This window comes from Fibrobacter sp., from assembly GCF_017551775.1.
GTDB lineage: Bacteria > Fibrobacterota > Fibrobacteria > Fibrobacterales > Fibrobacteraceae > Fibrobacter.
Map to the genome: position 1 here is coordinate 1 of NZ_JAFZKX010000006.1, position 56,855 is coordinate 56,855.

The 56,855-nt window shown below is 56.2% G+C and carries 54 protein-coding genes and 1 pseudogene (1 of these 55 running past the window's edge); 26 read left to right on the plus strand and 29 right to left on the minus strand.

The window, feature by feature from the left end; all coding sequences use genetic code 11:
* On the minus strand, positions 1-564 hold a 564-nt coding region (locus IK012_RS00280), incomplete at its 3' end, for a S4 domain-containing protein (protein ID WP_290949148.1).
* Positions 565-637: 73 nt separating this feature from the next.
* Between IK012_RS00280 and IK012_RS00285 the strand changes: the two genes are divergently transcribed.
* From IK012_RS00285 to hisB, 9 genes are all read left to right on the plus strand, one after another.
* Entirely contained in the window at positions 638-1,945 is a 1,308-nt protein-coding gene (locus IK012_RS00285; RefSeq protein WP_173383603.1) for a deoxyguanosinetriphosphate triphosphohydrolase, read from the plus strand.
* The gene (locus IK012_RS00290; RefSeq protein WP_290949153.1) at positions 1,945-2,634 is read left to right on the plus strand and encodes a pyrimidine 5'-nucleotidase; all 690 of its coding nucleotides are present in this window, start codon (positions 1,945-1,947) and stop codon (positions 2,632-2,634) included. The genes IK012_RS00285 and IK012_RS00290 overlap by 1 nt, the downstream gene beginning before the upstream one ends.
* Positions 2,635-2,669: 35 nt before the next feature.
* The gene (locus IK012_RS00295; protein WP_290949155.1) at positions 2,670-3,788 is read left to right on the plus strand and encodes a hypothetical protein; all 1,119 of its coding nucleotides are present in this window, start codon (positions 2,670-2,672) and stop codon (positions 3,786-3,788) included.
* Positions 3,789-3,863: 75 nt separating this feature from the next.
* Entirely contained in the window at positions 3,864-4,799 is a 936-nt protein-coding gene (locus IK012_RS00300; protein WP_290949158.1) for a hypothetical protein, read from the plus strand.
* Positions 4,800-4,894: 95 nt separating this feature from the next.
* Positions 4,895-5,710 (plus strand): PDZ domain-containing protein, encoded by an 816-nt coding sequence (locus IK012_RS00305; RefSeq protein WP_290949163.1) that lies wholly within the window; start codon positions 4,895-4,897, stop codon positions 5,708-5,710.
* Positions 5,711-5,880: 170 nt separating this feature from the next.
* Entirely contained in the window at positions 5,881-8,304 is a 2,424-nt protein-coding gene (locus IK012_RS00310; RefSeq protein ID WP_290949168.1) for a putative LPS assembly protein LptD, read from the plus strand.
* Positions 8,305-8,309: 5 nt separating this feature from the next.
* Positions 8,310-8,882: a nucleoside triphosphate pyrophosphatase gene (locus IK012_RS00315; protein WP_290949171.1), complete on the plus strand. Its 573-nt coding sequence runs from the start codon at positions 8,310-8,312 to the stop codon at positions 8,880-8,882.
* Entirely contained in the window at positions 8,879-9,874 is a 996-nt protein-coding gene (locus tag IK012_RS00320) for a helix-turn-helix domain-containing protein (RefSeq protein WP_290949174.1), read from the plus strand. The genes IK012_RS00315 and IK012_RS00320 overlap by 4 nt, the downstream gene beginning before the upstream one ends.
* A complete protein-coding gene (gene hisB / locus IK012_RS00325) occupies positions 9,874-10,458 on the plus strand; it encodes an imidazoleglycerol-phosphate dehydratase HisB (protein ID WP_173378555.1) in 585 nt (194 codons plus the stop codon). The genes IK012_RS00320 and hisB overlap by 1 nt, the downstream gene beginning before the upstream one ends.
* A 134-nt stretch (positions 10,459-10,592) precedes the next feature.
* Here hisB and IK012_RS00330 read toward each other — a convergent pair whose 3' ends face one another.
* The 12 genes from IK012_RS00330 to IK012_RS00385 are packed head-to-tail and all read right to left on the minus strand — an operon-like array spanning position 10,593 to position 23,592.
* Complete coding sequence (locus IK012_RS00330; RefSeq protein ID WP_290949180.1) at positions 10,593-12,035, minus strand: NADH-quinone oxidoreductase subunit N; 1,443 nt, start codon at positions 12,033-12,035, stop codon at positions 10,593-10,595.
* Position 12,036: 1 nt separating this feature from the next.
* A complete protein-coding gene (locus IK012_RS00335; protein ID WP_290949183.1) occupies positions 12,037-13,575 on the minus strand; it encodes a NuoM family protein in 1,539 nt (512 codons plus the stop codon).
* 7 nt (positions 13,576-13,582) lie between these two features.
* Positions 13,583-15,538, minus strand: coding sequence for an NADH-quinone oxidoreductase subunit L (gene nuoL, locus IK012_RS00340; RefSeq protein ID WP_290949187.1), 1,956 nt, complete (start codon positions 15,536-15,538; stop codon positions 13,583-13,585).
* Positions 15,531-15,827, minus strand: coding sequence for an NADH-quinone oxidoreductase subunit NuoK (gene nuoK / locus IK012_RS00345; protein WP_290949189.1), 297 nt, complete (start codon positions 15,825-15,827; stop codon positions 15,531-15,533). Before nuoK ends, nuoL begins: the two co-directional genes overlap by 8 nt.
* A gap of 8 nt (positions 15,828-15,835) precedes the next feature.
* Complete coding sequence (locus IK012_RS00350) at positions 15,836-16,441, minus strand: NADH-quinone oxidoreductase subunit J (RefSeq protein ID WP_290949193.1); 606 nt, start codon at positions 16,439-16,441, stop codon at positions 15,836-15,838.
* Complete coding sequence (locus tag IK012_RS00355) at positions 16,441-16,914, minus strand: NADH-quinone oxidoreductase subunit I (protein WP_290949198.1); 474 nt, start codon at positions 16,912-16,914, stop codon at positions 16,441-16,443. Before IK012_RS00355 ends, IK012_RS00350 begins: the two co-directional genes overlap by 1 nt.
* Positions 16,915-16,927: 13 nt before the next feature.
* Complete coding sequence (locus tag IK012_RS00360) at positions 16,928-18,049, minus strand: complex I subunit 1 family protein (protein WP_173344137.1); 1,122 nt, start codon at positions 18,047-18,049, stop codon at positions 16,928-16,930.
* 3 nt (positions 18,050-18,052) lie between these two features.
* Entirely contained in the window at positions 18,053-19,189 is a 1,137-nt protein-coding gene (locus IK012_RS00365) for an NADH-quinone oxidoreductase subunit D (RefSeq protein WP_290949203.1), read from the minus strand.
* The gene (gene nuoB, locus IK012_RS00370; protein WP_290949205.1) at positions 19,189-20,448 is read right to left on the minus strand and encodes an NADH-quinone oxidoreductase subunit NuoB; all 1,260 of its coding nucleotides are present in this window, start codon (positions 20,446-20,448) and stop codon (positions 19,189-19,191) included. The genes IK012_RS00365 and nuoB overlap by 1 nt, the downstream gene beginning before the upstream one ends.
* Positions 20,439-20,819: an NADH-quinone oxidoreductase subunit A gene (locus IK012_RS00375; RefSeq protein WP_290949208.1), complete on the minus strand. Its 381-nt coding sequence runs from the start codon at positions 20,817-20,819 to the stop codon at positions 20,439-20,441. Before IK012_RS00375 ends, nuoB begins: the two co-directional genes overlap by 10 nt.
* Positions 20,820-20,866: 47 nt before the next feature.
* Entirely contained in the window at positions 20,867-21,457 is a 591-nt protein-coding gene (locus IK012_RS00380) for a hypothetical protein (RefSeq protein ID WP_173344133.1), read from the minus strand.
* Positions 21,454-23,592 carry a bifunctional (p)ppGpp synthetase/guanosine-3',5'-bis(diphosphate) 3'-pyrophosphohydrolase gene (locus tag IK012_RS00385; RefSeq protein ID WP_290949212.1) on the minus strand — a complete coding sequence of 713 codons (2,139 nt, stop codon included), beginning with the start codon at positions 23,590-23,592 and terminating at the stop codon, positions 21,454-21,456. The genes IK012_RS00380 and IK012_RS00385 overlap by 4 nt, the downstream gene beginning before the upstream one ends.
* Before the next feature lie 371 nt (positions 23,593-23,963).
* On the opposite strand from IK012_RS00385, the gene IK012_RS00390 reads away from it, so the two are divergent.
* Positions 23,964-25,364, plus strand: coding sequence for a hypothetical protein (locus IK012_RS00390; RefSeq protein WP_290949215.1), 1,401 nt, complete (start codon positions 23,964-23,966; stop codon positions 25,362-25,364).
* A gap of 243 nt (positions 25,365-25,607) precedes the next feature.
* Here IK012_RS00390 and thrH read toward each other — a convergent pair whose 3' ends face one another.
* Both thrH and IK012_RS00400 read right to left on the minus strand, forming a co-directional pair.
* Positions 25,608-26,225 carry a bifunctional phosphoserine phosphatase/homoserine phosphotransferase ThrH gene (thrH, locus tag IK012_RS00395; protein WP_290949218.1) on the minus strand — a complete coding sequence of 206 codons (618 nt, stop codon included), beginning with the start codon at positions 26,223-26,225 and terminating at the stop codon, positions 25,608-25,610.
* A gap of 50 nt (positions 26,226-26,275) precedes the next feature.
* The gene (locus tag IK012_RS00400) at positions 26,276-27,160 is read right to left on the minus strand and encodes an Hsp33 family molecular chaperone HslO (RefSeq protein WP_290949221.1); all 885 of its coding nucleotides are present in this window, start codon (positions 27,158-27,160) and stop codon (positions 26,276-26,278) included.
* A 122-nt stretch (positions 27,161-27,282) separates the two neighbouring features.
* Here IK012_RS00400 and IK012_RS00405 point away from each other — a divergent pair, with 122 nt between their 5' ends.
* From IK012_RS00405 to IK012_RS00430, 6 genes are all read left to right on the plus strand, one after another.
* Positions 27,283-28,623, plus strand: coding sequence for a radical SAM protein (locus IK012_RS00405; protein ID WP_367273753.1), 1,341 nt, complete (start codon positions 27,283-27,285; stop codon positions 28,621-28,623).
* Positions 28,624-28,670: 47 nt separating this feature from the next.
* Positions 28,671-29,216 carry a DJ-1 family glyoxalase III gene (locus tag IK012_RS00410; protein ID WP_290949227.1) on the plus strand — a complete coding sequence of 182 codons (546 nt, stop codon included), beginning with the start codon at positions 28,671-28,673 and terminating at the stop codon, positions 29,214-29,216.
* 44 nt (positions 29,217-29,260) lie between these two features.
* Positions 29,261-29,680 carry a hypothetical protein gene (locus IK012_RS00415; protein WP_290949230.1) on the plus strand — a complete coding sequence of 140 codons (420 nt, stop codon included), beginning with the start codon at positions 29,261-29,263 and terminating at the stop codon, positions 29,678-29,680.
* Positions 29,680-30,768 carry an NAD-dependent epimerase/dehydratase family protein gene (locus IK012_RS00420; RefSeq protein WP_290949234.1) on the plus strand — a complete coding sequence of 363 codons (1,089 nt, stop codon included), beginning with the start codon at positions 29,680-29,682 and terminating at the stop codon, positions 30,766-30,768. Before IK012_RS00415 ends, IK012_RS00420 begins: the two co-directional genes overlap by 1 nt.
* Before the next feature lie 6 nt (positions 30,769-30,774).
* Complete coding sequence (locus IK012_RS00425) at positions 30,775-31,578, plus strand: glycosyltransferase family 2 protein (protein WP_290949238.1); 804 nt, start codon at positions 30,775-30,777, stop codon at positions 31,576-31,578.
* 230 nt (positions 31,579-31,808) lie between these two features.
* Positions 31,809-32,609 (plus strand): fibrobacter succinogenes major paralogous domain-containing protein, encoded by an 801-nt coding sequence (locus IK012_RS00430; protein WP_290949241.1) that lies wholly within the window; start codon positions 31,809-31,811, stop codon positions 32,607-32,609.
* 80 nt (positions 32,610-32,689) lie between these two features.
* Here IK012_RS00430 and IK012_RS00435 read toward each other — a convergent pair whose 3' ends face one another.
* The gene (locus tag IK012_RS00435; protein ID WP_290949243.1) at positions 32,690-33,292 is read right to left on the minus strand and encodes a peptidylprolyl isomerase; all 603 of its coding nucleotides are present in this window, start codon (positions 33,290-33,292) and stop codon (positions 32,690-32,692) included.
* Between the two features lie 81 nt (positions 33,293-33,373).
* Between IK012_RS00435 and IK012_RS00440 the strand changes: the two genes are divergently transcribed.
* On the plus strand, positions 33,374-34,378 hold the full coding sequence (locus IK012_RS00440; protein ID WP_290949252.1) for a peptidylprolyl isomerase: 1,005 nt from the start codon (positions 33,374-33,376) through the stop codon (positions 34,376-34,378).
* Positions 34,378-35,485, plus strand: a protein-coding gene (gene prfB / locus IK012_RS00445; protein WP_173384781.1) for a peptide chain release factor 2 whose coding sequence is annotated in 2 segments (ribosomal slippage) — positions 34,378-34,449 and positions 34,451-35,485 — 1,107 coding nt in all. Because the reading frame shifts where the segments join, the coding sequence is not laid out codon by codon here. Before IK012_RS00440 ends, prfB begins: the two co-directional genes overlap by 1 nt.
* 94 nt (positions 35,486-35,579) lie before the next feature.
* Here prfB and IK012_RS00450 read toward each other — a convergent pair.
* The 5 genes from IK012_RS00450 to IK012_RS00470 form a co-directional block, all read right to left on the minus strand.
* Entirely contained in the window at positions 35,580-36,284 is a 705-nt protein-coding gene (locus IK012_RS00450) for a MauE/DoxX family redox-associated membrane protein (RefSeq protein WP_290949257.1), read from the minus strand.
* Positions 36,285-36,292: 8 nt separating this feature from the next.
* Positions 36,293-36,538, minus strand: coding sequence for a hypothetical protein (locus IK012_RS00455; protein ID WP_173343400.1), 246 nt, complete (start codon positions 36,536-36,538; stop codon positions 36,293-36,295).
* A gap of 87 nt (positions 36,539-36,625) precedes the next feature.
* On the minus strand, positions 36,626-38,638 hold the full coding sequence (locus tag IK012_RS00460) for a hypothetical protein (RefSeq protein ID WP_290949260.1): 2,013 nt from the start codon (positions 38,636-38,638) through the stop codon (positions 36,626-36,628).
* Between the two features lies 1 nt (position 38,639).
* Positions 38,640-39,506 (minus strand): PHP domain-containing protein, encoded by an 867-nt coding sequence (locus tag IK012_RS00465; protein WP_173378652.1) that lies wholly within the window; start codon positions 39,504-39,506, stop codon positions 38,640-38,642.
* Complete coding sequence (locus IK012_RS00470; RefSeq protein ID WP_173378651.1) at positions 39,503-40,054, minus strand: hypothetical protein; 552 nt, start codon at positions 40,052-40,054, stop codon at positions 39,503-39,505. Before IK012_RS00470 ends, IK012_RS00465 begins: the two co-directional genes overlap by 4 nt.
* 41 nt (positions 40,055-40,095) lie before the next feature.
* Between IK012_RS00470 and IK012_RS00475 the strand changes: the two genes are divergently transcribed.
* Positions 40,096-40,698: a ribonuclease H family protein gene (locus IK012_RS00475; RefSeq protein ID WP_290949261.1), complete on the plus strand. Its 603-nt coding sequence runs from the start codon at positions 40,096-40,098 to the stop codon at positions 40,696-40,698.
* Position 40,699: 1 nt separating this feature from the next.
* On the plus strand, positions 40,700-44,089 hold the full coding sequence (gene mfd, locus IK012_RS00480) for a transcription-repair coupling factor (RefSeq protein ID WP_173378649.1): 3,390 nt from the start codon (positions 40,700-40,702) through the stop codon (positions 44,087-44,089).
* Between the two features lie 157 nt (positions 44,090-44,246).
* Here mfd and IK012_RS00485 read toward each other — a convergent pair whose 3' ends face one another.
* Complete coding sequence (locus IK012_RS00485; RefSeq protein ID WP_290949264.1) at positions 44,247-45,011, minus strand: TatD family hydrolase; 765 nt, start codon at positions 45,009-45,011, stop codon at positions 44,247-44,249.
* 148 nt (positions 45,012-45,159) lie between these two features.
* On the opposite strand from IK012_RS00485, the gene IK012_RS00490 reads away from it, so the two are divergent.
* On the plus strand, positions 45,160-45,357 hold the full coding sequence (locus IK012_RS00490; protein ID WP_290949265.1) for a hypothetical protein: 198 nt from the start codon (positions 45,160-45,162) through the stop codon (positions 45,355-45,357).
* 10 nt (positions 45,358-45,367) lie between these two features.
* Here the strand turns inward: IK012_RS00490 and IK012_RS00495 are convergent, their stop codons facing one another.
* A complete protein-coding gene (locus IK012_RS00495) occupies positions 45,368-46,321 on the minus strand; it encodes a S26 family signal peptidase (protein ID WP_290949267.1) in 954 nt (317 codons plus the stop codon).
* Between the two features lie 12 nt (positions 46,322-46,333).
* On the minus strand, positions 46,334-48,154 hold the full coding sequence (gene lepA, locus IK012_RS00500) for a translation elongation factor 4 (RefSeq protein WP_173378645.1): 1,821 nt from the start codon (positions 48,152-48,154) through the stop codon (positions 46,334-46,336).
* 188 nt (positions 48,155-48,342) lie between these two features.
* Between lepA and IK012_RS00505 the strand changes: the two genes are divergently transcribed.
* Both IK012_RS00505 and IK012_RS13555 read left to right on the plus strand, forming a co-directional pair.
* Positions 48,343-48,831, plus strand: a complete 489-nt coding sequence (locus tag IK012_RS00505) for a peptidylprolyl isomerase (protein WP_290949269.1) — start codon at positions 48,343-48,345, stop codon at positions 48,829-48,831.
* Between the two features lie 21 nt (positions 48,832-48,852).
* A pseudogene (locus IK012_RS13555) lies at positions 48,853-49,296 on the plus strand (histone H1-like repetitive region-containing protein); the annotation flags it as partial.
* 824 nt (positions 49,297-50,120) lie between these two features.
* Here IK012_RS13555 and argH read toward each other — a convergent pair.
* The 5 genes from argH to IK012_RS00535 form a co-directional block, all read right to left on the minus strand.
* Positions 50,121-51,545 (minus strand): argininosuccinate lyase, encoded by a 1,425-nt coding sequence (argH, locus tag IK012_RS00515; RefSeq protein ID WP_290949273.1) that lies wholly within the window; start codon positions 51,543-51,545, stop codon positions 50,121-50,123.
* A 50-nt stretch (positions 51,546-51,595) separates the two neighbouring features.
* Positions 51,596-51,925: a hypothetical protein gene (locus tag IK012_RS00520; protein WP_290949275.1), complete on the minus strand. Its 330-nt coding sequence runs from the start codon at positions 51,923-51,925 to the stop codon at positions 51,596-51,598.
* A 109-nt stretch (positions 51,926-52,034) separates the two neighbouring features.
* Positions 52,035-52,814: a 1-acyl-sn-glycerol-3-phosphate acyltransferase gene (locus IK012_RS00525; RefSeq protein WP_290949277.1), complete on the minus strand. Its 780-nt coding sequence runs from the start codon at positions 52,812-52,814 to the stop codon at positions 52,035-52,037.
* Positions 52,814-53,428, minus strand: coding sequence for a beta-ketoacyl synthase chain length factor (locus IK012_RS00530; RefSeq protein ID WP_290949280.1), 615 nt, complete (start codon positions 53,426-53,428; stop codon positions 52,814-52,816). Before IK012_RS00530 ends, IK012_RS00525 begins: the two co-directional genes overlap by 1 nt.
* A 22-nt stretch (positions 53,429-53,450) precedes the next feature.
* A complete protein-coding gene (locus IK012_RS00535; RefSeq protein ID WP_173343414.1) occupies positions 53,451-54,542 on the minus strand; it encodes a methyltransferase in 1,092 nt (363 codons plus the stop codon).
* A 115-nt stretch (positions 54,543-54,657) separates the two neighbouring features.
* Between IK012_RS00535 and IK012_RS00540 the strand changes: the two genes are divergently transcribed.
* From IK012_RS00540 to IK012_RS00550, 3 genes are all read left to right on the plus strand, one after another.
* Positions 54,658-54,927 (plus strand): phosphopantetheine-binding protein, encoded by a 270-nt coding sequence (locus tag IK012_RS00540; protein ID WP_290949282.1) that lies wholly within the window; start codon positions 54,658-54,660, stop codon positions 54,925-54,927.
* Positions 54,928-54,936: 9 nt separating this feature from the next.
* Complete coding sequence (locus tag IK012_RS00545) at positions 54,937-55,194, plus strand: acyl carrier protein (protein ID WP_290949284.1); 258 nt, start codon at positions 54,937-54,939, stop codon at positions 55,192-55,194.
* Positions 55,195-55,304: 110 nt separating this feature from the next.
* A protein-coding gene (locus tag IK012_RS00550; protein ID WP_290949286.1) for an AMP-binding protein crosses the window boundary here: on the plus strand, positions 55,305-56,855 show its 5' portion. Its footprint extends 675 nt past the window's final position; 1,551 of the gene's 2,226 nt are visible here — the first part of the coding sequence; it begins with the start codon at positions 55,305-55,307; its stop codon lies off the right edge, out of view.

Here is a 56,855-nt window from a genome sequence, read left to right on the forward strand (position 1 = left end):
GGTTTCCTGGTCGAGGCGGTGCGCGATGGTGGGCTTGAAGTCGAGGCCTTCGCGGCGGCCCCATTCCCAAAGGTATTCCACGAGGCTTTCACCGGGGCGCGTTCCGGAACCGGGCTGGCTTGCAAGTCCCGAGGGCTTGTTCACGACGACGTAGTCTTCTGTCTGGATGACGATGTCGAGTTCCTTGACGCCCCAGCACGACTGCTTTTCTGCCGGAGAGAGCGCCTTGCCCCAGGTGGACTTGTTCTTCGCGAAACCGGATTTTGCTTGTGTTTCCTCGGTTACGGGGCGTTGCGGGGTGTCCCCGCTAGAAGGGGTAGCGGATGCCGTGGCAGAAGCGAGGGGAACGCTTTCCCCTTCCACGCTCTTGAAGTTCTCGTAGATGCAGACGGTGTCGCCTTCCTGGAGCATCTGGTTCGCCTTGCCGATGACTCCGTTCACTCGGACCTTTTTCTTGCGGATGACGGCGAAGAATACGGACAGGGATTCATCGGGGAATGCCTTGCGCAGGAACCTGTCGAGGCGCATGTTGGCGAAGTTGCGGTCTATAACGCGAGTAATCATGGCGGCTTTTTAACTTTGGTTTTAAATGCAATTTAGAAAAAAAAGAACGCACGCATTTATCTATATTTGCATCATGCTCAATTGGGAAACTCTTTTGTCGGCGACGCGGTATGGACATCCCGCCGACCCGGATCCGAACCGCTCCGATTACCACAGGGATTACGACCGCATTGTTTTTTCGACGGCTTTCCGCAGGCTTGGCCGCAAGACGCAGGTTCACCCATTCTCCGTGAACGACCATGTGCACAGCCGCCTCACGCACAGCATCGAGGTTTCGAGCGTGGGCCGCAGCCTCGCGATTACGGTTTATCACCTGATAAAGAAGTACTTGCCCAAGTATATCAATGAATACCAGTTCGGTACCATCGTGCAGTCCGCGTGCCTTGCGCACGATATCGGCAATCCGCCGTTCGGACATGCGGGGGAGGCCGCCATCCGCGAATGGTTCCGCAAGAACAGGAACAGCGACCCGCTCCGTGGCCTGAGCAACCGTGAAATGGCCGACTTCGAGAACTTCGACGGCAACGCGCAGGGGCACCGCATCTTGAGCAAACTGGAATACCACTTCCTCGATGGCGGAATGCGCCTGACCTATGCGACTATCGGTTCGATGATCAAGTATCCGCAGCTCGCGATGTACGGATGCCCGACGAGCCTTTTTTCGACGGAATACGATTTGTACGAGATGACGGCTGAGACGCTCGGTCTCCCGCAGATTGAGAAGGGCCGCTGGACGAGGCACCCGCTGGTCTACCTGATGGAGGCTGCCGACGATATCTGCTACTCCATTCTCGACGTGGAAGACGCCATCGAACTCGGGATCTTGAGTTACGGCGACGTGCGCGACATGTTCAGCTACCTCTGTGGCCCCGATGTGGACGTGGACCACGAATACGAGGAAAACGGGCGCAATTTCCGCGACTTCCTGAGCAGCATCCGCGGGAAGGCTATCCAGAACCTGATTGACGATGTCGCCGTCGTGTTCGTGAAGCATTACGAAGAGATTATGAACGGCACGCTGGACAAGCACCTGATGGACCTCTCGAATTCGAGCCCGATGTGGGGAATCCGCATCGGCAAGCGCCTCGGGAAGGAACGCATTTACCCGGACCGCCGCAAGACGGAACTCGAAGTGGGTAGCTACACGACGCTTGCGACCGTGCTCGACGCCTTCATCAACGGTGTCTACGACTACCGCCAGAACGGCAAGAATTCGTACCGTGCCGACCGAATCGTGCGCCTTATCGGGCAGGCTAAAATCGGGCAGAGCGTTTCCGCGGCCGAGGCCTACCACCAGGTGCTCGATTTCGTGAGCGGCATGACCGACAACTACGCGACGTATCTGGCGCGCCAGATTGGCGGCCTCGCTATGGGCGTTTGATGGTCTGGCTCTTCGATTACGACCTTACGTTGTACGGGGAAGAGGAACGCTTTGTCCTCGATTCGCTCGACAGGCGCATCGCTCTTTTCGTGCAGAAGACCGTGGGCGGGGATTTTGAAAATGCGACGCGAATCCGCAAGGAATACCTGGTGCGGTTCGGCACGACGCTTTCGGGCCTCATGGCGATGAACGGCACCGACCCGGACGATTTTTTCGACTTCATTCACGAACCGGAACACTTGATTTACCCCAAGGAGGCTCCGGAAAAGCTCGCGCTGTTGCTGGGCTTGAAGGGACCGCGCTTCGTGTTTACCAACGGGCGTCATGACTGGAGCGAAGCGGGCATGGCCCACATGGGAATCGATTCCGCGATAGACGGCGTGTTCGACCTGAAGATGCTCGGCTGGGAAGGCAAACCGCACGATAGCGCGTACGTGAAGATGGAACGCTGGCTGGAACGCGTTTTGCCGGAAAAGGGATGGGCGATGCCCGCGAACCCGAGCGAAATCGTGCTGCTCGAGGATTCCCTGCGCAACCTGGAACCCGCGCATGCCCGCGGCTGGACCACCATTCTCGTAAACCCGAACGTCGAAGCCCCCGCCTGGGTGGACTTCCATATCCCGCATCTGATGAATTTGCCCGATATTCTCCCCGAGGTGACTTCCCGAGCGGGTTGTGCGCATCGGTAAATCTTTACTTTATATTTTTTGTATTTTATACCTCGATGAAACGTACTATACATACTGCATTTTTTTTGGCGCTCGGTTTCTTTTTTGTATCGCTTTCGTGGTCGTTCCCCGCTCCGGCTGCACGAAACGGTTTCAACAACATGAATGTTACGACGGAGTATTCCGAACTCCTGAAGGAGAAGAATGCCCGTAACGATTCCTTGCTCCCGGCGCTCGATGGCGACAAGGCATTTGCCGAAGTGCTCCGCCTGAATCCGAATTTCTGGAGTCTTGGTAGCGCGATGGAAAAGGAAGGCTCCCTTGTCACCAAGCTCAATGCGCAGATCGTGTTTATCGATGGTATCCGCGAGGATCCTTTCTGTGAACTGGTGAAGGGCTCCAAGAGCGACGCTTCCACATGGAACGTGCGTATCGGTGTCGACTTCGTTTCGGGCGGCTCGAATACGGTACATATCCACGTGCAGCAGTGCCTCGACTACGTGCGTGACCAGCTGGGCTATGCCATCAAGCAGGGCGACAAGATTATCGTCATCCCGCCGAAGAAGGTGCTCGACAAGCTCCGTGAAAGCGAAATTCCCGATGCCATCGACCTCGACATGCAGCAGACGCTCTTGAAGGCGCACGAGGAAGTGGAACTCGACGGCAAGTGCCCCAAGAATATCGAGGCCTACATCATCCTGATGAATGTCTACAATCAGGTGAAAGACAAGAAGATGGATTATGTCGTCATCAACGACCAGCTGAACAAGCAGCGCAACGGCGGAAGCCGCGTGCAGAGTTGTGCCTTTAGTCGCGAGTGGAATAAACGCTACCAGGAAAGCGCGAGTTTTGAATGCGATATCGATAATGACCGTTGCCTGTACCGCCAAGAAAACGACGGCAATTCGCAGTGGCAGATCAATTACGAGCAGGACCGTTTCGAGTACATCAACAAGAAGTTCCTTTTCTTCAATCTCAATCCCAAGAGCATCCACAAGGGCGGTTCCATGCTGGATTTGCGCCTGATCCGCCTTTCGACCAAGCTCTACCTGGAAGCCTACATCAACTTGAAGGGCGAACCTGTGACGCTCGGGCTCATCATTGTTCCGGGCGACAAGACCATCGAGGATTACGATGACGGGAGTGACGAGGATGAAGGCGTGATGATGGAATAGCGGAAAAATACGTTGCATTTTTTTCCGCATGAGTATATATTTAGGGTAAATGATAAATTAAGAGAGGGGGAAACCATGAAACAAAAATTTTTTGTATTCGCTGTGGCTGCGTTTATGCTTGCCGCATGTTCGGACGATTCTTCAATCCAGTCGAGCACGGATAAGACATCCAAGGTTTCGACTTCGTGCAAGTTTGACGACTCCTGGTTCGAAGAAGCCTCTGCAAACGGTGGCTTTGCCTTGAAGAAAATGGTCTATGAGGAATCGGCGGGCGAGCGGGAGCCGGAACGTAGTTTCTATGTTGTGGACCAGGGCGATTCCGTCCTTTTCTCGGTCACTGGAATTGTCGATGCTTGCAACAAGATTGTTCGTGATATAGGCATGCGCATGGAGGGCGATACGCTCTACGCGACCCTAAACTATGAGCCGGATGTGGCGACAGATTGCCTCTGTTTTTGGGTGGACATGTCGTTTACGGCAGCAAAAAAGTACGGATCAGCGAAGACGCTGGTCATTGGGAACGAGGTTTTCCCGTTGCATGAACTGTCTGAAACGACGAACGAATCCTTGGCGATTCCTCCGGAAGAAAACGTAACGTCGGGGAAGGCTGTTTTCAAAGGCAGTTCGTGCGAGTTTGATGAAACCTTGCTTGAAAGGGCAGGTGCGGGCAAGTCCCTAAAGAAGACTTCCTCTGAGGAAAAGTTTGGCGAAAAGGCTCAGAATCGCACTTTTTATGTCGAAGAGTCCGAAAGTTCTGCGGAAGTGTTCGTTACGGGCCTTGTCAGTGCGTGCAATAAGGTTATCCGTAGTGTCAGCGTGCGCGTCGAGGGCGATACGCTCTATGCAACCGTTGGCTATATGCCGGATACCGAAACCTTGTGCATGTGCACCTGGGTAGATTTGTCGTTTACTGTCGACAAGGAACTATTGGGCGGTTCCGTAAAGACCTTGGTCATAGGCGAAGAGGTATTCCCGTACCGCGAAAAGGCTGAATCTTCTTCGGAAGAGTGAGTTTGGGCTTTTTTTACGAAAAAACTGCGTTTTTTGCGGTATATTCTGCATTTTTTATAGTATATTTATTAAAGAATGAATTTCAAGGAGAATGAATGAAAAAGTTTGTCAAGGCGTCTCTTGTTGCGGCCATGCTTGCCGCTCCTGTTATGGCTGATGAACAGTTCGGTGGTATCGGTGTTACGATTTACCAGGTGCCTGCTGGCGTGTTCGTTGCCGAAGTGATTCCCGGTGGTCCCGCTTCTGAAACCAAGATTAAGAGTGGTGACGTTATTGTCGCTGTGGACGGTGTTTCCCTGAAGGGCAAGACCATCGATTTTTCGAAGGAACAGATTCGCGGCCAGATTGATAAGCCGGTCGAACTCACGTACGTGAGCGAGGGCGATACGCTCTCCGCTGTCGTGCGTCGCACATCCATGCTTGTCAAGGATTTCAACGCCGAGGATGTCGCTGCCTGGTATGGCGACAAGGATGAATTCAATGCCCAGGAGCTTGAAACGTTTGCCAGCGGAAGCGAGACCGACAAGCAGCTGCTTGCCGTGTTGAGCCGCGGTTCTGTCGTCGCGGGCGATGCCGAGAAGGTTTCCGCAAGCAACCTGAACGGCGTGTTCGTGAAGAAGGCCGAAGTTGTCGCCCCGAAGGTGAATTCGAACAAGGGTGTCAAGTCTAACGGCGCCGTGCTGAAGGGCTTCAGCCGCAATTCTATCGCCTTTACGCTCAAGACTGCGGGCACGACTGTCGTGAAGGTCTCCGACCCGAACGGTGAAGTGGTCGCGACTGTGCGTGTGGATAATGCTCCGGCCGGATTCAACTCCGTTGCTTGGAACTCCGAGAACATCCCGAGCGGCCGCTACATGGTCAGCATCGAGCAGTCCTTCGGCATCTCCGGCAAGTTTGCAGTGTTGAAGTAATAAGCAACACCAGTAATAAGCAACAATAAATTCTTAATTGAAAGGCCTCGCAAAAAGCGGGGTTTTTCTTTTGATATTTTAACCAAAAAATGGCGGGCTTCCGAATAGAATATTCCTATATTTGCTCGCACGTGATTTTATTTAGAACCCATAGTCTGCTGTGGGCCGTTTTGCTTTTTGCAACAGCGGTCTTTGCTCCTGCTGCCTTTGCGCAGGACATGACCCGCTTTGAACTCGAGGAGCGCGAACAGGTCGAGGAAGACACGACCGAGGTCGACTGGATGAACGACACGACGGGAACGGACACCATCGAGTATCACGCTGTCGATCTGGTGTACGACGTGGAAAAGGAAACGTTCAACCTGAACAACAACGCGCAGCTCAAGTACCGTACCGCGACGCTCGATGCGGATACCATCTGGTTCGACCAGAGGAACAGCGTGCTTGTCGCGGGTGGCGGGCCTATCCTTCGCGAGACGAAGAACCCCTCGCTTTCGGGAATGCGTCTCAAGTACAACATGAAAAGCCGCATCGGCGAAATCTATTATGCGACCACCTACCAGGACAACCAGCAGTTGAACGGTATGGAGGTGCGCCGCCTGCCCGACCAGAGAATTCAGATTGCCCGCGGTGATTTCAGTACGTGTAACGATTCTACGCACCAGCATTTTTTCTTCTACGGACGCCGCATGGTGGTGAAGCCGAAGGAGACCATCACGGCCAGGCCTGTCGTGCTGAATATCGCCGATGTTCCCGTTGCGGTTCTCCCGATGATCGTTGCTCCCTTGAAGAGCGGGCGCAAGTCGGGTCTCCTCACTCCCAAGTTCGGTGGCGACCAGGTGCAGGGTTACTACTTGCGCAATCTCGGCTTCTACTACGCGCCGAACGACTACTGGGATGCGACCATCAGCGGTGACATTATCGAAGGCGACGAGGCGCGGTTCGAACGTTCGACTTTGACGGGGCAGGTGCGGTACAACAAGCGCTATATGCTCGATGGAAACTTGAAGTATACGGCGTACCTCAATGAATTTGATTTCAGCAACAGCGGCTACGACATTACGTTCTCGCACAACCAGAACTTGACGCCCGACAGGAAGCATACGTTGAGCGGTACGGGTTCGTTCGTGAGCGACCAGAGCGTGCGCAAGGACAATGCGCTCGATGCGGAGACGATCCTCAACCAGCAGGCGAACGCGTCGCTCACTTACTCGGGCAAGTTCGGTACGAACAAGAGCCTTACGGTGAAGGCGAGTCAGGACCATAACTTGGTGACCGGATTTATCCGCCGCCAGTTGCCCGATATCCGCTTCAATATGAGCGGTCCGCTCTTTGATTTCGAGACCAGCGACGACGAAGTCGCGGCTGCCGACGGCTCGTTCTTCTCGTACCTGAAGAAACTCAACTACAGCTTCTCGAACCATTTCAATTACGAGATGGAAGAAGGCCGCGATACCACGCTCGACATGGATACGACCGCGAAGTACGTGGGTTACACCGGTACGTATTCTCTAGACTATTCGGGCTCCCTGTTCAACGTCATCAATATCACGCCGCGTGCGACGTGGAGCGGTTTCTGGACCGGGCAGTCGTGGATTAATCCCGAAGATTCGAGCAAGTACTGGAAGCGCCGCACGAGCCTCGACCCGGAGCACAACACCTACGGTGAGTTCGCGTACAACCACAACTACAGCCTCACCGCCGACACCAAGCTTTACGGTATCTGGGTCCCGGAAATCGGGCGCTTCACGGGCCTGCGCCACATCCTTTCCCCGAGCGTGTCGTACACGTATGCGCCCGAGATTGACACGGTGAAGTATTTCGCGCCGCACCCGCATTTGGGGCAGTCCCCGTACCAGAGGGAACAGCAGACCGTCGGGTTCTCCCTGGGCAATGACCTGGACTTGAAGTACCTGAAGGTGGTGGGCCACAAGCCCGATTCCGCGAAGGGCGATACCTCGAAGGCGGTAGAAGACCAGTACGGCAACCGGAGACTCCTCACCACGCGTCACAGCGTTTCGTACAACTTTGCGGCGGATTCCCTTAATTTCTCGGACATCAGCTCGACCTTCGGTTTGCAGATTTTGCCGGATTACCTTTTCACTATCACGACGCGCCACAGCATGTACCACAAGTATTCCATGGAACCCAACAAGGTGCGGTTCCCGGAACTCACGTACTGGGGCTATGACTTCAGCCGCAGTTTCCACTGGAGCGGAACGTTCAATGCGGGGCTTCCATCGCAGATGGGCAAGTACGAGATGCGCAAGTGGTCACTGGGCTTGAGCTACCGCTATTCGTTCTCCAGCACGCGAGTGGGCAAGGACCTGTTCCAAGACAACATAAGCCATTCGACTTCCATTACGGCGTCGTTCCAACCGACGGTGAACTGGGAAGTTTCGTACAGTACGCAGTACGATTACAACGAAGGAAAGTTTGTTACACACAAATTCACTTTCAACAGGACCCTGCATTGCTGGCAGCTTGATTTTACATGGACACCGACCGGGCCTGCCGCGGGTTGGTCGTTCGCTCTCTACGTGAGAGACCTGCCCGATATCAAGCTCAATGCCGGAAGCACGGAAACGAAGTAATACAGATGATTACGAACAAAGTAATATTGGCGAGTGGTTCGCCGAGACGCCGAGAGATTTTGACACAGATAGGGGTGGATTTCGAGGTGGTGGTCTCCAACGAGGAGGAGTGCCCCAAGAGCTCAAATCCGCTCGATTTCCCCCGCGAGAACGCCGCCATGAAGGCCCTCGCGGTCTCGAAAATGCGACCGGGGGCCTACGTCCTCGGGTTCGATACCCTCGTTTTCCTGGATGGGAAGCCCTTGGGCAAGCCCAAAACGCCCGAAGAAGCCCTCGAAATGTTACAAAAACTGAATGGAAAAACTCACAAAGTTATTACGGGCGTGGCAATCGCGAAAGATGCGCAAGTCGTTGATACTCAACAAGAAGAAACACGGGTACTTTTTAGAGAGAACACCTTACATGAGCTAAAAGATTATGTAAATTCTAAAGACCCGATGGATAAGGCGGGCGCTTACGGAATCCAGACCCGCGGGGCGCGCCTCATCAAATCGATTTCTGGATGTTACTACAACGTGGTGGGTTTGCCAGTGGCCCTTACGTTAGAGATGCTGGCAAGGCAAGAGGTTGAGGTATGAATACGAACCCGATCGAAGATAAACGCCCGGATGAACGCCTTGGCTCCTACTTGACTCGTGCTCGCGAGGCCAAGGGGATGACCGTGGAACAACTTGCCACTGTGACGAAACTCACAGTAAAAACCATAACGCTTATCGAAAGCGGCGACTGGAAGGCCTTCCCGGTGGAAGCCTACCTTCGCGGTTACCTCAATTCCATTTGCGAGAAGCTCGGCCTCGAGCCGAGAAGGATTGTCGATTATTACCTGGTCGAGGCCGGTACGAAGTTCTCCAGCCTCCTTTCTCCGATTCCGGAGAAGCCCATGAAGATTTCCCCGATGACGGATGAAGAACGCAAGCCCCGCAGCAAGGCCGTTCCCATTGTCATTGCCGTCATCGTACTGGCATTCGTGGTCGGGTCTCATTTCCTTAAGGAAATGGGCAGTGACGAACAGGCACCCGCGGTTGCCGAGAAGACTGGAACCGAGGTGAGCACTGATGCCGTCGCAGCGGATTCCGCACAGCAAGAAATACCGGAAGGAGCGGAAGTCGTTCCTCCTGATTCGGTGCAGGCTGATTCCACGGCGAAGGATTCTGTCGCGAAGTCCAAGGACGTGGTGACGCAGGCAATCGTGGATGAGGCCGTAAAGAAATCCGAGTTGCCCGCTTCTGCGACGATCTTCATCTCTTCTACATCCGAGACGGAAAAAGAAGAAGTTTCTACCAAGACTCATTTCGAACTTATCGGTTCGGGTACGATGGTTTCTTGGATTGGTCTCAAGCGCCACGAAGACGATGGTTCCTTCGTGAAGGAAGCGAACATCGCCGTGAAGGACGCTCGCATGATTTACGATTCGGATGATACTTTGTATGTAGTCATCGGTGAACCGCGTGCCATTTCCAAGATGAAATTGAACGGCAAGGAAACAAAGATTCCCGAAATGAAGTATGGCCGCGTCGCCAAGTTCCGCGTGTTCGCGGGCGAGATCGTTCCGGCCAAGGGAGGTCGCTAATGCGCGTTTCTAACATTTCCAGAAAGACGGGCGAGACGGATATCCAGCTTTCGCTGAATCTCGACGAAGCGTCGCGCGGCGTCGTGAATTCCGGAAACGGATTCCTTGACCACATGCTCGATCTTTTTCAGGTGCACGGCGGTTTTCGCCTTGACCTCACCTGCAAGGGCGATACGAATGTAGACATGCACCACAGCATGGAAGACATAGCCATCGTGCTCGGACAGGCGTTGGTTGAATGCCTGGGCGACAAGAAGGGTATCGAACGTTACGGATTCTACTTCGTCCCGATGGACGAGGCGCTTTCCCGTGTTTGCCTGGATTTCAGCAACCGCATCGGATTCGTGTGGAACGTGAAGCTCCCTGCGGCCATGGCGGGCGGTATCGAGGCGAGCATGTTCGAACACTTCTTCAAGAGCGTTGCCGAGAATGCGCGCATGAACCTGCACATCGAACTCTTCTACGGCAGCGATAACCACCACTGCCTCGAAAGCATCTTCAAGGCTTTCGCACGCGCGGTCGCAATGGCGGTTGCGCCGAGCCGCAATGTGAAGGGCGTGCCCAGCAGCAAGGGCGTGCTTTAATTAGAAGAAGCTGTGAAGTATAAAAAAGGCGCGGGCATTTAGCTCGCGCCTTTTGTAATCGCAAAAAGAAGTCTCCGTGAACAACAAGCCCCAGTTATTAAACTGGGGCGGTTGCGAATTATGACCACTTAGTCTTAAAAACTAAAACCGGCGAACACGTTGTTGCTGAGGAACGGAATGAACCCGAGTGCTACAACGGTGATACTGAGCACCACGATGACTCCGCGCTGGCGACGGGTGAGACGCAGCGGCGAAAGGTGTCCATCGGGTTCGTCGACCCATGCGCTCTTGATAAGTTGTATGTAGTAGAAGAGGGCGAGCACGTTGTTCAGCACAGCGAAGGTGACTAGCGCATAATGGCCCGTGGACGCACCGCTGAAGAACAGGTGGAACTTGCCGAAGAAACCGGCGAGCGGCGGGATGCCCGCGAGGCTGAACATCGAAATCGCAAGCGCTACGGCGAGGCTCGGGTTCTGCTTCGAAAGCCCGCGCAGGGAGGCGAACGTTTCTTCGCGGTGGTGCCCGATGATGCCGAAGATGAAGAAGGCGAGGTAGTTCGAAACCGCGTATACGAACAGGTAGTAGACGATGGCCGTCTTCGCTGTTGTCGCGGGCCCGAGAAGCGCCACCATGATGTAGCCCGCCTGCGCGATGGAACTGTACGCCATGAAGCGGCGGAGCCTGCTCTGCTTGAGTGCGCCGAGGTTGCCTACGAAGAGGGTGGTGCCCGCAAGGAGCGCGATGAGGGGGGCAATCTGTTCCTGGATGGGGGCGAGGGGGCCGAACACGAGAACCACGAGGAACGCGATGGCGGTCGCCTTGGAGGTCACGGAAAGGACAGCGGTGACTGGCGTCGGTGCGCCTTCGTAGACATCGGGTGCCCAAGTGTAGAACGGGAAGAGCGTGAGCTTGAACCCGATTCCGCAGAAGAGGAACAGCACGGAAACCCACAGGAGCGGGTTGGTGCCGGCGGCTACCGCCTGCTGGATTTCGTTGAAGTGCAGCGAGCCCGAGAAGCCGTAGAGGTAGCTGAAGCCGAAGAGCTCGAACGCCGTCGCGACGGACCCCATCAGGATGTACTTGGTAGCGGCCTCGCTTCCGAGCTGATCCTTCTTGTTCCAGGCCGTGAGGGCGTACATCGGGATGGTCGCGATTTCGAGCCCGAGGAAGAAGGTGAGCATGTCGCACGCCGACACGACGGTCACGCCGCCGAAGGTGGCGAACGCGATGGCGCCGATGAATTCGGCAATCTGGTGCATCTGCGGTTTTCCGTCTGCGCCGTGCTCGAAGTAGTCCTTCGAAAGCCATATGCCGAGAATCGCGGAGATGATGAGGACTTCGCGCATGAGCACGCCGAAGTCGTCGATTTTCCAGTTGCAGATGAAGAATCGACCTTCGCCGCTAGCCAGCGGAATGAAGTTCAGCAGGATGAAGATGGCGATGAACCCGAAGTTCGCGATGCGCCAGGGCAGCTGCGAGCGGTAGTTGCAGAACAGTCGGCTCCCGATGACGATGAAGGGGAACAGCAACAGGAGAATGTCGGGAATGATGAAGTTCATGTTGAAAAAGCTGTACATATTAACCTCCTATCCCGCCGATGACGGGCTGGGTGGCCGCAGATATCTTTTCGAAAATCGGCGCGATGCTTGTGTCCAGCATGTCGGCGATCCACCCGGGGCAGATACCGATGAACAGGAGGCATGCGACAAGCACGACGATGACGAGCTTCTCGCGGAAGCACCCGTCGGTAAGGCTTTCATACTTTTGCGGGAGCGGACCGTGGAGCATGCGGTTCGCGGTCTGCAGAATATAGACCGCGGTCGTCGTGATGGAAAGGATGGCAAGCACGGTCACGATGCGGGTGAGCGTGGAATCCTGCTGGAAGGCACCGATGAAGATGGTGCTTTCGGCGATGAACCCGCTGAAGCCCGGAAGGCCGAGGCCCGCGAAGCCGGCCAGTACGAAGCCTACGCCGAGGAAGGGCATCTTGCGCATGATACCGCCCATCTCGGTGATGTCACGCGTGTGCGTGCGTTCGTAAATCATGCCGATGGTCGCGAAGAAGAGCCCGGTGAGGAACCCGTGCGAAATCATCTGCAGGCTCGCGCCGCGCAGGCCTACCGGCGTGAGGGCGGCAAGTCCGAGGAATATGAGGCCCAAGTGGCTGATGGAGCTGTAGGCGGTGATGTACTTGAGGTCCTTGTGACGGAGCGCGATGAAGGGGCCGAGAACCACGTTGAATATGAGGAGCGCCACCACGTAGGGGAGCCAGATCTTTGCGGCTTCGGGCATGAGGAACATCGCGACGCGGAGGCATCCGTAGGCGCCCATCTTCATCATGACGCCTGCGGCGAGCATGGAGACTGCGGTAGGTGCCGCGGAGTGGCCGTCCGGGCTCCAGAAATGGAACGGGAACAGCGAACTCGAAACAGCGAAGCCCATGAACATGAGCGGGAAAGCCCACATCTGGAATTCCATCGGCAAGCTGACCTTGGAGAGTTCCATGATGCTCCAGCTGTTCACGCCGCCTTCGAAGTAGAGCCCGAAGAGGGTCGCGAGAATCATCGAGGAACCGAACGCGAGGGTGAGCGTGAGTTTTTTGCCGCCGTAGTCCCTGCGGCCGCTGCCGTAGCATGCGATCATCAGGTACATGCACAGCGCTTCCATTTCGTAGAACACGAAGAAGAGCACGAGGTCGAAGCTCATGTACACGCCGTAGACGCTCGTGGCGAGCAACTGGATGAGCGCGAAGAACACCTTCTGGTTGCCCTTGATGTTCCAGCTCACGAGAACGCCGCCCCAGACGATGAACGCGGTGAGCGTGAGCAGCAGGATGTTGAGGCCATCGGCACCGACGGTGTAGTGCGCGTTGAACATCGTGAGCCACGGGATGTCGGTAAAGAACCGTAGCGCAAGCGGAGCCGCGAGCTCGTTCGCAGGCTCACCCGTAAGCGCATAGACGCGGTAGGTGAGGAAGCAGACGACGAGGAGGACTATTGTCGCGGAGGTGGCGTGGATTGTCTTCAGGATTCCCGGGCGTTCTGCGGGGAGCGGGACGCATACGAGGACCGTGAGGAGCGGGATTATCCAGATGAGGTTGAAAAGTATCGTTTCCATGTTGCGCCTACAGGGGAAGCTGGCCGAAGAAACGCCAGATGAGAACGCCGACAATCAGAGTGCCGAGATAGAAAGGGAGGTAACCCGCCTGCGCCGTGCGTACGAGGTCGCCCAACTTGTGGATGAACCATACGGAGAACGCGAGCAGACCTTCGACAACATAGTCGTTGAAGGCGCGCGAGACGCGGGCGACTCCGCCGATGATGAACTGCCGCACGACGGCATAGTACATCTCGTCGAAGTAGAACTTGTTGTAGACCACCTTGTAAAGGCCGGAACGGTTTTCCGCGTCGAGCGCGCGCTGAATTTTCGCCTTCGGGCTCGCATAGAGGAACCATGCGATGGCGAGCGCGAGGACGGCGATACCGACGGCCGCGAAGGGAATCCAGGAGGCTTCGGTTACCTTCAGGAGAATGGGTGCGTGCAGCTTTCCGGGCGTGAAGAACTTCTCGAAAAGTCCCTTGCCGAGAATGCCCGAAAGGAGTGCCGGAATGGCGAGCACCACGATCGGGAGCGTCATGGCGAGGTCTTCGTGCACATGGCCAGCCTTGACGCCTTCGTGGCGCGGTTCCCCGTGGAAGGCGAGGAAGAACAGGCGGAACATGTAGAACGTGGTAAGGCCGCTCGTGAGGAGGGCGAGCGCGAATACCGTGTAATGGTGGGCCTGGAATGCGGCGAGGATGATTTCATCCTTGGAGAAGAATCCGGAGAACGGCGGAATGCCCGAAATCGCGAGAATCGAGATGAGCGAGCAGACGTAGGTGACGGGCATCTTCTTGCGGAGGCCTCCCATCGCGTCGAGGTCGTTCGTGTGGACCTGATGGATGAGGCTACCTGCGATAAGGAAGAGGCTGCACTTGAAGAAGGCGTGCGTGAAGATGTGGAACGTGGATGCGGTCCAGCCCATGGTGATGACCGCCTGGCCAATCTTGCAGGCGCCGAGCGCGAACATCATGTACCCGAGCTGCGAGAGCGTGGAGTAGGCGAGAATGCGCTTGATGTCTTTCTGCGTGCAGGCGATGACGGCGGCGAACACCATCGTGAACGCGCCCACCCACATGATGATGGTGAGGGAATCGCCGCAGACGGCGAAGAACGGGAAGAGGCGTGCGACCAGATAGACGCCCGCGACCACCATCGTCGCGCTGTGGATGATGGAGCTGACCGGGGTCGGACCTTCCATCGCGTTCGGGAGCCAGATATGCATCGGGAACATGGCCGACTTGCCCCATCCACCGGTGAATATCAGGATGGACCCGAGAATGAGCGCGCTTGACTTGCTCATCACGCAGAGCCCGAGGTCGATGGTTTCGGCACGGAAGGGAATCAGCGAGAGCGAATTGATGGTCGAGAAGTCGAAGCTCCCCACCACGTAGCTCACGAGCACGATGCCGAGCAGGAAGAAGCTGTCGGCGAAGCGCGTGAGGATGAAGGCCTGCTTGGAGGCGCTCACGGCGGAGGGCTTGTGGTACCAGAAACCGATGAGCAGGTAGCTGGACACGCCCACGAGTTCCCAGAAGATGAACATCTGGAACAGGTTCGTCGCGACGACGAGCCCGAGCATGCTGAAGCTGAACAGCGAGAGCAGCGCGAAGAATCGTCCTTCGGCGCGGTCTTCTCGCATGTAGCCGATGCTGTAGATGTTCACCATGAGGCTGATGAACGTGACGACGACGAGCATCATCACCGAGAGCGGGTCGACGAGCATGCCGATTCTTGCGACCAGATCGTCGACGAAGGGGAGGAACGTGTACTCGAAGAGGACGGCCTTCTGCGGGGCGAGCGACGAGCAGAAGTAGTGTACCGCGACGAGGATGGCGGACAGGGCCGAAACGCCGTTGAGCGTAACAGCGATGGCAGCGGCGGCTTTGGCGTTCCTGTTGCCGACAAACAGCCCGTTGATGACGAATGTCAGGAGCGGACACAGGAAAATGAGGTAACCGAGGGTAACGTCGTTAATCATGCAAATCCCTCAACTGGTCTACGTCAAGGCTCTTGTGGCGACGGTACATGGTGACGATGATGGCAAGGGCGATTGCCATTTCGCAGGCCGTCACGGCGATGACGAAAATACTGAAGAGCGCACCCGCGGTGGCATCGTGCGCGGAGAAATAGGCGAAACTGATGAAGTTGATGTTCGCCGCGTTCAGCATGAGCTCGATGGAAATGAGCATGCCGATGAGGTGGCGCCTGCGCATGAGGCCCCAGACTCCGATGCCGAACAGGAGGAATGCGAGTATTAGGCAGTTCATCAAATTCATTATTTTACCGCCTTTTCTTTTTCGACTTCGTCCTTTGTCTTGCGGGCGACGGTGATGGCGCAGATGAGCGTCATCAGGAGGAGCACGCTCACCACCTCGAAGGGGATGATGAAGCCGTCCTGGCCGTAGCCGAGGAGCCTGAGGGCGAACTGTTCAAGTCCGGAATAGCCTTCGGGCGCGCTGACCGCGCCGCTGGAGAGCGATTCTACCGGGAGGATGCACTTGACCATCACGAATACGAACGCGATGGAAAGGGCGAATGCCGCGAACACTCTCGGAATTTTCGTGGTGAAGGCGTCTTCGCCGAGATGGCTTGTCAGGAGGATCGTGAACACCACGAAGATGACGACGCCTCCCACGTAGACCATCACTTGCGCGAGCGCGATGAATTCGGCGTGCAGGAGCAAGTAGAGGATGGCGGTCGCGACAAAGCTGAAAATCAGGAACACGGCGCTTTGCAGGATGTTCTTCACGGCGACAGTGCAGATGGCGGTAAAGAGCATGACCGCGGCGACCACATAAAACGCGATATCCATGCCACCCATCGGGAAGGCCAGCGGAAACTCCGGCAACTGGATATTAGGTAAGGCTAGATTCGGGAACATTATCCTTGTCCCTCCTTCTTGTTCAATATCATTTCGAGCGTGTTCGGGTCGGTTGTCGCCACCTCGAAATCCTGGTTCATGCGGATGGCGCCGAACGGGCACGCTTCCACGCAGAGCCCGCACTGGGTGCAGCTCGCGAAGTGGTATACGTAGCGGCCCAGCACCTTCTTGCCCGCGATGTTCTTGGTCGAGAGCACGTTGATGCTCGCGTTCGGGCAGGCGCGTTCGCACATGCCGCAGGCGGTGCAGCGGTTGTTGCCTTCTTCGTCCTCGATCATCTCGAGCCTTCCGCGGTAGCGGTCGTGCATCCGAAGCGTCTTTTTGTTCTCGGGATACTGCTCCGTGACGATGCGTCTTGGGTCAAAGAAGTACTTGAGCGAAACGGAAAGCCCGCAAATCAGGCTCCACGGCCCGGTAATGCAGCGCTTGAAGTAGCGCTTGAAATATTGCAGTAGGGTAATGTTCTCTTGCATAGGAATCTCCCGCCTAACCACAGACCACTATGTATGCCGCGCCGGCAACGAGCAGCACGAGGTTCACGGGCAACAAAAATTTCCATTCGAAATCCATCAGCTGGTCGACGCGCGGGCGCACGAACGTCCAGCGGACCATCATGTAGCACCAAATCATGAAGAAGACTTTCGCGAAGAACCACACGACACCGGGCACCATGTTGAGGTAGTTGTCCACGAACGAGACACCGATGCAGGGCGGCAGGAATCCGCCGAGGAAGCATGTGGTCGCAAGCGCCGAGTTCGTCACCAACGCGATGTATTCGGCGAGGTAGAACATGGCGAAAGGCGTGCCGTTGTATTCGGTATGGTAGCCGCCGGTGAGTTCCTGCTCCGCTTCGGCGATGTCGAAGGGGGCGCGGTTCATTTCGGCGGTAGAAGAAATGAAGAACAGGATGAAGGCGATGATGCCGAGTACGGGAATCTTGAAAATCCACCAGTCGGCGATTGTGCCTTCCTGGCCGAGCGTGATGCTCATGAGGTTCGTGGAACCCGAAATCATCACGACGAACAGAAGGATCATCGCGAACGAGATTTCGTAGCTGATCATCTGGGCGCCGCTGCGGAGCGCTCCGAGCAGGGAGTACTTGTTGTTGCTGCTCCAGCCGCCGAGCAAGATGCCCAACACGCCGAAACCGTTCACCGCGATGATGAGCGGGATGCCCATCGACACGTCGGCGACCACGAGGTTCCTGCCGAATGGGATGAGCGCGCACACGATGAAGGGGGCGATGAGCACGATGAGCGGTGCCAGGTAGAACATCAGCTTGTCCGCGCCGCTCGGGGCGTAGACTTCCTTGAAGAGCATCTTGAGCACGTCGGCGATGGTCTGGATGGTACCGTGCCAGCCGAGGCGCATGGGGCCGAGTCTGCACTGGATGTGGGCGCAGACCTTGCGTTCCATGTAGATGAGGATGGGGGCGGAACCGATGTTCACCACGCATACGGCGATGACGCAGATGACCGCGTTTATCAAGAATGCGACGATGCTGTTGAGCGTATCGCTCTGGAGGCTCGCCGGCAGGAATTCTGCGAGGCGCGGAACCATGTCGCGTACGAAATCGCCGATGGGGTTAGTGACTGAAGGTACAAACATATATTACCTGTCAATTTCGGGAATGACCGGGTCGAGGGTTGCCATGATGGTCACGAGGTCGGATATCTTGTGGCCCTGCGCCATCTTGTTGAGCGCTGCGATATGCGGGAAGCTGGGGCCGCGCGTGTGGATGCGGTAGGGCTTCTCGCCGGTCGTTGCCGCCACCACGTAGGTGGCGTACAGGCCTTTCGCCGTCTCGATTTCGCTGTAGTAGCGGCCCTCGGGGAGTCGCACCGGTTTTTCCTTGCTGCGCCAAGGTCCTTCCTTCGGGAACTTTTCGACACACTGGCGCAGGATTTTCATGGATTCGTGTATTTCGGCAATGCGGATCTTGTAACGGTCGTAGCAGTCGCCGTTCTGGAATGTCGGAATTTCGAAATCGAACTGGTCGTAGATGCTGTACGGGTTGGCGCGACGCACGTCGAATTCGACGCCGCTTGCGCGCAGCACCGGGCCCGAGCATCCGTAAGCGATGGCGTCTTCCTTGCTGAGCACGCCGATGCCGATGCTGCGTTCAAGCACGATGATGTTCTTGGAGAGGAACCTCTCGTAGTCGCGCATCGTGTCTTCGAGGTGGTCGAGGAACGCCTTCACGCGCGGGATGAAGGTATCGGGCACGTCGGCGCGGCTTCCACCCGGCCTGAAGTAGTTCGTGGTGAGTCGCGAACCCGTGACTTCTTCGAGGATGTCGTGAATCATCTCGCGTTCCTTGAACCCGAACAGCAGGCAGGTTTGCCCGCCGAGGTCGCCGCCGAAGCAGCCGTAGAACACGAGGTGCGATGCGATGCGGCCCAGTTCCTGGAGCATCACGCGGATGTATTCGCCCTTCTCGGGCACACCTACGTTCATGCCTTTTTCAAGTGCAATCACGACGCCTAGGTTGTTTTGGATGGCCGTGAGGTAGTCCTGGCGGTCGGAAAGCGCGATGTACTGCAGGTAGCTCATCGATTCCGCCTGCTTTTCCATGCCGCGGTGGATGTAGCCGAAATGCGGGACGACTTCGACGATGGTCTCGCCGTCCATGCGCAGCGCAAGGCGGAGCGCACCGTGCGTACTCGGGTGCTGGGGACCCATGTTGATGAAAAATTCTTCGGTATTGGTTTCGCGCTGGAGGCGGAATCCTGGAGGCAGACTCGGCATTATACGGGCCTCCTGATCATTTGCGGGTGGGTGAAGTCCTTGCGCAGGGGGTAACCCACGAAGTCCTTGTCGAGGAATATGCGGCGCTGGTCCGGATGGCCTTCGAAGTTGATGCCGAACATGTCGTACACTTCGCGTTCCTTGACTTCGGCGCCCGGGTACAGGTGGCTGATGCTCTTGACGCTTGCGAGGAGCGACGTCGGGCGCTTCTCCTCGGGGATGCTGAAGTTCTTCTTCATCTGTACGCAGAGGAAGAGCTTGTGGCCGTGCTTCAGGCTGCGCAGCATCGTCACCATGTCGAAGTGGTCGTCGTAGTCGATGGCGGTCACGTCAATGAGGTAGTCCATGGCGAACTCGGGAGAATTCTTCACGAACTCGACGATGGGGAGGTAGTCCTCGGGTTCCACCATCACTTCGAGCGGACGGTCGGCGGGAAGTGCCGCCACCACGTCTTCAATCGGGTCTTCGCTGTGCGTGTGCACCGTTACGTTCGGGAACTTCTCGCGCAGTTTGGCGAAAATCTCGGATTGCGTGAGGCCGAACCTGTTGAAGGGAACGCGCGGCACTTCCGGGAAGTCTTCCTTCTTTACGCGGATGGGCTTGAAGCTGGACTTGTAATCCGGGTGTTCTTCCTTGAACTTCGCGCGGGCCTCGGCCATCTCCTCGTCCTTCATCTCTTCGAGGGCGGCCCATGTCTTCGCCGCTTCGCGGTAGCGGTCCATGGTGGAGACGTCCTTCGGGTTGCCTTCGTGCCACGGGTTGCGGCAGGTTTCCTTCAGGATTTTTTCGCGCAGGGTCAAAAGCCCGTGGAAAAGCGCTTCGGGGCGCGGCGGGCAACCGGGGACGAACACGTCGACCGGAATCAGGTTCTGCGCACCGCGGACGACGGCGTAGTTGTCGTAGATGAACGGTCCGCCGCTGATGGTGCATGCGCCCATCGCGATTGCGTACTTGGGCCCGGGAATCTGTTCCCAGAGCATCTGGATGGCGGGGGCCATGCGGCGGGTGATCGTACCCGCGAGGATAAAGAGGTCGGCCTGGCGCGGGGAGGCACGGAACACTTCGGAGCCGAAGCGGGCGATGTCGTAGCGTGCCATGGAGCTGCTCATCATTTCGATGGCGCAGCAGCTAGTACCGTAGGTCAGGGGCCAGATGGAATTCGCTCGTGCCCAGTTCACCACGTAGTCGATGGCGTTCACGACGTACTTGCCGCCGGGAACCGGGTCGAGTATCTTGGGGGCGAAGTTGATTATTCCCATTTGAGGATACCTTTTTTCCAGGCGTATGCGAGGCCGGAAACGAGGATGGCTATGAAAATCGCAAGGTCAACAAGGACGATGACGGGCGAGAGCGCCGTATGCCCTGCCATGATTTCCTTGAAGTTCATCATGACGGGGAAGAGGAACAGCGCTTCGATGTCGAACACGAGGAACAGGAGAGCGAACAGGTAGTAGCCCACCTTGAACTGGATACGGGCGTTGCCGATGGTCTCCATGCCGCATTCGTAGGGCGCCATCTTGTTCTTGGTATTCTTGGTCCTGTAGCCGAGCAAAAGCCCGACGACGGTCGCCGCCGCGGCGATGAACGCGCCCAGGAACAAGAAGATGGATAGGATGATGTATTCAGACATAATTACAGGTCACTAGTTGTTGGTCTATAGTCCTTAGCCATTTTACATTAGTAGAAGTTCTGCAGTTCCTGTACCGTCCCGAAGAGCGTGTTGCCTATCTGGAAGCGGTCGATGATGTGCTTGAAGAGGTCCTTGAATTCCTCGATGGTCGCGTTGTTCATCGCGGTGAGCTTTTCCTGGATGGAACTCACGAAACCGGAATTCATGGGCTTGGCCTTCATGTCTTGCATGGAGCCGCTCCACTGCTGCAGGATGCGGTCGGTTTCCATTCGCGCGATGATATAGCGGGTCGTGGAAAGCAGTTCCTGCAAAAAATGCACGAGGAAGATTTCCTCTTGCAAAATACCCCAGCGCTTGTCCTTGGAGTAGAGCGTGGCGATGTCGGCCTTGCCGTAGAAGACGGCGGCCTGCGCATATTCGAGGCATGTCTTGAGCACGCGGTCGAGACGGTTGATTTCCTGGGCGAGGTTCTTGAACCAGTCGAGGTTCATGGCCGAACCGTCAATATCGCCCTTGGCGTCGAGCGGCATCACTGCACGGAAGGCGTAGTACACCTCCTCATAGTAGCGGTTGCGCATGCGGCAGTTGAACGCGCGGTTCTTGAGGGTGTAGTCGCTGTGGTGCAGTGGAGTTATCATGCCTTGGAAACCTCCCTCACGCCTGAAATCTGTTTGATCTTCGTGATGATGGAATCGACTTGTTCCTTGCGGAACGCCTTGAACTCCATGCGGATGCGGCCCGTGGATTGCGCGCTTGCCACGCTCATGCGGTCGAGTGACACGTCGGAACCCTTGAGCTGCTCGAGCACGTCGAGGGTGATGTTCTTGCGGTTGTCGGTGTCGATGGTGAGGTGCGTCATGAACGGCTTGGAAACGTCGGCGCTCCATGCGACCGCAATCTGCTGCTCGACGGGGAAGTCCTTCAAGTTCGGGCAGTTCCTGTTGTGCACCTCGATGCCTATCTTGGGCCTGAGGATGCCTACGATTTCATCGCCGGGAAGCGGGGCGCAGCAGTCTGCGAAGTGGATGACGAGACTCGTCTCCTGCCCGATTTGCAGGGGCATTTCTTCGGGGATGGCCCTCTTGTCGTTTCCGAAGATGGGGAAGAACCTGAGCGACATTTCCTTGGGGAGAGCGTTTCCGCCCGAAAGGAACCTGTGGATGTCCTGCAGGGGCAGTTCGCCCTGTCCGATGCGCTCGAAGAAGTCGTCCATGGAGAGCGTGCCGAAGTACCTGCGGATTTCGTCTTCGCTGGGGCGCTTGTCCTTCTCGATTTTCGCGATTCTGAGTTCGCGCGTCCAGATTTCCTTGCCGAGGCTCATCGACTGCTGGATAATGCTGGTCTTCATCCAGCGGCGCAGTTCCTGCTTCGCCTTTACCGTCTTCACGATGTCGAGCCATTCGGGGCTCGGTTCCTGGTGCGGGCTCTTAAGTATCTGGATGGTAGCGCCGTGCGTCACGACCTTGTCGAGACTCACCACCTCGTCGTTGATGCGGGCGCCGATACAGTGGAGCCCGAGTTCCGTGTGGATGGCGAACGCGAAGTCGAGGACGGTCGAACCTTCGGGCAGTTCGATGGAAGCGCCCTTCGGGGTGAACACCGTCATGCCGTCGGGCTTCAAGTCCACCTTCAAGAAGTCGAGGTATTCCTTGGAGTCCGAGATTTCGGACTGCAACTTCACCATGTGGTCGAGCCACGCGAGCTCTTCGCCCTCGTGCTGGGTTTCCATCTTGTAGGCCCAGTGCGCGGCGAAACCCTTTTCGGCGGTGAGGTCCATGTCCTTCGTGCGGATCTGGACTTCCACCATCTTGTTCTCCGGTCCGATGACCGTGGTGTGGATGCTCTGGTAGAGGTTCGGCTTCGGCGTCGCGATGTAGTCCTTGAAGCGGCTCTGCATCGGGGTCCACAGGTTGTGGACGTACCCGAGCGCGAGGTAGCATTCGGGAATGGTTTCTACGATGATGCGGATGGCGAAGATATCGAAAATGTCGTCGAACTGGCAGTCGCGGCTGAGCATCTTGTTGTAGATGCTGTAGATGTTCTTGGTGCGGCCCTGGATGGTGCAGTCGAAGTCTTCGAGCGCCATCTTGATTTGCAGAGGGCCGATTACGGACTGCACGTACTTTTCGCGCCTCTCTTTGTTCTCGATGAGCGCGTCGACGATTTTCTGGTATTCGTCCGGATTGACGTACTTGAAACTCAGGTCTTCGAGTTCGGTCTTCAGCTTGTATAGACCGAACCTATGGGTGAGGGGCACGTATATGTCGAGCGTTTCCTGCGCGATGGAGCGGCGCTTCTCGGGTTTCATGTACCGCATGGTACGCATGTTGTGGATGCGGTCTGCGATTTTGATCATGATGACCCGCGGGTCCTTGGCCATCGCGGTGATGAGCTTGCGGTATGTCTCCGCCTTCTGCGCGGTCTTGTTCTGTTCCTGGGCCGCGGTAATCTTCGTGACGGCGTCCACCATGAACGCGGTGTCTTCGCCGAATTCCCGTGCGATTTCTGCGAGCGTGTGCTGCGTGTCTTCGACAACGTCGTGCAGGAGTCCCGCGAGTACGGTGGACTGGTCCTGCTGGAGTTCGGCTAGAATCTTGGCGACTTCGTAGGGATGCTCGGTGTAGGGCATCCCGCTCTTGCGGTATTGCCCGTCGTGGGCGTCGGCGATAAAGGCAACGGCTTTCTCCAGGACCCGGCGATCAAGGTTCGGGTTCTTCTTGATGAGCACGTCGACAATGTGCTCCTGATTCGATGTCAGGTTCACTGTTTCCATCGCACATAATTATATCTAAAAATGCGCTTCTTGGAATGTGAAATCTGGTTAAATAAGCGAAAAATAAGGCATTTTCACGCATTTGTTGTAAATAGAAACAACGCTTTATGAAAAAAACGGAAAAAAACTTTTTAAATGTTTTTATTTTATGTTCACTCATTGGGTCGAATTCCTCGGCCCAAAAAATGGGGTTGGTTATGAATAAACGGAAATCATTATTTCCGGTGGCTCTTGTTGCCATCGGTTTATGGGCGTGCGGAGAAAACGAAAACGCAAACGTAGGCCCAGAAAGTTGCATCACACCAGAATGCCTAGCGGAGCAGGAAAATAATCCTGCGAGTTCGGCGACTGTGCCTTTGTCGGAGGAGACTGTGTCTTCTTCGTCGTTTACGGGCCCGGAGCCGCATTATCTGGGGGATCAGGATTCCACGAAGGATACGACACAGCAGTCGATGTCTTCGAGCAGCGTTCTTCCGCTGGTTTCGTCGAGCTCGATTGCCGTTCCCGTCTCGAGTTCTGCCCTTGTCGCAAGCTCCAGTTCCAGGCATCATAGGAGTTCCAGTTCGTCTGACGTTCCGCCTGTGGCGTCCAGTTCCAGCGCGGTCGTGCAGAAATCCGGCGACTTCGTGGAAGACCACCGCAGCGAATGCCAGATTGGCAACATTCCTACGAGTGTGAACAACGCGAAGCTGCCTGACCCGTTCATGGGTCTTGACGGCAAGCGTATTTCTTCGAAGGCCGACTGGAAGTGCCGTCGCGAAGAAATCGGCGCGATGTACGAAAAAATCATGTTCGGTACCAAGCCGCGCAATCCCGAGAAGGTCGAAGGTAGCTATTCCGGCGGAAAGCTCACCATCAAAGTGACCGACAAGGGCAAGTCCGGCTCGTTCTCCGTGAAAATCAGCAACGCGGGTACCAAGGACAATCCGAAGCCGGCCCTCATCGGGTTTGGCGGCGGCATGATGGGCGGTTGCGGAAGCCTCGGCAATGCGACCAACGGCCTCGATATCGCCATGATCACGTTCAACCCGGACGATGTCGCTCCCGAAAGCGGTGGCGGCATGTTCTTCCAGCTTTATAACGGTGGCCAGGGCACCATCATCGCGTGGGCCTGGGGCGTGAGCCGCATTATCGACGCTCTCGAAAATACTCCCGAAGCGGGTATCGACGTGAAGCACCTCGCCATGACGGGCTGCTCCCGCTGGGGCAAGGGCACTCTCGCCGTCGGTGCGTTCGACGAACGTATCGCGCTTACCATCCCGCAGGAATCCGGTTCCGGTGGCGCCTCCCTTTGGCGCGTCGGTGCGCAGGTGAACAAGCAGAAGGGCAAGCAGTTCGTGCAGGGCCTGAACAGCGCCGCTACCGAAGGCAAGTGGATGATTTCGAGCTTCAAGAACTACGACGGCAAGGAAAATACGCTTCCGTTCGACCAGCACATGTTGGTGGCCATGGTCGCCCCGCGTGCGCTCCTCGTCATCGACAACGCCGGCCAGGAATGGCTGGGCGAAGTGCCTTCGAACTACTGCGGGCAGGCTTCGAAGGAAGTGTTCGACGCCCTCGGCGTGAGCGAAAATTACACCTATACCCAGGAAGGCGGGCATGGCCATTGCCAGCTCCCGAACGGACAGTTCGATGAGGTCAAGGACTTCATCAACAAGTTCCTGCTGGGCAAGGATGCTAAGACCGGCAAGATAGACTACACCAAGAATACTCAGACGATTAACTTCAGCAAGTCTGAATGGATTGATTGGACGACGCCGAATCTTAATTAGAATCTCCCGATATAACTCCTGATAAAATCGGGCGGGGCTGGGCAACCGGCCCCGTTTTTTTGACCGCTCACGCTACGTTTAAGGTATTGAATTACTCCGGTATGCGTTCGCTCTCGCCTCCGACGGCTTGTTAATACAAGCCGCCTACGGCTCACGGATAATTCGGGTTTCTCGCTCGACGCCTTGCCAACAAAAAAGCGGCCCGGTGTTAGCGGGTCGCGATTGCAATAGTGCTCGGCCTTATTACAGCTTTTCTTGGAACTGGTGGAACTTTTCGAGGAGTTCCGCGTAGGTCTTGGTGGCTTCGAGCTGCGGGAACTGTGCCACGATGGAGTCCGGTGCGCAGAAGAAGCAGCCCTTGTCTGCCTGCTTGAGCATGCCCGTGTCGTTGAAGGAATCTCCGCTCGCGAACACCTTGAAGTTCAGTTCCTGCAGGTGCTTCACGACCTTCGTCTTCTGGTCGCTCATGCGCAGGTGATACCCCTTGATCATGTCGTTTTCCACAACCAGGTTGTGGCAGAAGATGGTCGGGAATCCGAGGTTCTTCATGATGGGGTAGGCGAATTCCTGGAATGTGTCCGAAAGAATGATTACCTGGGCTTCGTCACGGAGCTTGTCCATGAAGTCGCGGGCGCCGTCGAGCAGGCCGAGGTTCGCGATGACGTTCTGGATGTCGGAGAGCTTGATGTTTTCGCGGTCGAGGATGGCGATGCGGCCCTTCATGAGCACGTCGTAGTCGGGGATGTCGCGGGTAGTGAGGCGCAGGTCCGCGATGCCCGTCTTTTCGGCGACGGCGATCCAGATTTCGGGGGCAAGGACTCCTTCAAGGTCCAGGGTGACGACACATTGTTTCGTGAACATAATTAGTGACTTGTGGCTAGTGGTTGGTGGGAAATGCTAGGCATTTCACATTATTTATCGTTCTTTCTATCCTTTATAATCTCGTTCAAGTCCTGCGGGGTAATCTGGTACGGCGTGCGGCAGAAATCGCAGATGACTTCGAGGTTCTTGCCTTCGGATTCGAGTTCCTGCAAGTCCTTGAGCGGGAGCGTGGCGAGGGTCGCCAGGGTGCGTTCGCGGCTGCAGGGGCAGTAGGCCTTCGGGTCGATTTCCTTCACGATGTCGATTTCGTAGGGCCCGCGCAGCTGGTCCAGCAGTTCATCGAGGTTGAAGCCTTCGGGCGTGTTCATGTCCTTGAACTTCGGCAGGTTCTGCACGATGACTTCGATGAGGTTTATGTCCTTGTCCTCGAGGTCGGGGAAGGCTTCGATGTAGAAACCCGCGGCGTAGTCGAGCTTGCTCGGGTCTTCGCGGTTGAAGGCGGCTTCGATGCCCACGGCGGAACGGATCTGTTCGGACTGCAGCAGGTAGGTGGCGAGGTTCTGGCCCATCGAGACGGAGGGCGCTTCGATAATGCTTTCGTGGACGCGCTTGCCCTGCTCGTTCAGCTTCACGACCTGCACGCTCTGCGGGATGAGCGCGGGTTCGTTACCGCCCACGGCGGCAAGTTCAACCTGCGGAATCATCGCGCGTACGAGCCCCATCGGGGTCGTGTCGGACGAAACCTTCGTGATTTCGCCGCCGAAGCGCGTGGTGAGCGAGACCGTGCCCGCATACTTGAGCGAGGCGCTCAGGAAGATGCTTGCGATTGAGTTTTCGGCCAGGAGTTTGAGGGCGAACCCCCGTGCGTTGTGCTGCTTGCCGATTTCGTTCATCGTCGCGGTCAAGTCGACGACAATCAGGCGGAAGGGCGTCTTTTGGCCCGTGGCGCGGATAATGCGGTCCTTGAAATTCATGGCCCAAATTTAGTAAAAAAGTGGTCGGGAGGTAATAGTAGTCCTTTCTTTTCTGGGGAGAAATGCTATGGAAATGGGTGGAAAATGCAAATATTGTTATAATTAAGCTAGTGAAAAAACGCCTGCTAATCAAGTTGATCCAACCCAAGATGTGCCGCCGTCCCATGGACACGGACATTAAGCTGCATATGGCCCCTCCTTTGGGCCTGCTTACGATTGTGAATCTGGTCAGAAAAGAACACGATGTGCAGCTGGAAAACGAAAATATCCAACAAATTCATTACGAAGATACGCCTGATATTGTTGGATTGTCCGTTACAGTTGATACTTTGCCGAGGGCTATCGAAATCGCTCGACGTTTTCGTGAAAAAGGCTCTATTGTCGTTGCTGGCGGAATCCATGTGACAACAGCCTATGATACGATTCCCAAAGATGTATTTGACGTGCTTTGCATTGGCGCCGCCGAAGGCACTTGGCCGGACATCGTAAGGGATTTCCAGGACAATGATCTGAAACCCGTCTACTGTTGCCCCAAATTACTCGATGGAAGTCAAATAGTTTCTCCGGCCTATGATTTCCTCAAGAAGGGCGAATACCTATATTGCCATGTCGTCCATACGAGCAGGGGGTGCCCTTTCCGTTGTGATTTTTGCTATAACAGCGCAAAGGCGCATCAATACATAAACCGCGATATTCAAGATGTCTTGGCCGATATCAAGGCGGTACGTTCGAGACACGTCATGTTTATCGACGACAATTTTGCGGGAAACCCCAGATGGACTAAACAGCTCCTGAAAGAAATCATGCCTATGCGGTTGAAGTGGAGAGCGGCTGTATCCATCAATGCGGCTTTTGACGATGAATTGCTCGACCTGATGAAAGAATCAGGATGTCAAAGCTTGTTTATCGGTTTTGAGAGTATTAATCCCGAATCTGTGAGTGGAGTTCACAAGGTACAGAACCATACGCAGGAATACGAGAAGGCGATAAAGGCGATACACGAAAGGGGTATCATGATCAACGGGAGTTTCGTATTTGGGCTTGATGGCGATACGCCCGAGACGTTCAGGTCGACTCTGGATTGGATTGTGAAAAATAAAATCGAGACGGTCACATCCCATATTCTGACGCCTTACCCGGGAACAGCGCTCTACGACAGGATGAAAGCGGAGGGAAGGATTCTTACGGATGACTTGACCCTCTACAATACGGCCCATGTTGTTTATGAACCAAAGGGGATGACTAAGCAGGAATTGTATCAAGGGTACCGTTGGATTTATAAGGAAATATATAGCCTGAAAAACATATGGCGACGTTGTCCGGAATCAAAACGCATAAGGGCCGCTTACTTTACTTTTAATTTCCTTTATCGAAAATACGGAAAGTTCACCGATATGCTTTGCCGTATAATATCGTATGAAAAAATTGGGGCGATAGCAGAACGAATAGCGAAGTCCATTTAAAAGGATGCGTTTTTAATTTATTATATTCGTTAAAAACGAGGTACAATATGCAGATACTATTCCTTATGGCTGACGGTTTCGAGGAAACCGAATTCGTCACTCCGTTCGACTACCTGCAGCGGGCCGGGTTCGAGGTCGCTCTGGCGAGCGTTTCGGGCAATTCTATCGTGACGGGTGCTCACGGGCTCAAAGTTGTAGCCGATTTCGCGTTGAAGGGCGCCGATACCGAAAAGTTCGATGCAGTTCTTCTGCCGGGCGGCGGTCCGGGCGTGCAGCGCCTCAAAGCGAGTTCCGACGTGGAGCACGTCGTTTGCGACTTCAATGACAAGGACAAGTGGATTTTTGCCATCTGTGCGGCTCCGCTCGTGCTGAGCAAGGCTGGCCTCCTCGTAGACAGGACGGCGACATGTTTCCCGGGCTGCGAGACGGAACTCGTGTGCGAGAAGTTCGTGGAAGACCGCGTGGTGGTGGATGGCAATATTGTCACGAGCCGCGGGGCCGGAACTGCCGAGGAATTCACTTTCGAATGCATCGCCCTGCTGGGCGGGCGCTATTTGTCCGAGAAAATTCGCAAACAGGTGGTGGCGCGCTAGCTGTTTTTTGTATATTGATGGTATAACATCAAAGAGAGGATTTTATGAAGTTTTCCCACGCTCTGATTCTTGCTGGCTCGCTCGCTTTTTTGGCCTGTGATGACACGACCTCGGCCGACAACAGCTCTGATTTCGATTGCACCGTTTCCGGTGGCGTGAAGGTTGTTTCTCCCAAGGGTGGCGAAGAATTCAAGATTGGCGACAAGATTACCGTCGTGTACGGTTCCGATGTGCAGGGTTCTGGCTACCGTTTCGTGTTCAAGACCTCCGAAGACGATATCGGCAAGGACTTGCTCGATGGTTCCGCCGGTCCCGAAACTCCGGACGGCAAGAAGTGCTATGAGCAGGAAGTCGTCCTCAGCAAGGACATCGTCAAGGCGACGTCGACCGCTATCATTCGTGTGATTCCGTACGAAAACACGAAGAAGGGCGCTAATTCCGGGACCTTCAAGGTCAAGGAGTAATGAACCTCCGATTCGATGACAGTAGCATCACCGTAGCCATCGTGGGCTGCGGTGGTTTTATCGGTAGCCACCTGCTAGACGCCGTGCTGGAACGTACCCGCTGGCGCGTTTTTGGCGTTGACCTCGATTTCTACAGGCTCCAGCACCGCTTGAACCATGAACGTTGCGAGTTCCTGTGTGCCGACCTCGCGGACCGCGCTGTCGTGGAACGAATCGCAAAGTTCCCGCTGGTGGTGAACCTCGCCGCCATATGCACGCCGAGCCGCTACATGGGGGAGGCCTGCGAAGTCATCCGCAGCAATTACGACCATCCTGCAGCGCTTGCGGAGGCTTGCGCGAAGAGCGGTTCTTGGCTCGTGCATTTTTCGACTTCCGAAATTTACGGGAAGACGGCCGCCGATTCGGGCGAACTGCTCGAGGACTCGACGCCAGCCGTTTTCGGGCCGGTTACCGCTAGCCGCTGGAGCTACGCGACGGCGAAACTCTTGGCGGAACGCTATATCGCGGGGCTGCCGGGTTTGCGCTGGACGGTTGTCCGCCCGTTCAACTTTGTCGGGCCGTACATGGACTTTATGCCGGGTGTCGACGGTGAGGGCATCCCGCGTGTGCTCGCGAATTTCTCGACGGCGCTGTTGCGGGGTGAACCGCTCAAGCTCGTGAACGGCGGGAAGGCGAAGCGCTGCTTTACCAGCGTGCATGATGCGGTGGACTTCTTGTTCGCACTGTTTGCCGCGGGAACATCGGGTTCCGGTGCGGCGCCGGATGCTGCTTCTGCGAATGCGGGTTGTGCCGGAGTGTTTTCGCAGGCGTTCAATGTCGGGAATCCGGAGAACGAGGTCTCGATTGCGGAACTTGCTGCGAAGATGCGGACTATTTTCGCGAAGGTGCGCGGTGTGGATGTCTCGACGCTGCCTGAACCGCAAAGCGTTTCGGGCGAGGAATACTACGGCGTGGGTTACGACGATTCCATGCGTCGCATGCCGAGTGTCGCGAAGGCAGAACGGTTGCTCGGGTTCAAGGCGCGCATCCCGCTCGATGTCGCGCTGGAAGAATCGCTCGCTTGGTTTGTAAAGCATTATTCCGTCTAGTGCGTTATGCCTGACTATTTTATATTCGTTCCTGCATACAATGTGTCTGCGACTCTCGCGGATGTGCTGGGGCGTATTCCGCCTGCTGTTATGGAACGCGCGGAAGTGCTCGTGATTGATGACGGCTCGAAGGACGATACACGCGGGACTTTTGAGATGTTTATCGCAGATAAGGAGTGCGCGGTTTCTGGTAAGGCATGCGCGGATCACTTGCAGTACGAGCGTTTCGAGCGGAACTTGGGGTACGGTGCCGTAGTGAAGCGCGGGATTTCCGAGGGCCTGCGCTCCGGCGCGAAGTTTATCGCCTGCCTGCATGGGGATGGCCAGTATCCCGCTGAAAAGTTGGATGAATTCTTCGCTCATCTTGAGAGCGCGCGCAATCAGCCTGCAAACGGATCGTGCAACGAGCCCGCGGGCGTCTTGCCGGATGGCGGAATGCTCGCTTTAGTACAGGGTTCGCGCCGCCTCGTCCCGGGTGCGGCTCGTGCCGGCAACATGCCCCTCCACAAACGACTCGGCGGCGCATTCCTCACGGCGCTTGAAAACCTTGCATTCACGCAGAAGCTCACGGACCGCCACAGCGGATTTATCGTCTATAATGCGGAATTCCTGAAGACGCTTGACCTCGCGAAACTGAGTCCGAGCTTCGATATCGATTTGGAAATCATCTCCATCGCCGATGCCCGCGGGTACAGGCTGGCGGAACTCCCGATCCCCACGCGCTATGCCGGCGAGACATCCAACTTGAACGCCGTCACCTACGGCCTACGCGTGTTGCGCCAAACCTGGCGCCGTTTTTGCCTGCGGTAAAGCCGAATTATTGCCAACGACAAACGCGAATTTTGCCGCGGGGGCGTATAAGCGAGCTTTTTTTCTGAATTTATACGCCCTTTTGTTATTTTGTGAGTAAACGAAAGGTGTTGTTATCTAAGTCTGGGGCATATAAAATGCGGGTTTTACTCCGGTTTATACGCCCCGAGGGTAAAAGACACGATAAAAAAATATATGTTTAAGAGCAAAAGGGCTTCAAGGAGGAGTAGATGCGTTTCTGGACCAAGTCTTTAGCCATATCGGTAGCGCTGGCTTTATTCATTGCCTGCGGCGATGACGACAGCAATTTTACGACGCGTCCGTTGGGGGACTCTTCTTCCTCGATCAAGTCCAGTAGCTCGAAGGGGGCTACGGCCAATGACGCCATCTGCAAAACAGAAACAGAAGATAACTGCGAGTACGACTCCTTGACGGACAGGCGTGACGACCAGGTCTACAGAACGGTTAAGATTGGAGAGCACTGGTGGATGGCAGAAAACCTGAACTACGAGACTGATAATAGTTTTTGCTATGACGACGAAGACTTCTATTGCACCGAGTTCGGGCGCCTTTATACTTGGGCGGCTGCGATGGATAGCGCTGGCAGATGGGGTTCAAAAGGCAGGAACTGCGGCTTGGACCGGGTATGTACGCCAGAAGGGAATGTGCGGGGCGTTTGCCCTGAAGGTTGGCACCTTCCGGTGACTAAGGAATTTTTCGAGATAATAAAAATGGCTGGGGGCCAGTCCCTGGCGGGTGAAATGATGAAATTTACGGATGGCTGGAAGGATTATGGGGAAAAGCGCGGAATTGGTTCGGATGGGTTTGGTTTTTCTGCACTTGCAGCGGGCATAAGAGGATTGTTTAGGCATTACCTTGAGATAGGTAGCGAAACATACTTTTGGACAGCGACTGACAGTGACTCTCTCCGCGCTTATGCAATGGGCTTGTTTAATCGCAATACGAATCTGGAGTATTATGTTATACACAAATCAGAAGGCGTATCTGTCCGCTGCGTCAAAGACGAATAAGGCGAATGTCGCAAAAATGTGCAAGCAAGCTGAGTGAAGCGGTCGCCAAGGTTACTTGAGCGACCGTTTGCTTGGACTGATTAGCCGTTGCCGTGGTGCTTGTCGTGGTTGGGGCAACCGCAGCCGCCCTTTCCGTCGCAGTTTTCCTTGTGGTGGCCTTCGCCGCCGCATTCGCATTCGTGGCCTTCTTCGCCACACTTGCATTCGCCTTCGCCACCGCAGCAGCAGTGGCCCTGCGGGTTCAGTTCCTCTTCGGTAGCTTCGCGCACGCTCACGACTTCGATCGCGAAGTTCAGGTTCTTGCCCGCGAGTTCGTGGTTCGCGTCGATGATGGCCTTGTCGCCCGAGACGGACTTCACGCGGATGGGCATCGGGCCCATGGGGGTCTGCGCATAGAACATCATGCCGGCTTCGACCTTCTCGACACCCTGGAACGCATCCATCGGGACTTCCTGCGTCATGCGCTCGTCGTATTCGCCGTAGCCTTCGCTCGGGATGACCTTCACGTCGAACTTGTCGCCGACTTCGTGGCCTACCATGGCCTTTTCGAGCCCGACCACGATCATGTGGGCGCCCTGGATGTACTGGAGCGGTTCGCGGCCTTCGGAGGAATCGATAACGGCTCCTTCGTCGGAGGTGAGGGTGTAGTGCATCTGGACTACGGTCTTGTCGGCAATCTTCATTGGGTATCCTTTTTTTGATTTGTGGCTGCAATATAGAATAATTTGCTATATTAAGTTCGGATTTTTTAAAAAGGATAGATAATGTCTATTAAACTTGTTTCCCGTAGTTTACTTGCCGTGGCCATGGCCGCGGGTATTGCCTCCGCACAGCTTCTCAATAGCAAGAGCATCGATGTCATCCGTGTCGAAAAGACTGGCTTCTCCGCCGGCCGTATCGATAGCTTGACCCAGGCGCTTGCCATGCAGCAGTTCCAGGGCAAGAAGGTGAATGACGAGACCATGACCCAGGTCCGCTATGCGGTGATCGACAACCTCGTTGGCCAGGAACTCGTGAAGCTCGAATGCAAGAAGCAGGGCATCAAGGTCCCCGCCTCCCGCGTTGACAGCCTTGCCGTACTTTTCAAGAAGCAGTTCCCGAGCGAGGACGTGTTCCAGAAGCAGCTCAAGCAGAGCGGCCAGACGATGGCTCAGTTCAAGGAAAAGCTTGAAGACCAGCTCAAGAGCGAAGAGCTCCTGAAGAAGAAGGTTCCCTTCCCGAAGGATCCGACCGAAAAGCAGAAGGAAGCCTTCTGGGAACTCAACAAGGACAAGGCGGTCATCAACGATTCCATCAGCGGTGCCCGTATTTGGGTTTCTACCAAGGGCAAAAAGGCTCAGGAAATCAACGATACTAAGGATATGCTCAAGGGCCTCGCCGCCCAGGTGCGTACCAAGAAGGCTACTTTCGCACAGCTCGCCGCCATCTACAGCGACGATAAGGATGCGAAGAAGACCGGCGGCATGATGCCGAAGTTCGTCGCCAAGTCCAAGGGCGATGCCTTCGTGAAGGCCGTGAACAAGATCAAGGTGGGCGAGATTACCGACGTCATCACCGACAAGGACGGCGTGTACATCTTCATGCTTGCTGAACGCAACGACGGCAAGTACGATAGCTACAAGGTCCAGATTGAATACTACCTGCGACTCCAGGCCGAACAGGAACGCCAGATGAAGCTCAAGGCTTACCTCGACGAACTTGCCAAGGTCTACAAGGTCCAGTACCTCGACAAGAAGTACACCCCGCCGCAGGCTATCGGGGGCAAGTAATGGCCTTCCAGACTACTCACACCGGGCTTATCGACCTGCGCAGCCGCATCGACAAGCTCTGGGGGTATCTTTGACTTAGAAGCCAAGACCGAGGAACTTTACGTCCTCGAGAAGGATTCCGCAGACCCGGACCTGTGGAACGATCAGGAAAAAGCGCAGTCGATGATGAAGAAAATCGGCAACCTGCGCGATATTCTTGATGCGTGGAAAGAGGTTTCGCAGAGCTGCGATGACCTGGCTGAACTTTACGAGATGAGCAAGGCGGAGGAATCCGCCGACCTTACTGCGACCATCGAGTCCGATATTGCGGCCCTCAAGGCGCGCGTGGAGAAGATGGAATTCAAGAAGATGCTGAACGGGCCGGACGACGCCTGCGCATGCCTCATGTCTATCCATCCGGGTGCGGGCGGTACCGAGTCCCAGGACTGGGCCCTGATGCTGTTCCGCATGTACACGCACTTCTTCGAGCGCGAGAACATGGACTTCAAGGTGGTGGACTTCCAGGAAGCCGAAGATGCCGGCCTCAAGAGCGCGACCATCGAGGTGACCTGCGAGAACGCGTACGGCCTGCTCCGTTCGGAGATAGGCGTGCACCGCCTGGTGCGCATCAGCCCGTTCGACGCTAACGCCCGCCGCCACACGAGCTTTACCGCCGTGTACCTGTACCCCGAGCACGAGGACGTGGAATTTGATTTGGACATGGCCGATGTGCGCGTGGATACCTACCGCAGTAGCGGTGCGGGTGGCCAGTACATCAACAAGACGGATTCCGCCGTGCGCATGACTCACTTGCCCACGGGTATCATGGCGAGCTGCCAGACGGAACGCAGCCAGATCCAGAACCGCGAGACCTGTTACAAGATGCTCAAGACCATGGTGGCCGAGCACTACCGCCTCGAAGAAGAGGCGAAGCGCGACGCCCGCATGGCCGAGAAGAAGAAGGTCGAGTGGGGAAGCCAGATCCGCAGCTACGTGTTGCAGCCCTACCAGCTGGTGAAGGACCTGCGTACCGGTGTGGAAACCTCCGATACCGCGGGCGTGCTCGACGGCAAGATTAGGCAGTTTATCGACGCCTATCTGCTCAGCACCAGCGAAGAGCAGAAATAAAAGACCGAAGACCGCTCGTTCGACGTTATTTTTGTCGCAAAAAAAAGAATGCCCCGGTTTTGCCGGGGCTTTTCATTTTATGTAATTCTGAATGTTACTTCTTCCAGATGCCGATCAGGCTGCGGTTCTTGCGGAGAGCGAGCCAGAGCGTGGGCCAGATGAGAATCAGGTCGCGGATGAGGCTGGTCCAGGCTTCGGCCTTGTCTTGAGCGCCTTCGAGTTCGAAGCACCCGCAGGTGATGCCGAGGTCGTTCCAGAGCGCCCAGGCGAGCGCGATGATGAAGCTCACGAACATCCAGAAGATGGCGAATGCGGATTCCTTCACGAAAGGCGTGAAGATCATCGCGAGGCCGAACCAGAGTTCAAATTGCGGATAAACTAGCGCAAAGAAGTTGTTCACGAAGTCCAGGTGCAGCGCGGAGAAGAACTGGTACTGTGCGACGAGAGTCGCGAACTGGTGCGGGTCCTGAATCTTGAAGATGGAGGCGAAGATGAACATTCCGCCGATGCCGATGCGGCAGAGGACCTCAAGCGCGCGGATGGCGAAATCCTTCTGGAGCTTGTAAGCCGGGATGATGAGCAGCCCGCAGATGACGCAGGCTCCGACACCCACCTGGATGTTGTAGCGGAATGCCTTGGGCCAGATGTCGAGAAGCCAGTCCTGGTCGGTAAACGTGAGGAAGCTTTCGGGGAAGCTGATTTCTGCCACGCCGAAGGCTACGAAGAATGTGGCGACAAGGAGTAAAGCTGCGGAAGCGATGGTGCGCTTGATATTTTTCTTTTCAAAACATTCAATCATATCGCCTCCTACAGGATATCCGCCGGTTTTTCCATCACGTCCTGAGTGCCAATCCATTCGACGGATTTGCCTTCACCCACGCGGATGTTGTTTATGATGGCGAGCGCTATGCAGAAGAGGGCGATGCCGATAAGTACGAGCCAGTTCAGCTTTTTGGCGTAAGAGATTGCGGCGCTTGCTGCGAGTGCGACCGGGATGCATACCGCTGCAACGCAGAGCAATAAAACAGATGCGATAAATTCAAAAAATTTCATAGCCTTAATATACAAAAAGTTGGTTTTATATTCCGACCCTGTCCTGAATCAAGTTCAGGATGACAGCCCTCAGGGTGACATGTAGGGTTAGTTCCCGAAGGTCCAGACGATGCCGTAGGCGAAGCGCAGTCCTTCGGGCGTGTATCCCGAAGCCGGCATGTAGATGCTGTGGTTGAAGTTCTCGATGCGGCTGTAGAGCTCGAAGGAGAGAATCTGCATGCGGGCTTCGAAATCGAGGGCGAGGTACTTCTTCATGTGCTCGAGTTCGGGCATGCCTTCTTCGTTGACGGTGCAGTCGTAGCGGTCGCCGAACCACTGCCAGTCCACGCGTACGCTCACGCCGAGCCTGTTTTGTACAAAGCGGTTCTGCCAGTGGATGCCGCCCTTGTAGTAGAGTTCCGGAGTGTCGATGATTTTCTCTTCGCGGTCGAGGACCTGCCCGCGTTCCAGGTAGAACTTCCAGTTCCCGAGCCTGAACCCGATTTTGAAGAGCCAGTCCCAAGTGGAAGCTTCGCCGAGGTTGGTCCAGCGGAAGGCCTCGTTCACCGATTCCATGCCTTCTCCCAGAACCCAGCGCTGCTTTATCAGGTTCTTTGCGCTTTCGTGCCTAAGCCCGAGCCCGTAGAACACTTCGCGCGAATACCACCCGATGTTGAGGGCCTGCCTGTCGCGCCTCTCGTAGTCGAGATTCTCGTTGGGGAAGGAGAGGCGGCCCGTTTCGACTAGCTTGATTTCCTTCACGTCGGGGAACTTGTTGTCGTGACGGAGCATGGCGTTGAGTTTCAGGTGGAAGGGAAGGTTGAACGTCGCGTCGGCGGAATAGGCGGGAGCGAAGTCCACGTGGTCGAGGAGCGAACTGTTGCGCTGCATGCCCGCCTGCGCGCGGAAGAACACGAAGGAAAGCGTGTCCGAGATTTGGCCGTAGCCGATTTCGCGGTCCTGGTAGTACGTCTTGGAAAAATCGGTGAGTTCGTCGTCGGTGTTCACGAATTCGTACTGGAAATGTACGGAGGGGTTGAGGAACGTCGCGTAGCGGATCGAGGCGTCGCCGAGCACCGTGTTGTAGGTGTAGTTGTGTTCGGTATCGTAGTAGAGGCTGTCCGTGCGCTGGATGCCGAGCGTGTCTCTCCAGGTCTTGGTGCCGTACCCGATTACGGCGAGCGAGTCTTCCATGATTTCGTGCGTGCCGTAATGGAAGCTGGTCGCTACGGTGAGCTTGCGCATGGGGTAAATCTCAATGCCGCCGCCGTAGGTGACGACCTTCTCGTCGATGGTGTAGGGCGGCTTTTGGAAAGTGCGCTTGGCGAGGTCTAGCGTATCGAGCAGCACCTTGTGGCTCGTGTTGTCGGCGTTCTCTAGCGAGAGGTAGTTCATCTTGAAGAACGCCTTGCCGAGCCCGAATCTCCATGTGAGGACGGGCTGCACGTGCATCGAGTTTACGGCGATGTTTCTGCCGGTGAACGGGATGCTCGATGAGTCGCGGCCGAGCGCGAAGTAGGGCGAGCTCGTCACGTTCTGGTAGTCGTATTCCTTCGAGAGCTTGTTGGAACGGCTCTGCACGCCGAAATCGAGCGTGACGGAATCGGTGATGAGCCTCCGGAAATCCAGGTGCAGCGCGTTGCCCGCGAAGGCGCCGCGTTCCCAGGCCACGTCGGTGACCGGCGTATCGACGGGGACGCCGTGGCGTTCTTCGAAGAGGATGCCGTTTTCGCCGTTGAGCGAGAGTCGCGACGGGTCGTACCCGAGGCGCGTGGTGTAGATGCCCGAAAGCATGGCGGGGTAGCGCCTGCTGATGCTCGCCATCCCCATGGCGGAAGGTTCGAGTTCCGGGTTCCCGAGGATGGAGGTCCCGAGCGTCCATTCCGATTTCTGGCCCGAGACGTCGTAGAGCCTCTGCATGACTTCGGAGTGTATGAGGCCGAAGCGCCCTGCGTCGTTTTCGCGTACGTGCGGGTCGAGGCGGTCAGGGACGACCATGACGGAATCCTGGCGTGCGGGCTGTGTATATGTCGGTGAAGGCAGAACTTGCGCAAACGCGGTTAAGGCGAGACTTGCGACGGTAATGATGGCGACGATGGCGCGGTTGATGTGCTTCGGCATTCTAGAACCATTCGGCACGCGATTTCTCGCGGCATTCCTTGAGCGCCTGGACGACGGTGTAGGGCATCTTCATGCAGCCCGGGGGGTATGCTCCGCTTTCGGTGTGGAAGTCGGAGCCTCCGGTGCCCACGAGCCCGAAGCGGACCGCCATTTCTTTGTACTTGCGGCCCACGGCGCCTTTTTGCGCGGGGCTGTAGACTTCCATGCCCTTGATGCCCCATTCCACCATGTTCTCGATGAATTCGTCGGAGAGGCCCGACTTGTAGGGGTGCGCGAGCACGGCGATTCCGCCCGCGTTTTCGATGAGGCGGATGGTCTGCTGCGGGTTGAGGCCCTTCTTTTCGACGAAGGCGATGCACCCGTCGCCGAGGTACTTGGTGAACGCTTCGGCGAAATTCCCGATGTATTCCTCGTCCACCAGCGACATGGCGATGTGCGGGCGCCCGATGACTTTACCCTTGCAGTAGGAATGGACCTTCTCGTAGGTGATGTCGATGCCGAGCGCGTTGAGTTTCTTGATGATCGCCTTTACGCGGGCGATGCGCTGTTTTGCGAAATCCTCGAGTTCCATGTTCAGGGCGAGGTTCGTCGGGTCGCAGAAGTACCCGAGGATATGGATGTCCTTGCCCTGCCAGACGGCCGAAATCTCGATGCCCGGGATGAGTTCGAGCCCGAGCTCCTTGGCCTTGTCTTCGGCCAGCTTGTACGAGTCCAGGTTGTCGTGGTCGGTTATGGAGATGCAGCGAAGCCCCTTGCGCTTCGAAAGCGCGAGGAGTTCCTCTACCGAAAGAGTGCCGTCGGAAAGACGGGTATGCAAGTGCAGATCCGCATATCCACCGCTTTCGGTGATGATTGTCCCACGGTTCACTTGCCGACTCCGTAATATTGCGCAATGAGCTCGGCTTCGCTGAGCTGGTCCGGATGCAGGCACAGGTTCAGGAACGGGTAGAGGCCTTCGCAGCCGAACCCGATACGGCAGGCGGCTCCGCTCTTTTTCGCGAGGTAGAGCCTGGGCAGGAAGGGCTGACCGAGGTAGATGCACACCGTGGGCGCAAATTCGAGAATTTTCTGTTCAATCTCTTCGAAGACGTGTTCACCGTAACGGCATTCTGTGTCGCTGAAATAGACGGCGTGCGCGCGCTTTGCCGATATGAGGGCGTGGAGCGATTCATGCGCAACGCACAGTACGTCCGTGAACCAGGAGTTCGGCATCTTGTGCAGGAACGCTGCGGAACTTTCCATGTCGCGCGGCAAGAAGAGGAGCGTCTTCGGATTGCTGCGGAGCGATTCGGGGAAGCTGAACGCCGCCGTGTATTCACCAGCCTGATTTAGGAACCATTTGAACAGCGATTCCTTGCTTGAGAATCGTTTGAAGAAAAAACGGAACTGGTCTGCAAAATACGGCGACGGCTTCAAAATCACTCCAATGTTTGAGAGAAATATATAAATTTGTATTTATGTCAAAGCAGAAATTTTATGCGATTAAGCGCCCCGAAGGGGGGCAAATCGTCGATTCGTGGGAAGTTTGTGAACCTTTGGTCCGTGGTGAGAAGGGAATCAAGTTTAAATCTTTTTCGACGAAGGCCGAGGCGGAAGCCTGGCTGAACGGTTCTGAGGCTACAGAACCGGATGGAATCCGCGTATACGTGGACGGATCCTTCACCCCGAGTTGCGAGAAGGCGGGCTGGGCGTTCGTCGTCATCGAGAACGGCAAGGAAATTGCGCGTGGCTCGGGTTTTACCGCGTTTCCCGCGGAAAGCAGGAACATCGATGGCGAATGCATGGCGAGCTACCAGGCGATGCGCTGGCTCGACCTGAACGACAAGTATGCGACAATCTGCCACGACTACGAGGGCATCGCCCGCTGGGCCCGCGGGGAATGGAAGGCCAAAAGCCATATCGCGATGCAGTACGTGGCGGCGGTGAAGCCGTACCTTTTCCGCGTGAAGTTCGAGAAGGTGGCCGCCCACACGGGAGTCAAGTGGAACGAGCTTGTAGACAGTCTCGCCAAGGAGGCAGTCGAGAAGGCTAAAAAAGTGAAGGAAGGGAAGAGCGCCTGAGATGACCCTTCAAGAATTCATTCAGGAGAGCCGGTTTTCGACGCTTTCGTGCTTTGCGGATGCGGGTCGTGAAGCCATCCACGTGAACGGGGCTTCCATCCCGCTCGCTTCGATGATGGTGGCGCAGCGCTTTTTCGAAAAACCCGGCCCGATTCTTGTGGTCGCGAAGGATTTCAAGAGCGCCGAAGTCTGGATGGAGAACCTCCAGAGCCTCGTGGGCGAGGAATACGTCCGCTTCTTCCCGGCGCTCGGTCTCAAGCCATATGAGCAGAAGGTGCCCTTCGAGGGTGTTATTGAAGAACGCCTGAGGTTTTTCCGCGATGCGGGGAATGCTGAGAAGCCGATCGTGGCGGTATGTCCGCTCGACGCGTTGCTGATGAAGCTCCCGGTGCCGGGCGGGCTTGTGCGGAACATGCGTACGCTCAAGGTGGGCGACGTGCTCGAGCCTTCGACGCTTCGCCCGTGGTTCATGGATCATGGATTTACGGAACAGCCCGTCGTGAGTTCGGTGGGCGAGTTCTCCATACGCGGGTGCATCGTCGACGTGAACTGCCTTCTGTACCCGCATCCGATACGCATCGAGTTTTTCGGCGACGAGATTGAATCTATCCGCAGTTTCGACATCTTCACGCAGCGCTCCGTCGAAAACATGGACCGCGTGACGCTCTACCCGATGGGCGAATGGACGCTCCCGGATGCGGAACTGGCGAAGTTCAACGGCGATACGACCGGCATCTGGTGGATGCGCGGGCGTTACGAGCAACTGAATTCTAGCCTGCTGGATTACCTTCCCGGGGCAAGCCTCGTGTTCGAGGAGCTCTCGTCGCTTGCCGAGAATGCGTCGCGCCTGAACCAGGCCTACGACAGCGCTTTCGAGGAACTGCGCACGACGGCGCAGGATGTCGAGCCGTCTACCAAGATTTGGTGGAGGTTCGGTGAACTTTCGGCGACGTTCCCGGGACATGCCTCGATGGATGTCACGCATGTGGAGGCCGATGCTTCGAACTGGTACAGCGTGAAATCGCGTCCGCAGGATTTTGCGAGCGCGGGTACCGAGGAAGTCGCCAAGAAAATTGAGGACTTTTATGCGGGCGGCGGCGAAGTGTATGTGGTCGCCCCGACTCCAGGGGCGCTGGCGCGCCTCAAGCATGTCTTTAGCGGACTTCCGGTGGCGGATTACTTTGTTGGTAACCTTTCCGAAGGGTTCTGGCTTGACGACGACAAGGTGGCCTTCCTCACGGAGACGCGAATATTCAATCGCCATGCGACGAAGTCGCGCAAGCGCCAGATTGCGGGCTCGGTAACGACCGCGCTGATGGTTGAATCCCTGAACCGCGGGGACTACGTCGCGCATGAGGACCACGGCGTGGGCCGCTATCTCGGGCTTGTGCGCGTGGAAGTGAACGGCGGTCTCGTGGACTGCGCCCTGTTGGAATACGAGGGCGGCGACCGCTTGAAGTTCCCAGTCTCGGACTTGCAGAAAATTGAGCGTCTGGAAGTTTCGGACGAAAAGACCCCGAAGCTCGACCGCCTGGGCAGCAAGACTTGGGAGAACCTGAAGAAGCGCGTGAAGGAAAAGGTCGTGAAGATTGCGCGCGACCTGGTGAACCTTTACGCGAAGCGCGAACTTGTGGACGGGTTCTCCTTCCCGCCCGATGGCAAGATGCAGAGGGAATTCGAGGACGCGTTCGAGTACGACCCGACTCCCGACCAGGTGAAGGCCACTGCCGAAATCAAGCGCGACATGGAAAGCAGGCGGCCGATGGACCGCCTCGTCTGCGGCGACGTGGGATTCGGCAAGACGGAAGTCGCCATGCGCGCGGCCTTCAAGTGCATCACCGCGAAAAAGCAGGTGGCGATACTCGTGCCGACGACAATCCTTGCCGCACAGCATTACGAGAACTTCTGCGACCGATTTGCCGCGTTCCCCGTGAACATCGCGCTCGTGAACCGTTACAAGACGGCGAAGGAGAAGAAGGAAATCTTCAAGCGTGTTTCCGAAGGAAAGATTGACATTATCGTCGGTACGCATGCGCTCTTGAGCGAGAAGAACCAGTTCAAGGACTTGGGCTTGCTCGTGATTGACGAAGAGCAGAAGTTCGGCGTGAAGCAGAAGGAAAAGTTGCGTGAACTCCGCATGACGGTGGATACGCTCAGCATGAGCGCGACCCCGATCCCGCGTTCCCTTCATTTGAGCATGACGGGGGTGCGCGATATTTCGCTCATCAATACGCCCCCGATGAACCGCCTCCCGGTGGAGACGAAACTCCTGAAGCGCGACGACGTGGTGCTTGCGGCTGCTGTCCGCGACGAACTTGCGCGCGGCGGGCAGGTGTTCGTCGTGAACGATCGCGTGCAGAACATCAACATGCTTGCCGAAGAAGTGGAATCGTGGGTGCCGGAGGCCCGCGTCGCGGTTGCCCACGGACAGATGAACGACCGCGATTTGGAACGCGTGATGGAAAGTTTCCTCTCGAGGGAATTCGACATCCTGGTGAGCACGAGCATCATCGAGTCGGGCCTGGATGTCCCGAACGCGAATACCATCATTATCATGAACGCGCACCACTTCGGTATTAGCCAGCTTTACCAGATGCGCGGGCGCGTCGGGCGCAGCAGCGTGCTTGCGAAGGCGTTCCTCGTGATTCCCGCGAAGAGCGGCATATCGCAGGAATCCATGCGCAGGCTGAAGGCGCTTGAGCAGTTCAGCGACCTCGGCAGCGGATACCAGCTGGCGATGCGCGACCTCGAGATTCGCGGTGCGGGCAATTTGCTCGGCGAAGAACAGCACGGATTTATCGCCGAGGTCGGCTTCGAGACGTATGTACGTCTCGTGCGCGAGGCCGTGGAGGCCTTGCGCGGCGGCTCGAGCGAGAAGCCGATCCAGCCCCGCGTGGAAATCGGGGTGGACGCCTACTTGCCCGAAGACTACATCCAGGATGGCCTTACCCGTATCGGGATGTACCAGCGGATTGCCCGCGTTACGAGCTCCGCGGAAGTCGAAAATATCCGGCTTGAACTGGTCGACCGTTTTGGCGAATTGCCGGTACCTGCGAAAATGCTCCTGCTCGTAACCGAAATCGCGCTCCATGCCGGCCGGCTCCGCATGCAGGGAATCCAGCAGCGCAAGGGCGTGCTCGTTGCGACCTTCGTGGAGTTCCCGCCCATCGAGACGCGCGTGCTCGGCGAGATTGCGGGGAAGAGTACCTGCCCCATGCGTTACGTGGGCATGTCGCCCCTTCAGGCGGTTTTCGAGTTGGGTACTGCACCTGCCGAGAGGATGGCCGAAAAGATTGCGGAACTCTTCCGCGGGTTTGCGGATATCACGATAACGCCGTCTCGGGCCGAACCTTCGAACCCGATTTTCCAGGACACGAATATCCTGACCTGAAAGTCCCCCTGAGGACTTGGTCTCCCTCGTCACCCTGAGGCTTGGTCATCCTGAACTTGTTTCAGGACAGGGTCGGAATGTTTATATCTGATGCTGCCCTGAGAGTCCTCAGGGTGACCAAGCCTCAGCATGACGGTGGGCTGGGTCAGTATGACACTCAGGGGAGTGCGTTTATGGTTTCTGAAAGTGTCTGGACGAGCTTCTCGGCGAACTGCTGGGGTGTCTCGTTGGCATCCTGAACGAACGATTCGTCGGCATCCGTCTCGAATCGCAAATTTTCTGCCGGAATAAGCGCGAGCGCTTCCCGCGTCGCCTTCTTGCGGAATGAATCCGCGTGGATGGAGAAAATCGCTCCCAGCGATAGTCCCGCTTTCACGATGCCCGCGTCCGCGCCGAACCTGTGGAACACGGGCCTGGACCGTTTAACGCACGCGTCGGGCCGAACGCCCGTGCCGGCACCTGCGCCAAACCCGACTTCTCGCAAAATCCGAATCACGCGTCCGTAGTCGCCCACGCAGTGGATTTGCAGGTCCCGCCCGAACTCCATGGCCATTCTTGCCTGCGCGCGGAAGATTTCTTCTTGCACGCCGCCCGGTTCGTATCCTTCGTAACGCTTGTCCAGTCCCGCTTCGCCTGTTTGGGCGTCCGGGTCTTTTTCGAGCCTCCGGCGCAAATCCGCCATATTTTTATCGAAATCGCACGCGATTTTGGCCGCTATCATCGGGTGGATTCCGTAGGCCTTTCCGCAGCCTTCCAGCCAGCCTTCGCCGCCCGCCTTTTCCCAAATTTCGTCAAGTGCGGTCCATTCCCAGGGTTCGCACGCTACGGCGCAGTACTTGAAGCCTGCTTGGTGCAAACTGCGGGCCAAGTTCAGGGGCTGGGGGAGCCTCGCCAGGTGGATATGGCTGTCGAAAAGTTTCATTTTACCCGTAAAATATCTTTTTTTTACATTTTTTGCTTGTTTTTTCGGAATAAAAAGCCTAGTTTAAGGGGCGCGGGGCTTTGACCCTGCGTTCTGGCGGGGCGATGCCCTGCGATTTTAGAACATGCGTTTAAATAAAGGAGTCTTTATGCGCGACTTGCTGGAAAAAGCCCTGAAGAAAGGTCTGAGTGTCACTTTTTCTAACGAGAATGGCTATGCGGTCATTCGTATTTCCAAGGACAGCGAAGTTGTTGCTTCGTGCAGCCTGGGTTCCGCCAATTTCCGCGATTCTGTGGAGGATTCCCTGCAGTCGCTCCTTCTTGACCTGGAGCGCAAGGGCATCTAGAATTCTGCCTTTATTCTGCTTTTTCGGGCTGCGCATCGCCTTGGGGCTGCGCGGCCCTCTTTTTTTGGCCGATGATGCTCACCAGCAGCGAACGGCTGAGTTGCTTTATGTAATTGATGGCGATTCGCGGTTCTTTCACGAATCTTCCGCGCAGGTGGCTCTGGGTAAAGTAGCCGACTTCGCGGCTGTCCATGCAGAATGCGCCTTTTTCGCAGGCGAGGAAGTAGCAGTCTTCCGGAACGACGAATTCGGTAATTTTGGAGGAATCGCTTTCCTCGAAGAATTCATAGCGCATCTGGATGGGGGCGTCGCCCGGTTCGGAATGGAACACCTGTCCTTCGAGCAAGAAACGGTCTTGCCAGGGAAGGAAGTCGATTTCCTGCAGGCTGACCTGACGGTTTCCTAGCTTGGTGGCACCGAGGGCCTCGACCCCGATTTCGCGTTCGCCCTGCCAGAGGGTTGTCTTTACGAAAAACTTCTTGCCCGCCTCGTGCATCAGGTTCACGAAGAAATCCTGTTCGATGTCGTTCAGGCGGTCGAGGTGAAGCGTGTCGCCTTTGCGGGGGATATGCAGCTGCCGGCTCTGGATGAAGGCGGTTTCTTCTTTCCAGCGGAACCTGCCGTGCGGAGTCCTGACCTTGCCGTTGTCGGAAAAATCGAGGCGGTCGCCGGGGAGGCCGATGACCTTGCGTACCACGCTCTCACCGCTGCGGAGTGTGGCCCAGACGGTCTCGTTGTATTTGAGTTTTTCGATGCACTGGGGGAGTTTGCACATCCACAGGATTTCTTTTTCCTTGTGGCGCGGGAACATCGATGAATCGTGGAGCTGCACGGGCTCGAGCGCGTAGAAGCGGACCGCGATGGCGAGCGCGAAGCTGGCGATAATCCCGAGCACGAGCATGACGATGCATGCCTTGGAATTCTTCCACTGCAGGGAACGTACTTTTCGCTTCAGGTTCGCCATAGGTTGATCCGGTTACTCGCCGCTGCTGTTGGAATCGTCGGAGAGCGAGAGCACGGCGAGGAACGCCTTCTGCGGCACTTCAACGGAGCCGATGCTCTTCATGCGCTTCTTGCCTTCCTTCTGCTTTTCGAGGAGCTTGCGCTTGCGGGTAATGTCACCGCCGTAGCACTTGGCGAGCACGTCCTTGCGTACCGCCTTCACGGTAGAGCGGCTGATAATCTTTCCGCCGATGGCGCCCTGGATGGCGACGTCGAACTGCTGGCGCGGAATGAGGTCCTTGAGTTTTACGCAGATGGCGTTCGCGTAGGTGTGCGCCTTGTCCCTGTGGATAATCACGGAGAACGCGTCCACCGGGTCGCCGTTCAGGAGGATGTCGAGCTTCACCAGGTTGTTCCTGCGGTATTCGCTCGGGGCGTAGTCGAGGCCCGCATAACCGCGGCTCACGGACTTGAGGCGGTCGTAGAAGTCGAACATGATTTCGGCGAGCGGCAGGTCGTACTTGAGGATGACCTTCGCTTCGTCGATGTATTCCATGGTCTCAAATTCGCCGCGCTTTTCGTCGCAGAGCGTCATGAGCGCGCCCACGTATTCCTTGGGCGTGAAAATCTGCGCCTTCACATAAGGCTCTTCGATGTGGTCGTAGCGGCTTGCGTCGGGGAGCTTGGAGGGGCTTTCGATTTTCACCATCGTGCCGTCGCTCATGTACACGTGGTATTCCACGTTTGGGACGGTCGTGATGATGTCGACGTTGAATTCGCGGTCGAGGCGTTCCTGCACGATTTCCATGTGCAGGAGTCCGAGGAAGCCGGTGCGGAAGCCGAATCCGAGCGCTTCGGAGGTTTCCGGTTCCCAGCTCAGGGCGGAATCGTTCAGGCGGAGCTTTTCGAGGGCTTCGCGCAAGTCCTTGTAGTCTTCCGGGTTGATGGGGTAGATGCCGGAATAGATCATCGGCAAGATGTCTTTGTAGCCCGGGAGCGGCTCGGTGGCCGGGTTCGCGGCGTCGGTGAGCGTGTCGCCGATTTTCACGTCACTGATGGTCTTCACGTTCGCGAGCACGTAGCCCACCATGCCTTCGGAGAGTTCTTCGCGCGGGTCGCGGCGCATGCTGAAGGTTCCGACTTCGGTCACCATGTACTCGGCGCCGGTCTTCATCATCTTGATCTTCATGCCGGCACGGAGGGTGCCTTCCACGATGCGGATGTAGTTGATGACGCCGCGGTAGGAGTCGTACACCGAGTCGAAAATAAGGGCCTTGAGCGGCTTGCCGCTGTCACCCGTGGGGGCGGGAATCTCGTCGACGATCTTGTCGAGCACCTGCTCCACGTTGAGGCCCGTCTTTGCAGAAATGCGGGGAATCTTCTCGGGGTCGTAGCCCAGGAGGTCGCCCACGAGTTCGGCGATATGGTCGGGTTGTGCGCCCGGCAGGTCCACCTTGTTGAGTACCGGGATGACGGTCAGGTCGTTTTCGATGGCGAGGTAGAGGTTCGAAAGCGTCTGCGCCTCGATGCCCTGACTCGCGTCCACCACGAGGATTGCCCCTTCGCATGCGGCGAGCGAGCGGCTCACTTCGTACGTGAAGTCGACGTGCCCCGGGGTATCGATCATGTTCAGGATGTATTCCTTGCCGTCCTTTTCGTAGACCATGCGGATGGCGTGCGCCTTGATGGTGATGCCCCTCTCGCGTTCGAGGTCCATGTCGTCCAGCAGCTGGTTCGTCATCTCGTTCTTCGCGACGGTCCTGGTCAACTCGATCATGCGGTCGGCGAGCGTGGATTTGCCGTGGTCAATGTGGGCGATAATGCTGAAATTTCGGATATTGTCGTTTTGCGGCATAGAATCTTTAATCGTTTGTTTTTTAACGAGTGCAAATATAGAAATCCTGCGCCATTTTTTGAATCGCTGGGCGACAAAGCCCGAAAAAATAACTATATTCTCTTGACATTCTAGGAATCTTTCACGATAACTATATTGGAAGTGTTAAAGTGCTAAAGAAAATTTCGTTCATACTGTCTATTGTCGGCATGTCCTGTTTGTGCTTTGCCGAAGGAAAAGTCTTCAACAAAGATTATACGGGTATCAAATCAATCGAGGCGACTATCACCACGCACGAAGGTGTCATCGTCGTCGACCTCGACTTCAAGGCAGCCCCGAACACTGTCGCTAATTTCGTCGAACTTGCGAACAAGGGCTTCTACAACGGGCTCATGTTCCACCGCGTCATCAACGGTTTTATGATTCAGGGTGGTGATCCCGAAGGGAATGGCTCGGGCGGTCCGGGCTATACCATCGATGACGAACAGAACAATTTGAAACATGAAGCAGGCGTGATTTCCATGGCGAACCGCGGCCCGAACACGGGCGGCTCGCAGTTCTTCATCACGCAGATGCCCCAGCCTCACTTGGATGGCAAGCACACTGTTTTCGGGAAGGTTCTTCAGGGGCTGGACGTCGTCTGCCGTATCGAACCTTTCGACCCCATTTTAAACATAACTATCGTGGAAAAGAAGTAATCTATGAGTTCAAAGAAAGCCACTAGCGCAAAGAAACCGGCGGCGAAGGCTGCTGCCAAGAAGCCCGCGGCTCCCGCTAAGAAGCCTGCCGCTAAGGCCGCTCCGGCAAAGAAGCCCGCAGCCAAGCCGGCTCCCGCTAAGAAGCCCGCTCCGGCAAAGGCCCCCGCGAAGAAGCCTGCCGCAAAGCCCGCTCCTGCCAAGAAGCCCGCAGCCAAGCCGGCTCCCGCTAAGAAGCCCGCTCCGGCAAAGGTTCCGGCTAAGAAGCCTGCCGCAAAGCCCGCTCCTGCCAAGAAGCCCGCAGCCAAGCCGGCTCCCGCTAAGAAGCCCGCTCCGGCAAAGGCTCCCGCGAAGAAGCCTGCTGCAAAGCCCGCTCCTGCCAAGAAGCCCGCAGCCAAGCCGGCTCCTGTAAAGCCGCAGGCCAGTGCAGCTAAGAAGAACGACGTGAAGACTTCTGCCGCAAAGCCGGTCGAAACCAAGGCTCCTGCTAAGGCGGTCAAGGCTCCCGAAAAGGTGAGCGTGAAGCCGGTTGAAAAGCCCGTGGAAAAAATTGTCGAGAAGCCCAAGGCCGTAGCTCCCGAGAAGGAAGCTCCGGCAGTGCAGGCCGCTCCCGAACCGAAGCCCGTAGTTGTGGAAGCCGAAGAACCTGCGGTCGCCGAAAAGGCAGCTCCTGCGGGCAACAACAAGAAGTTTGTCCCGTTCGCAATCCTTCTGCAGGGTGGCAAGAAGCTCTCGAAGACCATCATGTTCACCGAGGTGAACGAAGAGGCCGAGCGCGTCAACCAGAAGAAGGTTTCTTCCGACGCGAAGCTCGAAAGGAAGCCGACGATGTCTATCCGTCACAAGCTTTCTCTCGCTGAAGAAACGCAGGAAGAACTGACGGAACGCATCCTCAAGGAACTCGAGGAACAGAACGCCGCGTTCACGCGCGAGGCCGCCACGCAGATGTGCACCCGCTGCAACCGCAATCTCGTTTCCCCGGAATTCTGGGTCGACAAGCATCTCGGTTACTGCGAGGAATGTGCCGCCATCCTCAAGCTCGGTCAGTCCAAGGAAGCCCGCAAGGTCGAATACACGCTCGGCTCGATGGGCGGTGACTCGCTCGACGAGGCGGATGACGAGGATTTCGAAGGACCGGACGCCGCCGACCTGAAGGAAGCGGAAGAAGATCTCGCCGAACTCGAAGACAACTAGTCTTCACTGGCGACAAGCCATTAGAAAAGCCCCCTTTCGGGGGCTTTTTCTTTTCCATAGTCACCCTGACGTCAGCAGACGCGCGGGTAATTACTCAATTACTTTTTGAACTGTTTGAGAATGGCGGCGGCCTTCACGAACTGCTGCTTCACGGACTTGGGACCGGTACCGCCTTCGATGTTGCGGCGGGAAACGCTGTATTCGAAGGTGAGGGTCTTCTTCATCTGCTTCACGTTCGGGACGCCGGCGCTGGCCCAGGCCTCGTCAGAGAGGTCTGTGAATTCGAGGCCTTGGCGGGCGGCTTCGCCGACCAGGCTACCGACCACGTGATGCGCGTCGCGGAAAGGCACGCCGGATTCCACCAGCAAGTCGGCGAGGTCGGTGGCCAACAGCGCCGGCAGCATCTTGGCATGCATCTTGTCGAAGTTGAAGCGAGCGCTTTCCAAGGCTTCCTTCATTACGCGGAGGATCACCTTCACGTTATGGACGCTGTCGAAAACCGGTTCCTTGTCTTCTTGCAGGTCGCGGCTGTAGCTGAGCGGGGCACCCTTCACCAGAGTGTAGAGAGCGCTGAAGTTACCGAGCATGCGGCCGGACTTTCCGCGGATGAGTTCCATGGAGTCGGGGTTCTTCTTCTGCGGCATCATGGAAGAACCGCTAGAGAAGGCGTCGTGCAGGGTGAGGTAGCCGAATTCGCTGGTGCTCCAGTTCACGAAGTCTTCGGCGTAACGGCTCATCGTGTTCGCGATAATGGCGAGGTCGGCTTCGAATTCGAGCATCATGTCGCGATGGCTCACGGCGTCGATGCTGTTGGGGCTCACGCCCTTGAAACCGAGTTCCTTGGCCACCAAGGCGCGGTGGTAGGGGAATGCGGAACCTGCCATGGCGCCGCTACCGAGCGGAAGCTCGCTGTGTAATTCCAAGAAGTTGTCGAGGCGCTTCACGTCGCGGCTCACGGCAAAGAACATGCTCATCAGGTAATGGCTGAAGTAGATGGGCTGTGCCTGCTGCAGGTGAGTGTAGCCCGGCATCATCTTGCCGAAGTACTTCTTGGCGAGGTCGAGAACCGTTTCCATCAGGCTCACTTCGAGTGCGCGGATTTCGGCGGCGCGGTGACGCATGTAGAGTTTGAAGTCGGTGCAAACCTGGTCGTTACGGCTGCGGCCCGTGTGGATCTTCTTGCCGAGAGCGCCGATGCGTTCGGTAAGTACGCGTTCCACGGCCATGTGGATGTCTTCGTCGGATTCCTTCCACAGGTTCTTGTCTTCCTTGTAGTCCTTGAGGATGCTTGCAAGACCGTCGCAAATCTTCTTGTATTCCGCCTTGCTGAGCACGCCGGATTCCACCAGGCCCTTGCCGTGGCCGATGCTGCCCTCGATATCTTCTTCGATGAGTTCGGCGTCAAATTGCAGGCTGAAGCTCAGGTCCACCATGCTCTGCGCCATGCCGCTTGCGAAGCGGCCGGTCCACATGTTGGTCTGGGTGCCTTTCTTTTCCGATTTCTTTGCGCTGGTCTTGGCCATTTTCAAATCCTCTTGTTTTTACGCGCACAAATATAGAATATTGCGGGGCGTTAATTCTGCTGTACCCAGATGTCGACGTTCTGGGGCTTTGCCTGGTTCGGCCTGTAATTGCTTTGCTTCATGGCCGCATTGTTGGCGGTCAGGCAGTGGTCCAGATTCCCGGCTTTAACATCTTTCACGTAGCACTTGGTCTTGACTTCCGCGTCGCGCGTGTATTTGGTCCTTGCGACCAGTTGTCCGTTCACTAAAAAGTCGAAATTCCCGTGCTTTCTTCCTTTGACGCAACGTCCTACGATGTCGTATTGTAGGCCCTGGTTGTCCATAAAATGCCAGGTGGCGGTTCGTACATGGAGCTCTTCGCAACTGACCGGACCGTTCATGGAACTTTCATCCTGTTCTTTTTGATACCCCGCACTGCAGGAACATAATATAAAAGCAGCTAAGCCAATGAATGCGAGACGAATCATTTTTCCTCCTTGAAAATAAAAACTAGTGAACGTCGTGCTCTTTTTCCAGGACTTCCTTCATTTTCGCGGTAAGCAGGATTGCGCTTCGCGACATGGGCATGTCCTTGTAGGGGGCGACGGAAATATCCGGTAAGACTCGGAGATTGTAGATGTAGCGTTCGGTCGGGTGGAACTGGAGCATCTTGTCGTGCTTGCGCAGCCCGATTTTTTCGTTTCCGCCAAAATAGATGGGCACGACGTCCGTATTTGCAAAGAGCGCGAACCTAGCGGCCCCCTTCTTGAAGTACCACGGCTCTCCCGGCTTGGAGCGAGTTCCTTCGGGGAAGATGATGAGGTTGTTGCCGTCTTCGAGCATCGACTTCTTGGCGCGTTCCAGTTGCTCATCGAAGGGGAGCGTGTTCGGGATGTAGAGGTTGCGGATGATGAGCGATATAAACTTGTTCTGAACGAGCGACCCTTTGACGATGCAGTTCGCGTTCGGGATGAGCGAGATGAGGATGACCACGTCGAGGAGCGAAGGATGGTTCGCGATGACGACCTTGCCCTTGATGCCTTTTAGCAGTTCGCGGTTCTCGACGCTCAGGCGCATCGCTCCCGTGACTTCGATATACTTGACGAAGAACTGGAAGAAATGATTCACGAACTTGCGCGAGATGACGTTGAAGCGCTTTTCCGAGAAGCCCGCGAGAACGTGGAACAGCGGGAACAGCGACGTCGCGAGAATCAGGCTGCTGATTCCGAATACGGCGAACGACGAAAGCTTCGAAATCAGGCGGCGGAGGTATTTGATGCGGCGAATCATCAGGCTAACCTCTGGCGAATGAAGGCAATCGCTTCTTCGGCGGCGGTTTCGAATTTCCCTTCGAGGGGAGTCTTGTCGAGTTCCTTGCCCCCGCGGTTCTTGTCGGTGGTGAGCCTGAGCGCCAAAGCGCATACGGCGTTCGGGTAGGGCGTGCCTGCCACGGGCGCATACGTCTCGGGAATCTTCTCGTCGGCGAAAATAAAGAGGCGTTCGGTTTCGGAGCCCGCCTCGAGGGCGGCGATGCAGTCGCGCAGGCCGTCACGGAAGGCTTCGCGTCCCGAGAATACGGCGGAATATCCGGCGGTGTTCTTCTCGAGGATGGTTGCGTTCGCAATCGACGCGTTGAATACGGAAAGGCTGAAATGCGCGGGCGACACGTTCCCGGTATCGAGGAGGGCCTGCGAAATTTTGTACTGCTGGGTGATTTCGCCGTACTGCGATGCGAAGGTCACCTTGCAGGGTTCGATATCCTTGCTTATGGCCGCGTTCACGTAGACAACCATCTTCGACAGCTGGCTCAGGCGCCTGCGCGTAAGCATGGGTACGAACTTCACGTCGGGGAGCGGTTGTTCCTCGGTCGGAATAAAGTATTCGGCTCGTTCGATATAGATCATTTTCCCTTCCCGTCTTTAATTTCTACTTGATCCTGAACCTGAGGAGCGAGTAGCTGTTGGGGCCAACGCTGTGGTGGGCTTCCTTCAGTTCGAATCCGGCAATTTCGATGGCGTGCTTCAGTTCTTCGAAGCGGTACATCTTGGAGTTGCCGTTCGCGATGCAGGTAAAGTAGAGGGAGGTCGCCTGGAGGGAGTAGGCGGCGGCTTCGAAGCGCTGCTTGTCCCAGAGCGGTTCGAGCACGTACACGTCGGTGTCGGGTGCTGCCGCGGTGCGGATCTTCTTCAGGATTTTCGTGATTTCTTCGAGCGAGAAGCAGTCGAGGAACTGGCTCATCCAGACGGCGTTTGCACCCTTCGGGAATTCGGTCGTTTCGTCGAGGACGTTGCAGGGGATGGTATCGATGCGGTTTTCGAATCCGGCGGCCTTCGCGTTCTTCTCGGCGACGGCAGTCTGGCCCGGGAGGTCGATGATGGAAACGTTCACGTCGGCGTTATACTTGCAGCAGGCGATGGCCCACTTCGCGGTGTTGCCGCCGATGTCGAACAGGCGCTTGCAGGGGTTCGAGAACACGATGGGGAGCGCTTCGGGGAAGGCGAGGTCGGAGTAGAAGTGGTCGAAGCCGAACCAGCTCTTCTTTTGCTGGTCGGTCAGCTGCGAGAGGCCCTGGTAGACCGTCTTCCAGTTGCCGAGGTGCTTGAGGCCCGCGGGCTTGCCGTCGCGGATGGATTCCTGGAGGTTTTCGGCGCCCAGGTAGCAGATGTCCTCGGAAAAGTCCATGTTGACCTGAGTCATTTCGTCGCTCATCAGGAAGAACCCGATCTTGCCGAGCGTGAGGCGGAGGTCGTCTTCCTTGGAATCCTTGTGCAGCTTGATGGCACCCATGCCGAGTCCCATCTCGATGAGGACGCCGACACCGTAAAGCGAAATGCCGAGCTTCTGGGAGAGTTCGGATACAGTAATGCCCTTCTTGCGGGCGCTGCAAATTTCTTCAAGAATCCCCATGTCGCGCAGGGCCTTGGCTGCATGGAAACTGAGGGGAGCGAATGCGATTTTCTGGGCTTCGAACTTGGCGTCCGTGGCCGAAATTTTGTCTTGGAAGTAGTAGTCGAACATGGATTTTATTTTGGGTTGAAATTTTTTGATATCAAATTTAGCACATTTTGGACGGAACGTGGTTGACGCTGTATAACATTTTATCTATTTTTGCTTGCCAAATTAGGTTATAAATATGGACGAACTAAAAAATCGAATCAAGGAAATGATTGTTACGTCTCTCGAACTCGAAGACGTGACTGCTGCAGACATTGTCGAAGACGCTCCCCTTTTTGGCGAGAGCGAAAGGGGTCTCGGACTCGACTCCATCGACGCTCTTGAATTGGGTATTGCCATCAAGGAAACCTTCGGTGTTTCTTTCTCGGCGGCAAACGAAGATACCAAGAAGCATTTTTATTCTGTAGATACACTGGCCGCCTATATTTCGGCGAATATGCCCAAGTAAGGAGAAATTATGGACAAGCAGGCGATTTTTGAAAAACTCAAGGCAGCCCTCATCGAGGATTTCGAACTTGATGACGAACAGGTGACTCTCGAAGCTCGTCTTTACGAAGATTTGGAACTCGACAGCATCGACGCAGTTGACCTGATTGTGAAACTCAAGTCCCTTTTGCCGACGAACATCGACCCCGAAGTGTTCAAGACGGTCCGTACCGTGCAGGACGTGGTCGACGCCATCTATAACCTGATTCAGAACGCGGAAAACAAGTAATGAAATCGGTGGCGGGGAAGGTTGTCTTTGCCGCCCTATCGGTTCTTTATCCTGTTCTCGTATTTTGTGGCCTCGAATTCTGGGGCCTTTCGCCTCGCCGATTAAGCTTGATGCTAATCGGCCTTGCTTTTGTGCATTTCTTCAATGTCACCAGGGAACGGGCTAAGGACGACGAGGGGTCGAACAGGGCGAATGTTGCCAAGAACATTTCGCTGCTCGTGCTGATGCTTCTGTGCGGGGCTCTCGCCTTTTTTGCCGACAACCTTTTGTTCCTCAAGTTCTACCCGGTGATGGTGAACTTGAGCCTGCTTTGCTTTTTTGCGTTTTCGCTCTGGAAAAAACCGAGTTTTGCGTTCCGCATGGCGAACCTGGGCGACAGGACCCTGCGTGTTTCTCCGGAGCGTCCGTTCGTGGAGCGCTACTGCGACCGCGTGACCCTCGTGTGGTGCGCCTTCTTCGTCGCGAACGCTTCCGTCGCTTTGTTCACCGCATTGGTGGGTAGCGAGCGGATGTGGACACTCTACAACGGTTTAATCTCCTATATTTTAATCGGCATTTTGTTTGCCGTGGAATTCATGGTCCGTAAAATTATGCAAAAAAAATTGCACTCCTACGTGCCCGTTTGCGAACTGCAGCGGGATAGTCGCCCCGACGGGGCCATTGTCTGTTTTGATGGCGAATCCACAAGGACATGGGCTGATTTCGTATCCGACGTGTCCAAGGTCCGTCGCTTCCTGGAATCGAGCGAGAACCGCCCGTGGATCCTCCATTGCGAAGATTCGTATTTCTTTATTGTCGCGCTCCTTTCGATGCTCCAGAGCGGGCGCAAGGCGATGGTGACCGCGAACCGCCAGGAAGCCTTCATCAAGGAAATCAAGAAGCCCGAGTACGGCTTCATTACCGATACTCCGTTTGGAGACGCGTCTGCGGGCGCGGTTCAGATCCAGACGATTCTGGATGGTCCTGCGGTCGAACCCCTGTGGAATGTCTTTGACAAGAACGAAGCCGAGATGGTGATGTTCACTTCGGGTACGACAGGCGAGCCCAAGTCCGTGCCCAAGCGTTTCTCGCAGTTCGAGAACGAGCTTTATGAGCTGGTGAAGGTCTTCGGTGACGACTGGCTGGGCCGCAAGGTGTACAGCACGGTGAACCACCACCACATTTACGGCCTCCTGTTTACGGTTCTTTTGCCGACGGCGACGGGACTTCCGTTCCGCAGGCACCGCATCGACTACCCGAGCGAACTTGTCAGCATTGCGGGCGAAAAGGCTGTAATCGCCTCTAGTCCGGCTTACCTCAAGCGCCTTGCCGCCGATACCGATAAGCCCATCGATTTCAAGTGCTCTCCGATTATCTATTCTTCGGGCGGACCGCTTCCCGAAGAGGTGGCGCGCAAGTGCGAAGGGATTACGGGTTACTGGACCATGGAAATTTACGGCAGCACCGAGACGGGTGGCATCGCCTACAGGCAGTCCAAGAACGGGCCCGTGTGGAAGCCGTTCGAAGTCTGCAAGATGAGCATCGGTGAAAACGACTGCCTGAACGTGAAGTCCAGCTACATCCTGGAACCCGAGGGCTTTACCACGGGCGACCTCGTGGAAATCTACGACGACGGCCGCTTCCTTCTGAAGGGACGCGCCGATTCCATCGTGAAAATCGAG

Excerpts from the sequence above, each read along its gene's own strand:
- argH (WP_290949273.1), bottom strand. The coding sequence starts at position 51,545 with ATGGCCAAGACCAGCGCAAAGAAATCGGAAAAGAAAGGCACCCAGACC.
- IK012_RS00430 (WP_290949241.1), top strand. The coding sequence starts at position 31,809 with ATGCGTTTCTGGACCAAGTCTTTAGCCATATCGGTAGCGCTGGCTTTA.
- IK012_RS00475 (WP_290949261.1), top strand. The coding sequence starts at position 40,096 with ATGTCAAAGCAGAAATTTTATGCGATTAAGCGCCCCGAAGGGGGGCAA.
- hisB (WP_173378555.1), top strand. The coding sequence starts at position 9,874 with ATGCGCGTTTCTAACATTTCCAGAAAGACGGGCGAGACGGATATCCAG.
- IK012_RS00300 (WP_290949158.1), top strand. The coding sequence starts at position 3,864 with ATGAAACAAAAATTTTTTGTATTCGCTGTGGCTGCGTTTATGCTTGCC.
- IK012_RS00320 (WP_290949174.1), top strand. The coding sequence starts at position 8,879 with ATGAATACGAACCCGATCGAAGATAAACGCCCGGATGAACGCCTTGGC.
- IK012_RS00495 (WP_290949267.1), bottom strand. The coding sequence starts at position 46,321 with ATGGCGAACCTGAAGCGAAAAGTACGTTCCCTGCAGTGGAAGAATTCC.
- nuoL (WP_290949187.1), bottom strand. The coding sequence starts at position 15,538 with ATGATTAACGACGTTACCCTCGGTTACCTCATTTTCCTGTGTCCGCTC.
- IK012_RS00455 (WP_173343400.1), bottom strand. The coding sequence starts at position 36,538 with ATGAAATTTTTTGAATTTATCGCATCTGTTTTATTGCTCTGCGTTGCA.
- IK012_RS00545 (WP_290949284.1), top strand. The coding sequence starts at position 54,937 with ATGGACAAGCAGGCGATTTTTGAAAAACTCAAGGCAGCCCTCATCGAG.
- IK012_RS00530 (WP_290949280.1), bottom strand. The coding sequence starts at position 53,428 with ATGATCTATATCGAACGAGCCGAATACTTTATTCCGACCGAGGAACAA.
- IK012_RS00330 (WP_290949180.1), bottom strand. The coding sequence starts at position 12,035 with ATGTACAGCTTTTTCAACATGAACTTCATCATTCCCGACATTCTCCTG.
- IK012_RS00460 (WP_290949260.1), bottom strand. The coding sequence starts at position 38,638 with ATGCCGAAGCACATCAACCGCGCCATCGTCGCCATCATTACCGTCGCA.
- IK012_RS00400 (WP_290949221.1), bottom strand. The coding sequence starts at position 27,160 with ATGAATTTCAAGGACCGCATTATCCGCGCCACGGGCCAAAAGACGCCC.
- IK012_RS00410 (WP_290949227.1), top strand. The coding sequence starts at position 28,671 with ATGCAGATACTATTCCTTATGGCTGACGGTTTCGAGGAAACCGAATTC.
- IK012_RS00435 (WP_290949243.1), bottom strand. The coding sequence starts at position 33,292 with ATGAAGATTGCCGACAAGACCGTAGTCCAGATGCACTACACCCTCACC.
- thrH (WP_290949218.1), bottom strand. The coding sequence starts at position 26,225 with ATGTTCACGAAACAATGTGTCGTCACCCTGGACCTTGAAGGAGTCCTT.
- IK012_RS00535 (WP_173343414.1), bottom strand. The coding sequence starts at position 54,542 with ATGTTCGACTACTACTTCCAAGACAAAATTTCGGCCACGGACGCCAAG.
- IK012_RS00490 (WP_290949265.1), top strand. The coding sequence starts at position 45,160 with ATGCGCGACTTGCTGGAAAAAGCCCTGAAGAAAGGTCTGAGTGTCACT.
- IK012_RS00355 (WP_290949198.1), bottom strand. The coding sequence starts at position 16,914 with ATGCAAGAGAACATTACCCTACTGCAATATTTCAAGCGCTACTTCAAG.
- IK012_RS00360 (WP_173344137.1), bottom strand. The coding sequence starts at position 18,049 with ATGTTTGTACCTTCAGTCACTAACCCCATCGGCGATTTCGTACGCGAC.
- IK012_RS00505 (WP_290949269.1), top strand. The coding sequence starts at position 48,343 with ATGTCCTGTTTGTGCTTTGCCGAAGGAAAAGTCTTCAACAAAGATTAT.
- IK012_RS00380 (WP_173344133.1), bottom strand. The coding sequence starts at position 21,457 with ATGATAACTCCACTGCACCACAGCGACTACACCCTCAAGAACCGCGCG.
- IK012_RS00295 (WP_290949155.1), top strand. The coding sequence starts at position 2,670 with ATGAAACGTACTATACATACTGCATTTTTTTTGGCGCTCGGTTTCTTT.
- IK012_RS00520 (WP_290949275.1), bottom strand. The coding sequence starts at position 51,925 with ATGAACGGTCCGGTCAGTTGCGAAGAGCTCCATGTACGAACCGCCACC.
- IK012_RS00485 (WP_290949264.1), bottom strand. The coding sequence starts at position 45,011 with ATGAAACTTTTCGACAGCCATATCCACCTGGCGAGGCTCCCCCAGCCC.
- mfd (WP_173378649.1), top strand. The coding sequence starts at position 40,700 with ATGACCCTTCAAGAATTCATTCAGGAGAGCCGGTTTTCGACGCTTTCG.
- IK012_RS00350 (WP_290949193.1), bottom strand. The coding sequence starts at position 16,441 with ATGTTCCCGAATCTAGCCTTACCTAATATCCAGTTGCCGGAGTTTCCG.
- IK012_RS00525 (WP_290949277.1), bottom strand. The coding sequence starts at position 52,814 with ATGATTCGCCGCATCAAATACCTCCGCCGCCTGATTTCGAAGCTTTCG.
- nuoB (WP_290949205.1), bottom strand. The coding sequence starts at position 20,448 with ATGGGAATAATCAACTTCGCCCCCAAGATACTCGACCCGGTTCCCGGC.
- IK012_RS00450 (WP_290949257.1), bottom strand. The coding sequence starts at position 36,284 with ATGATTGAATGTTTTGAAAAGAAAAATATCAAGCGCACCATCGCTTCC.
- IK012_RS00365 (WP_290949203.1), bottom strand. The coding sequence starts at position 19,189 with ATGCCGAGTCTGCCTCCAGGATTCCGCCTCCAGCGCGAAACCAATACC.
- IK012_RS00375 (WP_290949208.1), bottom strand. The coding sequence starts at position 20,819 with ATGTCTGAATACATCATCCTATCCATCTTCTTGTTCCTGGGCGCGTTC.
- IK012_RS00415 (WP_290949230.1), top strand. The coding sequence starts at position 29,261 with ATGAAGTTTTCCCACGCTCTGATTCTTGCTGGCTCGCTCGCTTTTTTG.
- IK012_RS00285 (WP_173383603.1), top strand. The coding sequence starts at position 638 with ATGCTCAATTGGGAAACTCTTTTGTCGGCGACGCGGTATGGACATCCC.
- IK012_RS00290 (WP_290949153.1), top strand. The coding sequence starts at position 1,945 with ATGGTCTGGCTCTTCGATTACGACCTTACGTTGTACGGGGAAGAGGAA.
- IK012_RS00315 (WP_290949171.1), top strand. The coding sequence starts at position 8,310 with ATGATTACGAACAAAGTAATATTGGCGAGTGGTTCGCCGAGACGCCGA.
- IK012_RS00425 (WP_290949238.1), top strand. The coding sequence starts at position 30,775 with ATGCCTGACTATTTTATATTCGTTCCTGCATACAATGTGTCTGCGACT.
- IK012_RS00305 (WP_290949163.1), top strand. The coding sequence starts at position 4,895 with ATGAAAAAGTTTGTCAAGGCGTCTCTTGTTGCGGCCATGCTTGCCGCT.
- IK012_RS00385 (WP_290949212.1), bottom strand. The coding sequence starts at position 23,592 with ATGGAAACAGTGAACCTGACATCGAATCAGGAGCACATTGTCGACGTG.
- IK012_RS00420 (WP_290949234.1), top strand. The coding sequence starts at position 29,680 with ATGAACCTCCGATTCGATGACAGTAGCATCACCGTAGCCATCGTGGGC.
- IK012_RS00540 (WP_290949282.1), top strand. The coding sequence starts at position 54,658 with ATGGACGAACTAAAAAATCGAATCAAGGAAATGATTGTTACGTCTCTC.
- IK012_RS00440 (WP_290949252.1), top strand. The coding sequence starts at position 33,374 with ATGTCTATTAAACTTGTTTCCCGTAGTTTACTTGCCGTGGCCATGGCC.
- lepA (WP_173378645.1), bottom strand. The coding sequence starts at position 48,154 with ATGCCGCAAAACGACAATATCCGAAATTTCAGCATTATCGCCCACATT.
- IK012_RS00335 (WP_290949183.1), bottom strand. The coding sequence starts at position 13,575 with ATGGAAACGATACTTTTCAACCTCATCTGGATAATCCCGCTCCTCACG.
- nuoK (WP_290949189.1), bottom strand. The coding sequence starts at position 15,827 with ATGAACTGCCTAATACTCGCATTCCTCCTGTTCGGCATCGGAGTCTGG.